This window comes from Mycolicibacterium iranicum (assembly GCF_002101705.1).
Classification (GTDB): domain Bacteria; phylum Actinomycetota; class Actinomycetes; order Mycobacteriales; family Mycobacteriaceae; genus Mycobacterium; species Mycobacterium iranicum.
Window position 1 is genome coordinate 1 of sequence record NZ_LQPC01000030.1, and the last position, 54,628, is coordinate 54,628.

60 protein-coding genes and 4 tRNA genes (1 of these 64 cut by a window edge) are annotated in these 54,628 nt (G+C 65.9%); 29 read left to right on the forward strand and 35 right to left on the reverse strand.

Annotated elements, in window-relative coordinates; genetic code table 11:
* Nucleotides 1–157 precede the first annotated feature (157 nt).
* Entirely contained in the window at nt 158–1,369 is a 1,212-nt protein-coding gene (locus AWC12_RS13565; RefSeq protein WP_085174948.1) for a dihydrolipoamide acetyltransferase family protein, read from the reverse strand.
* A complete protein-coding gene (locus AWC12_RS13570) occupies nt 1,369–3,555 on the reverse strand; it encodes an alpha-ketoacid dehydrogenase subunit alpha/beta (RefSeq protein ID WP_085174950.1) in 2,187 nt (728 codons plus the stop codon). Before AWC12_RS13570 ends, AWC12_RS13565 begins: the two co-directional genes overlap by 1 nt.
* 153 nt (nt 3,556–3,708) lie before the next feature.
* On the opposite strand from AWC12_RS13570, the gene AWC12_RS13575 reads away from it, so the two are divergent.
* From AWC12_RS13575 to AWC12_RS13585, 3 genes are read left to right on the forward strand one after another with little or no spacing between them, the layout of a single operon-like run.
* A complete protein-coding gene (locus AWC12_RS13575) occupies nt 3,709–4,233 on the forward strand; it encodes a VOC family protein (protein ID WP_024448659.1) in 525 nt (174 codons plus the stop codon).
* Between the two features lie 8 nt (nt 4,234–4,241).
* Nucleotides 4,242–4,901, forward strand: coding sequence for a GntR family transcriptional regulator (locus AWC12_RS13580; RefSeq protein ID WP_024448660.1), 660 nt, complete (start codon nt 4,242–4,244; stop codon nt 4,899–4,901).
* 26 nt (nt 4,902–4,927) lie between these two features.
* Nucleotides 4,928–6,304: an NADP-dependent succinic semialdehyde dehydrogenase gene (locus AWC12_RS13585; RefSeq protein ID WP_085174954.1), complete on the forward strand. Its 1,377-nt coding sequence runs from the start codon at nt 4,928–4,930 to the stop codon at nt 6,302–6,304.
* Nucleotides 6,305–6,388: 84 nt separating this feature from the next.
* On the opposite strand, the gene AWC12_RS13590 is transcribed toward AWC12_RS13585, so the two are convergent.
* Genes AWC12_RS13590 through AWC12_RS13615 form a run of 6 tightly spaced genes read right to left on the reverse strand, consistent with a single transcriptional unit; the run spans nt 6,389 to nt 13,386 of the window.
* On the reverse strand, nt 6,389–7,627 hold the full coding sequence (locus AWC12_RS13590) for a M24 family metallopeptidase (RefSeq protein WP_085174956.1): 1,239 nt from the start codon (nt 7,625–7,627) through the stop codon (nt 6,389–6,391).
* The gene (locus tag AWC12_RS13595) at nt 7,624–8,565 is read right to left on the reverse strand and encodes an NAD(P)-dependent oxidoreductase (RefSeq protein ID WP_024448663.1); all 942 of its coding nucleotides are present in this window, start codon (nt 8,563–8,565) and stop codon (nt 7,624–7,626) included. The genes AWC12_RS13590 and AWC12_RS13595 overlap by 4 nt, the downstream gene beginning before the upstream one ends.
* Before the next feature lie 27 nt (nt 8,566–8,592).
* Nucleotides 8,593–9,399 (reverse strand): ABC transporter ATP-binding protein, encoded by an 807-nt coding sequence (locus tag AWC12_RS13600; RefSeq protein ID WP_085174958.1) that lies wholly within the window; start codon nt 9,397–9,399, stop codon nt 8,593–8,595.
* Nucleotides 9,396–11,252: a branched-chain amino acid ABC transporter ATP-binding protein/permease gene (locus AWC12_RS13605; protein ID WP_085174960.1), complete on the reverse strand. Its 1,857-nt coding sequence runs from the start codon at nt 11,250–11,252 to the stop codon at nt 9,396–9,398. The genes AWC12_RS13600 and AWC12_RS13605 overlap by 4 nt, the downstream gene beginning before the upstream one ends.
* Nucleotides 11,249–12,130: a branched-chain amino acid ABC transporter permease gene (locus AWC12_RS13610; RefSeq protein WP_024448666.1), complete on the reverse strand. Its 882-nt coding sequence runs from the start codon at nt 12,128–12,130 to the stop codon at nt 11,249–11,251. The genes AWC12_RS13605 and AWC12_RS13610 overlap by 4 nt, the downstream gene beginning before the upstream one ends.
* A 44-nt stretch (nt 12,131–12,174) precedes the next feature.
* Nucleotides 12,175–13,386, reverse strand: coding sequence for an amino acid ABC transporter substrate-binding protein (locus tag AWC12_RS13615; RefSeq protein WP_085175406.1), 1,212 nt, complete (start codon nt 13,384–13,386; stop codon nt 12,175–12,177).
* Nucleotides 13,387–13,698: 312 nt separating this feature from the next.
* Here AWC12_RS13615 and AWC12_RS13620 point away from each other — a divergent pair, with 312 nt between their 5' ends.
* On the forward strand, nt 13,699–14,826 hold the full coding sequence (locus tag AWC12_RS13620; protein WP_085174962.1) for an MFS transporter: 1,128 nt from the start codon (nt 13,699–13,701) through the stop codon (nt 14,824–14,826).
* A 3-nt stretch (nt 14,827–14,829) separates the two neighbouring features.
* On the opposite strand, the gene AWC12_RS13625 is transcribed toward AWC12_RS13620, so the two are convergent.
* The gene (locus AWC12_RS13625; protein ID WP_133057336.1) at nt 14,830–15,723 is read right to left on the reverse strand and encodes a substrate-binding domain-containing protein; all 894 of its coding nucleotides are present in this window, start codon (nt 15,721–15,723) and stop codon (nt 14,830–14,832) included.
* Nucleotides 15,724–15,810: 87 nt separating this feature from the next.
* On the opposite strand from AWC12_RS13625, the gene AWC12_RS13630 reads away from it, so the two are divergent.
* Entirely contained in the window at nt 15,811–16,986 is a 1,176-nt protein-coding gene (locus tag AWC12_RS13630) for a pyridoxal phosphate-dependent aminotransferase (protein ID WP_085174966.1), read from the forward strand.
* Nucleotides 16,987–17,096: 110 nt separating this feature from the next.
* Here the strand turns inward: AWC12_RS13630 and AWC12_RS13635 are convergent, their stop codons facing one another.
* The 3 genes from AWC12_RS13635 to AWC12_RS13645 are packed head-to-tail and all read right to left on the reverse strand — an operon-like array spanning nt 17,097 to nt 19,110.
* Nucleotides 17,097–17,537, reverse strand: coding sequence for an SRPBCC family protein (locus AWC12_RS13635; RefSeq protein ID WP_024448671.1), 441 nt, complete (start codon nt 17,535–17,537; stop codon nt 17,097–17,099).
* Between the two features lie 59 nt (nt 17,538–17,596).
* Complete coding sequence (locus AWC12_RS13640) at nt 17,597–18,673, reverse strand: CaiB/BaiF CoA transferase family protein (protein WP_085174968.1); 1,077 nt, start codon at nt 18,671–18,673, stop codon at nt 17,597–17,599.
* Nucleotides 18,670–19,110: an SRPBCC family protein gene (locus tag AWC12_RS13645; protein WP_085175408.1), complete on the reverse strand. Its 441-nt coding sequence runs from the start codon at nt 19,108–19,110 to the stop codon at nt 18,670–18,672. Before AWC12_RS13645 ends, AWC12_RS13640 begins: the two co-directional genes overlap by 4 nt.
* Nucleotides 19,111–19,181: 71 nt before the next feature.
* Between AWC12_RS13645 and AWC12_RS13650 the strand changes: the two genes are divergently transcribed.
* Nucleotides 19,182–19,532: a UBP-type zinc finger domain-containing protein gene (locus AWC12_RS13650; protein WP_085174970.1), complete on the forward strand. Its 351-nt coding sequence runs from the start codon at nt 19,182–19,184 to the stop codon at nt 19,530–19,532.
* Nucleotides 19,533–19,565: 33 nt separating this feature from the next.
* Nucleotides 19,566–19,718, forward strand: coding sequence for a hypothetical protein (locus AWC12_RS31095; RefSeq protein ID WP_165762808.1), 153 nt, complete (start codon nt 19,566–19,568; stop codon nt 19,716–19,718).
* Between the two features lie 50 nt (nt 19,719–19,768).
* Here AWC12_RS31095 and AWC12_RS13655 read toward each other — a convergent pair whose 3' ends face one another.
* Together AWC12_RS13655 and AWC12_RS13660 are read right to left on the reverse strand one after the other, a co-directional pair.
* Nucleotides 19,769–21,331, reverse strand: a complete 1,563-nt coding sequence (locus AWC12_RS13655; RefSeq protein WP_085174972.1) for a phytoene desaturase family protein — start codon at nt 21,329–21,331, stop codon at nt 19,769–19,771.
* Between the two features lie 120 nt (nt 21,332–21,451).
* Nucleotides 21,452–22,057, reverse strand: coding sequence for a TetR/AcrR family transcriptional regulator (locus tag AWC12_RS13660; protein WP_024448676.1), 606 nt, complete (start codon nt 22,055–22,057; stop codon nt 21,452–21,454).
* Between the two features lie 116 nt (nt 22,058–22,173).
* Here AWC12_RS13660 and AWC12_RS13665 point away from each other — a divergent pair, with 116 nt between their 5' ends.
* The gene (locus AWC12_RS13665; protein ID WP_024448677.1) at nt 22,174–22,968 is read left to right on the forward strand and encodes an MBL fold metallo-hydrolase; all 795 of its coding nucleotides are present in this window, start codon (nt 22,174–22,176) and stop codon (nt 22,966–22,968) included.
* Here the strand turns inward: AWC12_RS13665 and AWC12_RS13670 are convergent.
* The 5 genes from AWC12_RS13670 to AWC12_RS13690 form a co-directional block, all read right to left on the reverse strand.
* Nucleotides 22,965–23,537, reverse strand: coding sequence for a TetR/AcrR family transcriptional regulator (locus AWC12_RS13670; protein ID WP_412093772.1), 573 nt, complete (start codon nt 23,535–23,537; stop codon nt 22,965–22,967). The two genes, AWC12_RS13665 and AWC12_RS13670, sit on opposite strands and share 4 nt — an antisense overlap.
* Before the next feature lie 23 nt (nt 23,538–23,560).
* On the reverse strand, nt 23,561–24,118 hold the full coding sequence (locus tag AWC12_RS13675) for a chorismate mutase (RefSeq protein WP_085174974.1): 558 nt from the start codon (nt 24,116–24,118) through the stop codon (nt 23,561–23,563).
* 25 nt (nt 24,119–24,143) lie between these two features.
* A tRNA-Phe gene (locus tag AWC12_RS13680) sits at nt 24,144–24,220 on the reverse strand.
* A 40-nt stretch (nt 24,221–24,260) separates the two neighbouring features.
* A tRNA-Asp gene (locus AWC12_RS13685) sits at nt 24,261–24,337 on the reverse strand.
* A 39-nt stretch (nt 24,338–24,376) separates the two neighbouring features.
* A tRNA-Glu gene (locus tag AWC12_RS13690) sits at nt 24,377–24,449 on the reverse strand.
* Between the two features lie 126 nt (nt 24,450–24,575).
* On the opposite strand from AWC12_RS13690, the gene AWC12_RS13695 reads away from it, so the two are divergent.
* Nucleotides 24,576–24,651, forward strand: a tRNA-Lys gene (locus tag AWC12_RS13695).
* An 11-nt stretch (nt 24,652–24,662) separates the two neighbouring features.
* Here the strand turns inward: AWC12_RS13695 and AWC12_RS13700 are convergent.
* The 3 genes from AWC12_RS13700 to AWC12_RS13710 all read right to left on the reverse strand — a co-directional run bounded on the left by AWC12_RS13700 (nt 24,663) and on the right by AWC12_RS13710 (nt 27,210).
* Nucleotides 24,663–25,397 (reverse strand): PhnD/SsuA/transferrin family substrate-binding protein, encoded by a 735-nt coding sequence (locus tag AWC12_RS13700; RefSeq protein ID WP_085174975.1) that lies wholly within the window; start codon nt 25,395–25,397, stop codon nt 24,663–24,665.
* A gap of 102 nt (nt 25,398–25,499) precedes the next feature.
* The gene (locus AWC12_RS13705) at nt 25,500–26,180 is read right to left on the reverse strand and encodes a VldE C-terminal domain-containing protein (RefSeq protein ID WP_024448681.1); all 681 of its coding nucleotides are present in this window, start codon (nt 26,178–26,180) and stop codon (nt 25,500–25,502) included.
* Between the two features lie 133 nt (nt 26,181–26,313).
* Nucleotides 26,314–27,210 carry a serine/threonine-protein kinase gene (locus AWC12_RS13710; RefSeq protein WP_024448682.1) on the reverse strand — a complete coding sequence of 299 codons (897 nt, stop codon included), beginning with the start codon at nt 27,208–27,210 and terminating at the stop codon, nt 26,314–26,316.
* A 146-nt stretch (nt 27,211–27,356) separates the two neighbouring features.
* Here AWC12_RS13710 and AWC12_RS13715 point away from each other — a divergent pair, with 146 nt between their 5' ends.
* Complete coding sequence (locus AWC12_RS13715; RefSeq protein ID WP_024448683.1) at nt 27,357–27,713, forward strand: DUF2510 domain-containing protein; 357 nt, start codon at nt 27,357–27,359, stop codon at nt 27,711–27,713.
* Nucleotides 27,714–27,716: 3 nt separating this feature from the next.
* Here AWC12_RS13715 and AWC12_RS13720 read toward each other — a convergent pair whose 3' ends face one another.
* Together AWC12_RS13720 and AWC12_RS13725 are read right to left on the reverse strand one after the other, a co-directional pair.
* Complete coding sequence (locus AWC12_RS13720) at nt 27,717–28,364, reverse strand: L,D-transpeptidase family protein (protein WP_110808638.1); 648 nt, start codon at nt 28,362–28,364, stop codon at nt 27,717–27,719.
* Between the two features lie 21 nt (nt 28,365–28,385).
* The gene (locus AWC12_RS13725) at nt 28,386–29,405 is read right to left on the reverse strand and encodes an oxygenase MpaB family protein (RefSeq protein ID WP_085174977.1); all 1,020 of its coding nucleotides are present in this window, start codon (nt 29,403–29,405) and stop codon (nt 28,386–28,388) included.
* A gap of 71 nt (nt 29,406–29,476) precedes the next feature.
* On the opposite strand from AWC12_RS13725, the gene AWC12_RS13730 reads away from it, so the two are divergent.
* The 5 genes from AWC12_RS13730 (at nt 29,477) to phoU (ending at nt 35,341) form a co-directional block, all read left to right on the forward strand.
* Complete coding sequence (locus tag AWC12_RS13730) at nt 29,477–30,058, forward strand: TetR/AcrR family transcriptional regulator (protein ID WP_085174979.1); 582 nt, start codon at nt 29,477–29,479, stop codon at nt 30,056–30,058.
* A gap of 106 nt (nt 30,059–30,164) precedes the next feature.
* A complete protein-coding gene (locus AWC12_RS13735) occupies nt 30,165–31,169 on the forward strand; it encodes an acyl-ACP desaturase (protein WP_024448687.1) in 1,005 nt (334 codons plus the stop codon).
* 29 nt (nt 31,170–31,198) lie between these two features.
* Nucleotides 31,199–32,332, forward strand: a complete 1,134-nt coding sequence (dusB, locus tag AWC12_RS13740; RefSeq protein ID WP_085174980.1) for a tRNA dihydrouridine synthase DusB — start codon at nt 31,199–31,201, stop codon at nt 32,330–32,332.
* A gap of 263 nt (nt 32,333–32,595) precedes the next feature.
* Nucleotides 32,596–34,584, forward strand: coding sequence for an LCP family protein (locus tag AWC12_RS13745; RefSeq protein ID WP_085174982.1), 1,989 nt, complete (start codon nt 32,596–32,598; stop codon nt 34,582–34,584).
* Nucleotides 34,585–34,672: 88 nt separating this feature from the next.
* Nucleotides 34,673–35,341 carry a phosphate signaling complex protein PhoU gene (phoU, locus tag AWC12_RS13750; protein ID WP_024448690.1) on the forward strand — a complete coding sequence of 223 codons (669 nt, stop codon included), beginning with the start codon at nt 34,673–34,675 and terminating at the stop codon, nt 35,339–35,341.
* 89 nt (nt 35,342–35,430) lie between these two features.
* On the opposite strand, the gene pstB is transcribed toward phoU, so the two are convergent.
* Genes pstB through pstS form a run of 4 tightly spaced genes read right to left on the reverse strand, consistent with a single transcriptional unit; the run spans nt 35,431 to nt 39,313 of the window.
* On the reverse strand, nt 35,431–36,207 hold the full coding sequence (gene pstB, locus AWC12_RS13755; RefSeq protein WP_085174984.1) for a phosphate ABC transporter ATP-binding protein PstB: 777 nt from the start codon (nt 36,205–36,207) through the stop codon (nt 35,431–35,433).
* 8 nt (nt 36,208–36,215) lie between these two features.
* Entirely contained in the window at nt 36,216–37,118 is a 903-nt protein-coding gene (pstA, locus tag AWC12_RS13760) for a phosphate ABC transporter permease PstA (RefSeq protein WP_085174986.1), read from the reverse strand.
* Nucleotides 37,115–38,164, reverse strand: coding sequence for a phosphate ABC transporter permease subunit PstC (gene pstC, locus AWC12_RS13765; protein ID WP_085174988.1), 1,050 nt, complete (start codon nt 38,162–38,164; stop codon nt 37,115–37,117). Before pstC ends, pstA begins: the two co-directional genes overlap by 4 nt.
* 18 nt (nt 38,165–38,182) lie before the next feature.
* Nucleotides 38,183–39,313, reverse strand: a complete 1,131-nt coding sequence (gene pstS, locus AWC12_RS13770; RefSeq protein ID WP_085174990.1) for a phosphate ABC transporter substrate-binding protein PstS — start codon at nt 39,311–39,313, stop codon at nt 38,183–38,185.
* 199 nt (nt 39,314–39,512) lie between these two features.
* Here pstS and AWC12_RS13775 point away from each other — a divergent pair, with 199 nt between their 5' ends.
* Nucleotides 39,513–40,190, forward strand: coding sequence for an arsenate reductase/protein-tyrosine-phosphatase family protein (locus tag AWC12_RS13775; RefSeq protein ID WP_085174992.1), 678 nt, complete (start codon nt 39,513–39,515; stop codon nt 40,188–40,190).
* A gap of 13 nt (nt 40,191–40,203) precedes the next feature.
* Complete coding sequence (locus AWC12_RS13780; protein ID WP_085174994.1) at nt 40,204–40,881, forward strand: arsenate reductase ArsC; 678 nt, start codon at nt 40,204–40,206, stop codon at nt 40,879–40,881.
* A 291-nt stretch (nt 40,882–41,172) separates the two neighbouring features.
* On the opposite strand, the gene AWC12_RS13790 is transcribed toward AWC12_RS13780, so the two are convergent.
* The gene (locus AWC12_RS13790) at nt 41,173–42,396 is read right to left on the reverse strand and encodes an MFS transporter (protein WP_085174997.1); all 1,224 of its coding nucleotides are present in this window, start codon (nt 42,394–42,396) and stop codon (nt 41,173–41,175) included.
* Nucleotides 42,393–43,730 (reverse strand): NAD(P)-binding domain-containing protein, encoded by a 1,338-nt coding sequence (locus AWC12_RS13795; RefSeq protein WP_085174999.1) that lies wholly within the window; start codon nt 43,728–43,730, stop codon nt 42,393–42,395. Before AWC12_RS13795 ends, AWC12_RS13790 begins: the two co-directional genes overlap by 4 nt.
* An 88-nt stretch (nt 43,731–43,818) precedes the next feature.
* Between AWC12_RS13795 and AWC12_RS13800 the strand changes: the two genes are divergently transcribed.
* The gene (locus AWC12_RS13800) at nt 43,819–44,178 is read left to right on the forward strand and encodes an ArsR/SmtB family transcription factor (protein ID WP_085175001.1); all 360 of its coding nucleotides are present in this window, start codon (nt 43,819–43,821) and stop codon (nt 44,176–44,178) included.
* Nucleotides 44,179–44,207: 29 nt separating this feature from the next.
* On the opposite strand, the gene mshD is transcribed toward AWC12_RS13800, so the two are convergent.
* Entirely contained in the window at nt 44,208–45,116 is a 909-nt protein-coding gene (gene mshD, locus AWC12_RS13805; RefSeq protein ID WP_085175003.1) for a mycothiol synthase, read from the reverse strand.
* Nucleotides 45,113–45,907: a winged helix-turn-helix transcriptional regulator gene (locus tag AWC12_RS13810; RefSeq protein ID WP_024448696.1), complete on the reverse strand. Its 795-nt coding sequence runs from the start codon at nt 45,905–45,907 to the stop codon at nt 45,113–45,115. Before AWC12_RS13810 ends, mshD begins: the two co-directional genes overlap by 4 nt.
* Before the next feature lie 189 nt (nt 45,908–46,096).
* Here AWC12_RS13810 and lmeA point away from each other — a divergent pair, with 189 nt between their 5' ends.
* The 9 genes from lmeA to AWC12_RS13855 all read left to right on the forward strand — a co-directional run bounded on the left by lmeA (nt 46,097) and on the right by AWC12_RS13855 (nt 50,697).
* Nucleotides 46,097–46,891 carry a mannan chain length control protein LmeA gene (gene lmeA, locus AWC12_RS13815; RefSeq protein WP_085175005.1) on the forward strand — a complete coding sequence of 265 codons (795 nt, stop codon included), beginning with the start codon at nt 46,097–46,099 and terminating at the stop codon, nt 46,889–46,891.
* Nucleotides 46,888–47,319, forward strand: a complete 432-nt coding sequence (locus AWC12_RS13820) for a thioredoxin family protein (RefSeq protein WP_085175007.1) — start codon at nt 46,888–46,890, stop codon at nt 47,317–47,319. The genes lmeA and AWC12_RS13820 overlap by 4 nt, the downstream gene beginning before the upstream one ends.
* Nucleotides 47,320–47,348: 29 nt before the next feature.
* Nucleotides 47,349–47,441, forward strand: a complete 93-nt coding sequence (locus AWC12_RS32040) for an Ms5788A family Cys-rich leader peptide (protein WP_370471476.1) — start codon at nt 47,349–47,351, stop codon at nt 47,439–47,441.
* Between the two features lie 87 nt (nt 47,442–47,528).
* Nucleotides 47,529–47,990 (forward strand): DUF4395 domain-containing protein, encoded by a 462-nt coding sequence (locus AWC12_RS13830; protein WP_085175009.1) that lies wholly within the window; start codon nt 47,529–47,531, stop codon nt 47,988–47,990.
* A 20-nt stretch (nt 47,991–48,010) separates the two neighbouring features.
* On the forward strand, nt 48,011–48,844 hold the full coding sequence (locus AWC12_RS13835; protein WP_085175011.1) for a sulfurtransferase: 834 nt from the start codon (nt 48,011–48,013) through the stop codon (nt 48,842–48,844).
* Between the two features lies 1 nt (nt 48,845).
* A complete protein-coding gene (locus AWC12_RS13840; RefSeq protein ID WP_064279567.1) occupies nt 48,846–49,148 on the forward strand; it encodes a DUF1416 domain-containing protein in 303 nt (100 codons plus the stop codon).
* Nucleotides 49,149–49,316: 168 nt separating this feature from the next.
* Entirely contained in the window at nt 49,317–49,640 is a 324-nt protein-coding gene (locus tag AWC12_RS13845) for a DUF732 domain-containing protein (protein ID WP_085175013.1), read from the forward strand.
* Nucleotides 49,641–49,801: 161 nt separating this feature from the next.
* Nucleotides 49,802–50,431 (forward strand): heme-binding beta-barrel domain-containing protein, encoded by a 630-nt coding sequence (locus AWC12_RS13850; protein ID WP_024448703.1) that lies wholly within the window; start codon nt 49,802–49,804, stop codon nt 50,429–50,431.
* On the forward strand, nt 50,431–50,697 hold the full coding sequence (locus tag AWC12_RS13855; RefSeq protein ID WP_081660131.1) for a hypothetical protein: 267 nt from the start codon (nt 50,431–50,433) through the stop codon (nt 50,695–50,697). The genes AWC12_RS13850 and AWC12_RS13855 overlap by 1 nt, the downstream gene beginning before the upstream one ends.
* Here the strand turns inward: AWC12_RS13855 and AWC12_RS13860 are convergent.
* Nucleotides 50,690–51,559 (reverse strand): ABC transporter substrate-binding protein, encoded by an 870-nt coding sequence (locus tag AWC12_RS13860; RefSeq protein WP_085175015.1) that lies wholly within the window; start codon nt 51,557–51,559, stop codon nt 50,690–50,692. The genes AWC12_RS13855 and AWC12_RS13860 overlap by 8 nt on opposite strands.
* 273 nt (nt 51,560–51,832) lie before the next feature.
* Nucleotides 51,833–52,714: an aminodeoxychorismate lyase gene (locus AWC12_RS13865; protein WP_085175017.1), complete on the reverse strand. Its 882-nt coding sequence runs from the start codon at nt 52,712–52,714 to the stop codon at nt 51,833–51,835.
* A 51-nt stretch (nt 52,715–52,765) separates the two neighbouring features.
* Between AWC12_RS13865 and ygfZ the strand changes: the two genes are divergently transcribed.
* Nucleotides 52,766–53,860, forward strand: coding sequence for a CAF17-like 4Fe-4S cluster assembly/insertion protein YgfZ (gene ygfZ / locus AWC12_RS13870; protein ID WP_085175019.1), 1,095 nt, complete (start codon nt 52,766–52,768; stop codon nt 53,858–53,860).
* A gap of 147 nt (nt 53,861–54,007) precedes the next feature.
* A complete protein-coding gene (locus AWC12_RS13875; protein ID WP_024448707.1) occupies nt 54,008–54,190 on the forward strand; it encodes a DUF3073 domain-containing protein in 183 nt (60 codons plus the stop codon).
* A gap of 12 nt (nt 54,191–54,202) precedes the next feature.
* Here AWC12_RS13875 and purM read toward each other — a convergent pair whose 3' ends face one another.
* Nucleotides 54,203–54,628 carry the final stretch of a phosphoribosylformylglycinamidine cyclo-ligase gene (gene purM, locus AWC12_RS13880; protein WP_085175020.1) on the reverse strand. The gene runs 666 nt beyond the window's last position, so only the last 426 of its 1,092 coding nucleotides appear in the window; the start codon falls outside the window, past its right edge; the stop codon is at nt 54,203–54,205.

Here is a 54,628-nt window from a genome sequence, read left to right on the forward strand (position 1 = left end):
GCCGCGATGGCCGCATCGAGCTCAGCATCAGCCATCCCGGCACACGACACCGAATCCGGCAGCCCTTCGAACATACAAGCGACTCTACCGACCCCCACCGACAAAACCGGCACCAAAAAGACGGCGGCTCAGGGGAAATACTTGCCGACCTCTCGCCCTAGATCAGGATGGTGAGCGGGTTCTCGATCCTGCGTACGAACGCCGCCATCCACTGGGCGGCCACCGCGCCGTCGATGACACGGTGATCGGCCGACAACGTCACCGTCATCACCGTGCCGACGGCCAACTCACCGTCCACCACAACAGGTTTCTGCACGGCCGCGCCGACGGCCAGGATGCCCGAATGCGGCGGGTTGAGGATCGCCGAGAACTCGGTGACCCCGTACATGCCCAGATTCGAGACCGAAAAGCTGCCGCCCTCCAGTTCGGGCTGCTTGATCTTGCCTGCGCGGGCCCGCGACGCAAGGTCACCAACCTGGGCCGAGATCGCCGAGATCGGCAATCGGTCCACGCCGCGCAGCACCGGGGTGAGCAGTCCGCCGTCCACCGCGACGGCGACCGCGATGTCGACACCGGTGAACCGCCGAATAGAGTCGCCGTTCCATACAGCATTGGCATCGGGCACCTCCACGAGTGATCCGGCAATGGCTTTTACAACAAAGTCGTTCAACGAAACCTTGGTGGTGTTGGTGTCGTTGACCGCCCGGCGCAAGTCCAGCAGCGCATCCACCCGGCAGTCCGCCGTGACATAGAAGTGCGGCACGGTGGTCTTGCTCTCCGTGAGTCGGCGCGCGATCGCCTTCCGCATCGCCGTCAGCGGAACATCGATGAAATCGCCCTCAATCGAGCCCTTTTCCTCGACGGGCGGGGCAGCAACCGGCACCGTAGCGGACGGGAGCCGGTCCAGGTCGCGGCGTACGATGCGGCCGCCCGGTCCCGTGCCGGTGACGGATGCGAGGTCGATGCCTTTCTCGCGGGCGATCTTTCGTACCAGCGGGGTCGCGAACAGTCGGCGGCCGTTCGAGGAGGGCGGGGCCTGCACCGACACCTCGGCCCTCTCGGCCACCTTCTCAATTACGGGCGCGCCCGACTCAGGATCACGTACGTCCGCGTCGACCTCGTCGGTCTCCCCCGGTGCGGTGACCACCGCGATGGGGTCGCCGACCGTGATCGGCGTACCGGGGTCGGCAAGCAACCGCGTCAGCACGCCCTCGACTTCGGCCGCATACTCGACAACCGCTTTGTCCGTCTCGATTTCGGCAATCGGATCTCCGACGGAGATCTGCTGACCCACCGACACCAACCAGGTCTGGATCGTCGCCTCGGTGGCGTTGGCGAGAACTTCCGGCATCCGCACCACGGTGGCCATCAGAGCTCACCCATCGCGACGCGCATCTTCTCCAGTCTGGCAACGATTTCCTCGGTGCCGGCGATGGCGGCCCGCTCGAGAACCCTTGAGATGCTCGGCGATGCCTCCTCACCGGAGACTCGCTCGACAGGTTGGTCCAGCCAGTCGAAGAGTCGGCGCTGGATCTCGTCGGCGAGCCAACCGCCATAGGAAGTGCCCCGCGCACCCTGCTCGACGATCAGCACCGCGTTCGTCTTGCGCACACTGGCTTCGATGGTGTCCCAGTCGAGCGACGCCCGGTCCAGCCACCGCAAATCGATGAGTTCGGCGTCCATGCCGGTCTGCTCGATCGCCTCCGCACAGCGGGCCACCATCGACAGATAGCTGATGACGGTCACGTCATTGCCGGTGCGGCGGATCGCCGCGCGACCCGGCGGGATGATGTAGTCGAGGTCGCCGTCGGGCACGTGGTCCGCGGTGCCGTAAAGATCGACATGCTCGATGACCAGCACCGGATCCTGCAGTGCCAGAGCGGCGTTCATCAGGCCGACGTAGTCTGCGGCAGTCGACGGGGCGGCGATGCGCCAGCCCGGGCTGGTCGCAAAGATTCCCGCGGGATCCATCAGGTGCTGCGAACCGTAGCCCGATCCCATCGCGACTTTGGTACGTAGGACCAGCGGCACGGGATTGTCGCCGCCAAACATGTGCCGTGCCTTGCCGATCTGGTTGAACACCTGATCGGCGGCCACCCACATGAAATCGGGATACATGAACTCGATCACCGGCCGGAACCGTCCGTCGAGGGCAAGCCCGCCCCCGATTCCCGTGAATGCGTTCTCACTGATCGGGGTGCCGACGAGACGGTTCTCGCCATACTTGGCCAAACCCTTGGTGGCACCGTTGGTTCCGCCGTTGAGGCGATGCACGTCTTCACCGAAGATCACGATGCGTTCGTCGGTTCCCATCCTGCGGTCCATCACCCCGGACACCGCATCGACGAACTTCGTTGCCCGCCAGGGACCCTCGTAGGTGGTCGGCTCAAGGACGTCGAGGGATCGCAGCTCACTTGCATCGCCCCGGACACCGACGTTGACGAATCCGGGGTCGGGCCACAGTTCGGGCCGAATGCGGCGCTTGCCCGGCGAGTCCGGATCGGGCTCGAGGAGCTCGGCCACCGCGGTGGTCATCGAGTCCTGCGCCTGCCTGCGCAACTCGGCCACACCTGCGTCGTCGATCAGGCCCAACTTGATCATCTCGTTGGCTGTCCTGTCCAGCGGATCTCGGCTGCGCCACTGGGCTTCCTCGTCCTTGTGCCGGTACCCGAATGCGCTGCCGGGGTAGGGACCGTTCTGGTGAAAGAACCGGTACACCTCGGCTTCGACTACGGCGGGACCGTCTCCGCGGCGCATCCGCGCGGCCGCCTGGTCAACGGCAAGATGTACGGCCAGTGGATCCATTCCGTCGACGCGCCACCCGGGGATACCGAATCCCTGGCCGCGCACCGAGAGCCTCGGATCGGCACTGATCTCATCGACGCGCGTCGACACCGCGTACAGGTTGTTCTCGATGAAGAAGCAAAACGGCAGCTTCCAGGCTGCCGCCAAGTTCATCGATTCCAGGACCGAACCGATCTGGCTGGACCCGTCGCCGAAGTAGCTGATAGTCAGATCGTCGGTGCCGCTGTGCTTCTGGGCCCACGCGTTGCCGGCCCCCATGGGGACGCCGCCGCCGACGATCGCATTGGTGCCCAGCGCCCCGGCCTCGAACCACTGCAGATGCATGGAGCCGCCGCGGCCGCGGCAGAAGCCCTGCGCCAGGCCGAGAATCTCGGCAAGCGTGCGTTGCAGCACCCGCTGAATCTTCGGGGTCACGGCGGCGGCCGGATCAATGGTGCCACCGCTGACGTGGGTCAGCGCTTTGGCGAGGAACTGATGGTGGCCTCGATGCGAGCCGTTGACCGCATCGGTAGTACGCAGGCCGACGATCGAGCCCACCGCGCCACCCTCTTGGCCGATGCTGGAGTGCGCCGGGCCGTGAACGAGGCCCTCCCCCGCAAGGTCGAGGACGGTTTCCTCGAATGCCCGGATGAGGTGCAACTCGGCAAGCATCGTGCCCAGCAGCGTCGGATCAGCCGCCCTCCAGTCCTCGTCGGTGGTCGACAACTGGATCCATGGCACGCCGGTTTCCAGGCGGGTTTCGGTAGGCATAGCCCTCATCTCCGTCGAACGGACACTCCGGTGGGACCGGTGTGACGCACACCCCACCCTAGCTCGATTGGATCCACTTTGGCCAGATCCTGTTTCGAGTTGTGGATTTTCGGCGTAAGGTGGACCGCAATTGGATCCAGTAAGGATGGTGGAATGCCTCTGCCCGGATTGGTCGGCACCGATCACATCGGCTTCACGGTGCCCGATTTGGAGCAAGCCCATGACTTCTTCGTCAGGGTGCTCGGCTGCACCCACGTCTACACCTTGGGCCCGTACGCCCACGACGACGATTGGATGCAGGAGCATCTCAACGTCCACCCCCGAACGGTCATGCAGGAACTGCGGTTCTATCGGTGCGGCACCGGCGCCAACTTCGAGGTGTTTCAGTACGCCCCGGCTGACGGGCAGGCCCCCCAGCCGCGCAACAGCGATATCGGCGGGCACCATCTGGCGTTCTACGTCCACGACATGGATGCGGCCGTCGAGTACCTGCGCGCCGAGGGGCTGCGCGTGCTCGGCGAACCGACCGCGAGCCGAAACGCCAGCGAGGGCCAACGCTGGGTGTACTTTCTGAGCCCGTGGGGCATGCAGTTCGAGCTGGTCAGCTTTCCCGATGGCAAGGCCTACGAGGCCGACGCCGATGTCCTGCTGTGGAATCCGAACCATCCGGCCGACTGATGCGCCCCATGAACCAACCCCAAATCCGTGACGGAGTCACCGGCGCCCGCGTCGCCGATGAACTGCGCGCTGCGATCCTGCACGGTGTGTATCCGCCGGGAACCCGGCTGCGGCAGGAGGAGTTGGCCAGTCAGTACGGCGCCAGCCGCGTCCCGGTACGAGAAGCGTTGCGAATACTCGAATCCGACGGGTTGGTCACCACGGTGGCCAACGCGGGAGCATGGATCGCGCGGCTGAGTCTCGACGAATGCGTCGAGCTGTACCAAGTGCGCGAGCGGATCGAACCGCTGCTGCTGCGCTACAGCATGCCGCAGCTGGCCGAGCACCAGATCGACCGCATGGCCGAACTGGCCGAGAAGATGCGGCGATCCCACAACGTCGAACAGTTTCTGGAGGACGACCGCGAATTCCACCTGCTGAGCTATGCCGGCGCGGACACCACCTTCCTCGGCCCGACGGTGGAGCGGCTGTGGAACACCACCCAGCACTACCGTCGCGCCTTCACGAGACTGCTCGACGGCGACAGCCACCGCATCCTGCACGATGAGCACCACATGCTGGTGGCCGCGATCCGCGAACGGGATTCCGACGAGGCCGAGCGCGTGCTGCTCGGCCACATCCGGCGAACCCGGCGCCAGCTCGCCCGTCACCCAGAAGTTTTCGAGTAACCACCCCACAACGAACAGGACTTCCCATGGCGATCGCAACCATCAACCCCGCGACCGGCGAGACTGTCGACACCTTCGAGGCGCACGACAGCGCCGAAGTCGAGCGACGGGTGGCGCAGGCCTTCGAGGCCGCGCAAACCCTTCACGGCACCACCTACGCTCAGCGCGCCGAGTGGATGCACGCGACGGCCGACATCCTGGAAGCCGACGTCGACCGGGCTGCCGAGATGATCACCCTCGAGATGGGCAAGCCGATCGCCCAGTCGCGCGCCGAGGTGCTGAAGTGCGCCAAGAACATGCGCTTCTACGCCGACAACGCCGAATCCTTCCTTGCTGCCGAAGAACTCGCGGATCCGTCCGCGGTGTCCGCCTCCGCCGCAGGCACGGTGTGGCAGCCACTCGGCGTGGTGCTCGCGGTGATGCCGTGGAACTATCCCCTCTGGCAGGTAATCCGCTTCGCCGCCCCCGCCCTGATGGCCGGCAACACGGGGCTGCTCAAGCACGCCTCGAACGTGCCGCAATCCGCCCTCTACCTCGACGAGCTCTTCGAGAAGGGCGGCTTTCCCGCCGGCTCGTTCCGCACGCTGCTCATCGGTTCCCGCGAGGTCGCCGCCGTGATCGAGGACCGCCGCGTCAAGGCCGTCACGCTCACCGGCTCGGAGCCCGCGGGCCGCTCGGTGGCATCGACAGCAGGCCAGTCGATCAAGAAGGCCGTGCTCGAACTCGGCGGTTCAGATCCGTTCATCGTGATGCCCAGCGCCGACCTGGAACAGGCCGCCACCGTCGCGGTGAAGGCCCGCATCTCGAACAACGGTCAATCATGCATTGCCGGAAAGCGTTTCATCGTCCACACCGACATCTACGATGAGTTCACGCGCGTGTTCGTGGCGAAGATGAACGCGCTGAAGGTCGGCGACCCGATGGATGAGGCCACCGACGTCGGCCCACTGGCGACCGAGTCCGGGCGCGAAGAGCTCGCCGAACTGGTGGACGACGCCGTCGTCAAGGGCGCCGAGGTGCTCGCCGGTGGTAGCGCACCCGATCGACCGGGCTTCTACTACACCCCGACCGTGCTGGCCGGGCTCACCGACGACATGCGCATCGTGCTCGAAGAGGCGTTCGGTCCCGTCGCGTCGCTGTACCGGGTGTCCGACCGCGAGGAAGCTGCCCGGGTGGCCAACCAGACGACGTTCGGGCTGAGCTCTGCGGTGTGGAGTAATGATGCCACCGAACAGGATTGGTTCGTCGCTAACCTCGATGCAGGTGCGGTGTTCCTCAACGGGATGACGGTCTCTTACCCCGAGCTGCCATTCGGCGGCATCAAGGATTCCGGCTACGGGCGGGAGCTCGCCGCCGCGGGCATCCGCGAGTTCTGCAACCTCAAGACGGTCTGGAAGGCCTGACCCGAACGCGAAAGTGCGGTTTGATACGCGCCTTCGGGGCGTGCTGCGTATCAAACCGCACTCGCGGCGGGAAAGGGGTCCCGCCTAGTACTCATTGGCGACGAAGAGTTCCTGGGCCGGGAACTTCGTCAGGATCACCGGACCGTTGTCGGTGACCACCACCTCTTCCTCGATACGAGCCGCGGAGAAGCCGTCGGAGGCAGGCGCGTAGGTTTCCATCGCGAACACCATGCCCGCCTTGATCTCCAACGGGTTCTCCAGCGAGTTCAGCCGCGAGATGATCGGACGCTCGTGCAGCCCGAGCCCGAGCCCGTGGGCGAACTGCAGTCCGAACGCCGCCATCTCGTTCTCGAAACCGAAATCCTCTGCTTTGGGCAGTAATCGGGCGATCTGATCGGAGCCGACACCGGGGCGGATGGCGTTGATCGCGCGGTCCATCCACTCCCTGGCCGTCTTGTAGGCATCCCGCTGGCTCTGCGTCGCGCTGCCCACCCCGAACGTGCGGTAGTAGCAGGTGCGATAGCCGTTGAACGAGTGGATGATGTCGAAGAACGCTTGATCGCCGGGACGGATGATCCGATCGGTGAAGTTGTGCGGGTGCGGATTGCACCGCTCCCCCGAGATCGCATTGACAGCCTCCACCTGATCGGAGCCGAGCTCGTAGAGCCGCTTGTTGGCCAGCGCGACGATCTCGTTCTCGCGCACACCGGGTTTGAGCGCGTCGACGATGTCCTGATAGACACCGTCGACCATCGCGGCCGCCTGGTTGAGGAGCATGATCTCGTCGTTCGACTTGATGACGCGCGCATCGAGCATGCTCTGCTGGGCGTCGACCACCGTGAGGCCCTGTCTCTGCATCTCGAACAGGAACGGCGGCTCCACGATGTCCATGCCCACCGGGGCGTCCGCCAACCCCGCGTCGGTGAGAATGCCCTTGATCTCGGTGACGGCGTCGCGCATCAGGCCGGCATCGGGTGCTACGGCCCCACGGAAGCCGAGGAAGCCCGGCCGCCAGTTCTCCTCTGGCAGCCACGGGGAGTACAGCTTGTGGTGACGCACCGCGGACCCGAAATCCCACAGGATGGGGTCGCCATCGCGAGTGAGCAGACAATAGCGGATCATCTTGTCGCCCAACGCACCACCGATCCAGGTCTGGGTGGTGTAGCGGATGTTGTAGAAGTCGAACAGCAGAAACGCCCCGCATCCGCTGGCTTCCAGGGCCGCCTTGGCCCGGCCGATGCGGTAGTCCCGCAACCTGGCGAAGTCCACCCGCTCCTCGTAGTCGACACCCATGTGGCCGGGTGCACCGAGGGGACGGGTCATGAATGCACCGGGGTCAGGCCGTCGTCGACGGGGACGTTCTCCGGCGTCAACTCGATGCCGGCGCCCTTGGCGACTTGCAGCAGCAGCGTGGCAAAGTCCTCGTCGATACCCAGGCCGGCACCGGCCGCCTGCGCGACGATCTGACGCGTCGCCGAGGCGATCGGCATTGGCGACTTCAGGGCATTGGCGGCTTCCAGACCGAGGTCGAAATCCTTCTGCAGCAACTCCATCGTGAAGGTCGGCGTGAAATCCAGGTTCACGAACGCCGGCGACTTGTACTGGGTGAACGTCGATCCCATCACCGAATCGTTGAGGAAGGCCAGGAAGTCGGCGCGGCTGACCCCGCCCTTCTCCACCAGTACGGTGATCTCTGCCATGCACTGCGTGACCACGCCCAGCATCAGATTGTGCGCGATCTTCACTAGCCGCGCCACCTCTCCCTCGCCGACGTAGGTGACACTACGGCCGAATACTTCGAGAACCGGTTCGATCGACTCGAAGACCTCACGCGGGCCCGACACCGCGACGGTGAGTTTGCCTGCTGCAATCACTTTCGGGTTACCGCTCACCGGCGTTGCCAGGAAATCGCAGCCCCGGGCGTTCGCCGCCTCACGGATGCGAGCGCTGGACTCGGCCGACACCGTCGACGAGTCGGCAATGATCCGCGGAGACTTCTCGCCGGTCAACAGACCGCCGTCACCGAGCATCACCTGCTCGAGGTCCTTTGACGACGACACCATTGCGAAAACCAGGTCACGGTCGGCGAGGTCGACGGGTCGGCCCACGACTTTGGCGCCCTTCTCGGCCAGGTGCGCAGCCTTGGCCGCGGTCCGGTTGTAGACCGTGACGTCGTAACCGGCGTCCAACAGCCGGGTGACGAGCTGGGCACCCATTCGGCCTGCGCCGATCCAGCCAATCTTCAAAGTTGAGGCAGACATTCCCTTGATTTCCTATTCTTTTTGGTTCTAGCGGGCTTGGGGTTGCGCGGCCGGGTCGTCGGACGCCGGATTGTCGGACACGGGGTTGTCGGACACCGTGTCGTCGGATGCTGTCGGCGCATGCACCGCGCCACCGAAGTACAGGTCGGCGATCTCAGGGTTCGCCAGGACGGACTGGGCCGGGCCGGTGAGCAGCACTCGACCGCTTTCCATGACGATGCCCGACGACGCCATCCGCAGACCGAAGCGGACGTTCTGTTCGACCATAAGCACCGCCTTACCGCGGGCCCGCATGATGGAGACTGCCTCGTCTATCACGGTGAGCGACTTGGGATCCAGGCCCAGCGACGGCTCGTCAAGCAGCACCAGCTTGGGGTCGAGCATCAGCGATCGGGCGAACTCCACCATCCGCCGCTGACCGCCGGACAGGTTGCCGCACCGGATGCCGGTCTTGTCCCGCACCAACGGGAACATGCCGAGCACTTCGTCGTAGCGCTGCCGCACCAGGGACCGCTGTTTACGAATGACGTAAGCACCCATCAGGATGTTCTCCTTGACGGTGAGCGTCGGGAACAACCCGTTGCTCTGCGGCACCTGCGTCACCCCGTGGCCGAGCACCTGGTGCGGAGCCATGCCGGTGATGTCGTTGCCGTCCAGAAGGATTCGGCCCGCGCTGGGTTTGAGGATGCCGCTGACGGCCCGCAGCACGGTGGACTTTCCCGCGCCGTTGGGACCGACAATGCAGCCCAGCTCTCCTGCGCCGACCTCCAGGTCGACACCCTGTAAGACGTTGCCGCCACCGTAACCGGCGACCACCCCTTCGAGTTTGATCATGCCGGGTTCCTCTCCGCGGTCACCTTCGACGGCGCCTCGAGCAGGTAGTCGTCACCAAGGTAGGCGTCGAGCACCAGCGGATTCTTCTGGATCTGCTCGGGGCTGCCTTCCGCGATCACCGCGCCGCGCGCGAGAACTCTGATCGGGTCGCACAATCCGACCACGAATGGCATGTTGTGCTCGACCAGTAGGAACGTCTTGCCACCGGCGTTGAGCTCCCTGATGAGGTCGCCCATCCGCTCGATCAGCGTCGGGTTGATACCCCCCGCGGGCTCGTCGAGCAGGATCAGCTTCGGGTCGAGCATCAACACTTGCGCGAGTTCGACGAGCTTCTGCTGACCGTAGGACAGTGCACCGGCGCGGGCGTCGCGGTAGGCGGCCATGCCGACGAAATCGAGGAGTTCCTCGGCGCGCGCAGCCTCCGAACCGCTGACCGCGCCGAGCCCGAGTTGACTGACCGAGAAGCTCCGCAACGGCGCGACGACGTTCTCCAGCACCGTCATCTCGCGGAACAGCCGGGTGATCTGGAATGTTCGGCCCAAACCGTGGTGCGCCCTCGACCACGGCGATATACGCTCCAGATGCTCGCCGCCCAGCAGGATCTCACCCTTGTCCGGTGTCATCGTGCCCGAGATCAGGTTGAACACCGTCGTCTTGCCGGAGCCGTTGGGCCCGATCAGCGCGGTGATGGATCCCTCCGGCACCGTGAAGCTGCAGTCGTTGACCGCGTGGTTTCCGCCGAAACTCTTGTGCAGGCCGCGGACCTCCAGCAGGGCCTTGCCGGTCTGCTGCGGTTTGCGGATCTCGGCCCGCACCATTGGCCGGTCCAGAGGGTTGAGGCGTGCGCCTGAAAGTCCGACCGTGCCTTTCGTTCTGGCCTTCTCGATCAGTGCTGCCGCCGTCGGCAGGATGCCCTTGGGCAGCAGGATCACCAGCAGTACCAGCAAGCCACCGAACAGGACCAGCCGGGCGTTGCCGCCACCGAAGGCCTGGTTGGCGTAGATGTTGACCGGCTGAATGATGAACGCGCCCAGCACCGGTCCGAACAGCGTGCCGCGGCCGCCCAGGATCACCGCGAGCACGATCAACGCGCTGGTGATGATGGAGAACATGCCGATCGGGTCGACGAAGGACAGGTAGTAGCCGTACACCGAACCGGCCATCCCGACGAACAGCGCGCTGGCGCCGAAGGCGAGCAGCTTGTAGACCGGCGCGTTGACGCCGATCGTTCCGGCCTTGCCCTCGTCCTCCCGGATCGCGATCAGACCCATGCCGAACTTCGTGCGCCGGATCCACCACGTCATCAGAAGGGACAGTCCCAGGAGCGCCACGAGCGCCAGATGGAACGGCCAATTGCCCCATGACTCCGGCCAATCCGGCAGCGGCAGCGTCAACCCGGAGGTGCCGTTGGTCACCGACACCCACTCGATCGCGACGAACTGGATCAGGAACAGGAACGCCACGGTGATGATGACGAACGCCGGCCCCCTGGACCGATAGGTCACCAGGCCGAGGAGCATTGCGATCACGGCCGCGACCACGCCGGCCACCGGCACCCACAGCAGCGGCTGGGTATCGGGGAATCTGGTCGCCAGGATCGCGCCGACGTAGGCGCCGATGCCGATGAACGCGCCCTGGCTCAGCGACAGGTAACCGGTGAAGCCGGTGATGATGTTCAGGCCGCTGGCACCGATCGCCAGCACCAGCGACAGGATCACGACGTTCTGCGCCGACATGCTCGGAGACAGCGGGAACAGCAGGATCACCGCCGCGGCAACTACGAGCACGCCGCGGGTCGCCCACGTGTGCAGGCTCGGGTCGAGCAGGCGGGTTCTCAATGAAGTGTCGCTCATGCGACGGCGTCCTCTCGCAGACGTGTGCCGAGAATGCCCTGCGGGCGCGTGATCAGCACGATGATGATGACCAGGAACGGCACCGCCACGGGCCATTCCGCGCCCAGGTAGGCGGTGGCTGCCATCTCACCCACGCCGATCACCAGCGCGCCGAGTACCGCACCGGGCAAGCTGCCCAGCCCGCCCAGCACGACGATCGCCAGAAGCCTTGCGATCCACTGGTAATGGGTACCGGGCAGGAACGGATAGATGGTGGACAGCATCGCGCCACCCGCGCCGAGCGTGGCGACGCCGATCGCGAAGGTGAGCGCGGCGATGGTCGTCACGCTCACCCCCACGAGCAGCGCGCCACTCTCGTTCGAGGACGCAGCCCGAATGGCCCGACCCGCCCAGGTGCGATTCAGCAGCAGATACAGCCCGCCCATCACCAGGATGGCGATCACCGCCGAGATCGCCATCGCCTGCGGGACATACAGCGGCCCGAGGGAAATGGAAGCGTCGGTGTAGGAGGTGACCACGGTGGTCGACGTATTGCCCCAGATGAAGCCCATGACCCCTTCGAGCATCAGCGCGATACCGAACGTCGCGAGCACTGTCATCGTGACGTGCGCTCCCCGGACGTGACGGATCACCAGAAGGTAAACCAGCCAACCGAATCCGAACATCACCGCCATGACGATCGGAATGGACAACAGCGGGTCGAGCCCGAGGCTGCGCCACAGCGTGAAGGTGAGGAACGCCGCGAGCACGGCGAACGCACCGTGGGCGAGGTTGATCACCCGCATGACCCCGAAGATCAGGGTCAGGCCGGACGCCATCAGTGCGTAGAGCGCGCCGACCAGCAATCCGAGGATGAGAGTTTGGACAACGGAGGTCATGGGAGGCAACTCCTAGTGATGTCGGCCGTCAGCAATCCGAACGACTAGAGTGCGCCGCCGCGCCAGCGCACGATGACGTCGGAGGTGGCGACGTCTTTGGGGAGCACGACCTGGGACACGCCGTCCTGCCACTGGCCGACGAGGAAGTCACCCTTGGGGCTGCCGTCGGAGTTCCAGCTCAGCGTGCCGAGCAGAGTCTCAACGCTGTTGCTGCGCAACCAGTCTGCAAGTGCGGCCTGGTCGTCGATGGAGCCGACCGCGTTGACGGCGGCGGACAGCACCTGACCCGCGGCGAATCCGTCGGCGGCGTCCTCCGGCGGGCTCTGGCCGAATTTTTCGGTGAAGCGCCTCACGAACTCGGCGTTGTCGGGGGTGTCAGACAGCGGGCTGTAGCTCGACGAGAACAGCACGCCCTCGGCGTTGTCGGGACCCACAGCATCGAGGTACTGCTGACCGTAGGTTGGGGAGCTGCTCTGGTAGAGGAAGGCCGGCTGGTAATTCGCGCGGTTCATCGACCTGATCATGTTGACGCCGTCCTCGAACTGTGCGCCCTGGACCACCAATTCGGCTCCGGCGTCACGCATGGCGTTGACCACGGAGTCGAAATTCTTTGTCGTGGCCGGGTACTGGTCTTTGTAGACGGTCCGGACGCCCGCAGCCGAGAGGATCTTTTCGGCACCTTCGACCACGGGGCCGGCGAACGGATCGTCGAGCGTCGGGTAGGCGGCGGTCTTCGGCCGCTGCTCCGGCGGCAAGTTCGCGATCCATTCCGCGAACACCTTCGCCTGGTTGGTCGCGATCGCCTGCTGCGAGAAGAAGATGTAGGAGAAGCCGCGGTTGAACATGTCCGGCGAGCCACACGACGGGCACACGAACAGCATGCGGTTCTTTTCGGCGATCGCCGAGGCCGGGATGTTCAGCAGCGACGATTGGCTGCCCAGCAGCAGGTTGACTCTGTCCTGGGAGATCAGATTGTTGTAGTTGCTGACCGCAGTCTCCTGCTGGGTCGCATCGTCTTTGACGATGATCTCGACGTTCTTGCCGAGCAGGCCGCCCTTTTCGTTGGTCATCTCGACCCAAACTTCGTAGCCACGTTGGGTGTCGAGCCCGCCCTGACTGAACTCTCCGGTCAGTGGCAGTGACGCACCGATCGTGATGGTGTCGCTCTCACCGCCACCATCGGCGGTGCAGCCCGTCGCGGCGAGCGCTACCGCGGCGGTCGCCGCGATCGCGCGGAACATAGTGGTAAAGCGCATGTCCAACCTCTCTGTCAGACCGATTGCACCCTTCTCGACCTTCCCAGATGTTACCCAGGTCATATGCAATCGATTGCAGTGAACTATTTCACAGCCCCCAAGGGGTGTCAACACCCTTCGGCTTGCCGGTCGCACTGCGAGAGGTGGGCCGATCCCTCGCATCGCACCGCGGCCGCAGGCCGGCCATTCCCCTCCACCTCGGAACCTGCCTATAGTGAGCCGCAATCGATTGCACCCCCTCTTGTCGTATGGAGCCCGCATGCCACCGGCTGACATCGAAGCCATCAGGCGTTCCGTGCGTGGGTCAGCCGGATGATCCTGATCCTGGCTGCGTTCGTGTCGATGGTCGACCGATCGGTGATGCCGCCCTTGGTCCCGGTCATCGCCGATGACATGGGAGTTCCGGTCGACGCGGTCGGTCAGTCGCTGACCGTGTACGCCGTGTCCTACGCAGCCTTCCAACTCTTCTGGAGTGCATTGGCGGCGCGCTATGGCCGGGTCCGCGTTCTCGTCGTCTCTACCGGCCTCGGCGGGCTGGCCAATTTGGCCACCGCCTTCGTGCAGGATCCGGCGAGCTACAGCGTTGTACGGGCGCTCGCTGCCGGTGCATTCGCAGCGACCATCACGACGGTGCTGATCTACTACGGCGACACCCTGACCCTCAAACAACGCGCCGTGGCGACGGCGAACTTGGCGGCTGCGATCTCGCTCGGCCTGGCGGCGGGCACGATCGGCGCCGGCGCGATCGCGCAGTGGTTTGGCTGGCGATGGACCTTCGTCGCCGTCGCCATGCTCGCGTTCACGCTCATGCTGGGACTGCCGCGGCTGAGAGAAGCGACGGGCAACACCGCGGAACGGCTGGGGTCCGCGGTGCGACGGCTCGCGGTAAACCGTTGGGCAGTAGCCATATTGATCTTCACCGTCGTCGAGGGAGCATTGCTGATCGGTGTATTCAACTATCTCGCGGTGGCCTTGCAGGAGACGGGCGCGACGGTCCTGGTCGCGGGTGCCGCGACCGCCGCGTTCGGCGCCGCGGTCGTCATCGCCAGCCAATTGATGAAGTTGATCCTCGGACGCTGGCCTGCGTGGGTCCTCATGGTGCTGGCCGGCGTCTCGATCATCGGCGCCTATGTAGCGGTGGCACTGGATATCTCGCTGATCACCGTTCTCACTGCGGCCATCCTGCTGGGGGTGGCATGGGCTCTCGGGCACACCACAATGCAGACTTGGATGACCGACGCGGCGGCTGACACTCGCGCTATCGGCATGTCGTTCTTCTCGATCTCGTTGTTCGTCGGCGCCTCTATCGGGGCAGCAGCGGGAAACGTCGCGGCTGGCGCGCACCGCTTCGATGTGTTGTTCGCACTCACGCTCGCCGTCTCGGTGGCCTATGCGCTGGCGACGAGCGCCGCTCGGGCCAGGTACGCCGTCCGGGAATAAACCTCAGCCGGTCAGGACCTCTTCGCGCACGAGTTCGTCGAACCGAGCATTCAGGTCATCGAGTTGCGGTGCGGGCAGGAAGCGGCGCCGCAATGCGACCAGAGTTTCCAGCGACGCCACATCGACGGCTACGCCGATCAGTCCACGGAACGGGTCACGCAGAACTGCCACGTGCTCGGCGGCACTGTCCGGGCTCAGGCGCAGCAGCCGGCTTGCGGAATCCGCTGCGACATCGTCGAGTTCGCCGACGCTGATCCGTCCGGCCACCTCGGCCAGCACGCGCTGGAGCCGCTCGATCTCGCCGGCGCCAGGCGCGTCCCGAACCCGCGCCAGCACGGTGCCGAGGTACGGACCGAGCAGGGTGACATCGGCGAGCAGAGCGCACCCCCCGGCGCGGGCCGTCAGCTCGTTGCCCGCGTTGAGCACCGTGACGTCGCATTCGCCCGCTCGGAGCGAGGCAGCGCGCTTCGGCGTCGATCCGAGGGCGACGATCTCGAAGTCATCGCGCGACGATCCGATCTCCTCCAGCAGGGCATAACAGACGAACGCGAAACCCGAGTTTGGAACATCGACGGCCAGCCGCCCACCCGACGGCGTCCCGTCGAGTCCCGGGCGCGCCGCCAGGCTCAGCCCGAGCCCTCGATCCAGGCCCGCGACGATCTCGACATCGAGCAGCTCGCCGAGGGGATTCGCGGGTAGGAAGCGATACGCCAGCACGTTGTCCGGGCTGGTGAAAACCGCGTCGAATTCACCGGCCCGCAGCGAGGTGAACTGGGCGGGTGAGGACGGCACCGGCACGTCACGGACGTCCAGGCCTGCCGCTGCCAGCGCCCCGGTCCTGCGGGCCACGTCGAGCAGGACAGAGGGACTGAACACTCCGAGCGTTATCTGACCCATGTTCTGCAATCGATTGTAGGGAACCTGAACAGCAGCATACCCACCACGAATACCTGATTGCGAGCACGACCAATAGGCTCGACTGCCATGACGGTTCGCGGGCTGCAGCCCTACGCAGTGACGATCTTCGCCGAGATGTCAGCGCTGGCCGCGCGTATCGGTGCGGTCAATCTCGGACAGGGATTCCCCGACGAGGACGGCCCGCCTGCGATGCTCAAGGCCGCCGAAAATGCGATCGCCGAAGGCATCAACCAGTACCCGCCCGGTCTGGGCGTCGCGGCACTTCGACAGGCGATCGCCGATCAGCGCAAGCGGCGGTACGGCACCGAGTACGACCCCGACACCGAGGTGCTCGTCACCGTGGGCGCCACCGAGGCCATCGCCTCCTCGGTGCTCGGCCTCGTCGAACCCGGCTCCGAAATACTGCTCATTGAACCGTTCTACGACTCCTACTCCCCCGTCATCGCAATGGCCGGATGTCATCGGCGCGCTATTCCCCTGCGGCAGGACGGTCGAGGATTCGCCATCGACATCGCGGCCCTGCGCGCCGCCGTCACTCCCAAAACCAAAGCGCTGATAGTGAATTCGCCGCACAACCCGACCGGGATGGTCGCCTCCGATGACGAGCTTCGCGGCCTTGCCGAACTCGCCGTGTCGGCCGACCTCCTGGTGATCACCGACGAGGTCTACGAACACCTGGTATTCGACGGCAGGCAACACCGGCCGCTGGCCAACTATCCCGGGATGGCTGAGCGCACCATCACGATCTCCAGCGCGGGAAAGATGTTCAACGCGACAGGCTGGAAGATCGGCTGGGCCTGCGGGTCAAGCGATCTCATCGCCGGCGTGCGTGCCGCCAAGCAGTATCTGACCTACGTCGCCGGCGGCCCGTTCCAGCCCGCGGTGGCACATGCGCTGGCCACCGAGGACGCCTGGGTCGACGCACTGTGCGCCTCGTTCCAGGCCCGTCGCGACAGGCTCGGTTCGGCGCTGTCCGACATCGGCTTCGATGTGTTCGACAGCTTCGGCACGTACTTCCTGTGCGTGGACCCCCGCCCGCTGGGCTATGACGACAGCACATCGTTCTGCGCGCAGTTACCCGAAAAGGTCGGTGTCGCAGCAATTCCGATGTCCGCATTCTGCGACCCGACCGCCCCGCACGCTGACGAGTGGAAACACCTGGTGCGCTTCGCATTCTGCAAGCGCGACGAAACCTTGGACGAGGCGATCCGCAGGTTGCAGGCTCTAAAGCGCCCCGGCTAATTCCCACAGCGCTTCATCGGGCTTGCTGCGGTCCAGCGGACTCAGCACCACGTCGGTGACACCCGCATCGCGATACCGCGCGAGAGTACGGGAGCACCGGATCTGCCGACCTAGCGCGCGGCTGCCAGGACTCGTCGGCGCAGATCTTCCAATGCCACGTCGAGCACCATCTTCTTGGCCCGCCGCACCAGAAAGCTCGGATACGGCGCGGCGAGATCGAGGATCAGATCGAAGCGCACCCGTGTTCGCTGCTCGCCGACGGGGGTCAGGTTGTACTCGCCGTGCTGACAGCGCTGCCGAGACGTCTGCTCGGCGTCCCACACCACCCAGTCGTCACCCCAGTGATACTCCAGCATCTCCTTGTCGGACAGACCCATGATCTTGACGACCGTCCTGACGTGGTGCGGCCTGCCGTCGGGGTGACGATCCACCACCTGGGCCTGTTTGTGCAGGGATGACCACGAGGCCACCGCCTCGATGTCCGCCAGGGCGTCCATGATCGCCTCCGGCGGGGCTTCGATCTCCACTTCGCTGGAAGCTCGCACCGCCATGAGAGCAAATCGTAGTCACGCAATAGGCCGTGCGCAGAGGATTCTGCAGCTAACCTCGACTACCAACCGATCTGCTCGATCGGCGATGTCTGCTGCGGTGGCCGACCCACCGGACCCGGTGAGGTCCGCGAGAACCGCGGTGCGGGAGCGGCCTGATCGACGCCGTGCGCAGTCACCATCGTCCCGCGCGCACGGAGATGCTCGCTGGCCGCCGCCTCGCTCCACGTCAGGACGGGTGTGACGCAGGCATCGGTGCCTGCAAAGACCTCCGCCCATTCGTCGCGCGTCCTGGTTGCGAATCGTTCGGCGAACAGCTGATGCATCGCGGGATATGACGACCGATCGAGTTGCTGAGGCAGCTCGTCGCCGTCGAGTTCGAGCCCTCTGAGCAGTTGCGCATAGAACTGATGCTCGATCGCACCGACGGCCACGTACCTGCCGTCGGCCGTCTCGTAGGTGCGGTAGAACGGGGCACCGCCGTCGAGCAGGAACGACTCGCGCTCGTCACGCAACGCACCGGTCGCCTTCATCGTCCATGCCATCTGCGACAGCATGCTGACCCCGTCGACCATCGCGGCATCGATCACCTGCCCCTTGCCGGAGCGCTCGCGCTCGTAGAGCGCGGCAACGATGCCGACCAGCGCGAGCATCGAGCCGCCGCCGAAATCAGCGACCAGGTTCAGCGGCGCGACAGGCGGCCGGTCCCGGTACCCGATGGCCGACAGCACGCCCGTCTGCGACAGGTAGTTGATGTCGTGACCTGCCGACATCGCCAGCGGACCGTGCTGGCCCCATCCGGTGATGCGCGCGAAAACCAGCCGAGAGTTCACGGTTTCGCAGTCCTGCGGACCGATGCCGAGCCGCTCGCAAGCGCCGGGCCGGAAGCCGTCGATCAGCACGTCGGCCTTCGCGATCAGGTCGAGCAGCTTCCCACGTTCGGACTTGAGATCGAGATCGACGACACGCTTGCCGCGGTGCAGCAGATCGACGTTCTCGGCAGGCATCTGGAGCCCGCCGGGGCGCCGCACTCGCACCACATCGGCGCCGAGGTCGGCAAGCATCATCGCCGCATGCGGTCCGGGCCCGATGCCACCGAGCTCGACGACCCGGATCCCCGCGAGCGGGCCTGCGCTCATTCCTTCAGTACCTTGTGCACCTGCTTTTTCAGGCCCTCGGTCGCCGTCTCGACGCCGCCCTTCATCGTGCGCTTGAGGATGAAGCCGGGAAGCGGCACTGACAGGTCGATCGAAATGTCGAACCGCACGCGCGTCTTGGTGCCCTCCGGCGTCAGCGTGTACCCGGCGTCCTGCGCCTTCAACTGGCTGGCCGAGACCAGCGTCCACGTGACTTCGTTGTCGCCCCAGGTGTATTCGATCACCTGCTCGTCGGTCAGACCCGCAGCCTTGACCGTCATCTTCACCTGCTTGGGCCTGCCGTTGTCGAAACGCTCGAGCACCTCGGCCTTCTGGTACTGCGGCGACCAGTCCGGCGTCGATTCGACGTCGGCGATGACGTCGAGGATCTGCTCGGGGGTGGCGTCGATTACGACCTCACGGGAATCCTTGGTTGCCATGGCGAGACCATAGACCACCGCGGTCGGCGTTCGGATCGAGATCACGGGACTTCACCCGTAGGCTCGCATGCGTGAGCACTGTTGATCCGACGGTTCCTCCCAGCGGTACGGGCTGCGTCGAGTGCGACGCCGACGGGGGCTGGTGGGTGCACCTGCGACGGTGCGCGGCGTGCGGGCACATCGGCTGCTGCGACGACTCCCCCGCCAAGCACGCGTCAGCGCACTGGCGTTCCAGCGGGCATCCGATCATCCGGTCGTTCGAGCCCGGCGAGGATTGGTTCTGGAATTACGACACCAACTCCTATTACGACGGCCCCGAGCTGGCCCCGCCCGAGAGCAGGCCCGCCGGCGAAACCGTGCCGGGGCCCCGCGGCCGGGTGCCCGCCGACTGGATGGCTCAACTGCAGGCCGGCCGCGGCTGAATGAACCCGCCGGTGGCGGGGTAGTACAGCGCGGTGACGAAAGACAAGCCAGAAACCACAGAGACCGACACCGCACCCGCGAACACCGACGATGACGTGGTCACCGATCCGTCCAAGGGCGACGACGACGGCAACGACTGGTCCGACGAGGGCGGCGCCACTCCGAGCGGCCCCGCCACCGAGTGAATCCGGCGCGCGAAACGACGCTCGGCGTCGTCGAGCGCGCCCGATTCGCGTCAGCCCCGGTCGGCCAGCGCCTGCTGGGCCGCGTTGTAGCCCGGGATGAACGTGATGCCGGGGCCGCCGTGACAGCCGGCACTCGCCAGGTAGAGGCCGTCGATCGGAAGCGGTTGGTCCACATAGCCTTTCGGCCCGGGACGGTTGCGGCCCATCTGCTCGGGATGGATGAGACCGTGGCAGTAGTCGCCCCCCGGCGCCCCGAACATGGTGCCCATGTGCTTGGGCGTGAACGTGGTGTGGCGCAGGATCAAGCTCTCGAAGTCTGGTGCGAGCCTGGTGATCTTGTCGATGACCCGCTGCCCCATCTCGGCCTTCAGTTCGCCGTAGCCGGCGCGCTGCTCGGAGAGCGGGAACCACAGGGAGAACGCCGACACGGCATGCTTGCCGGGCGGCGCCAGGTTCGGATCGTTGGCCGACGGGATCTGCAGCGCGATGGCCGGGTCAGCGGGCACCACGCCGCGGTGCGAATCCTCCCACTGCTGCTGAAGTTCTTCCGGCGTAGTGAAAATGCCTATGGCCGACTGGTATTCGGGATCGTTGAGCACCTCGTAGGGTGCCGCGAAGGTGGGCGGACCGTCCAGCGCGAAGTGCATCTGTAGATAACTGCCCCGATGGTCGATGTGGGCGAACCGCTCCCGCAGTTCGGCAGGCACGGCGCCACCGTCGATCAGTTTGTTGACCGTGAGGTCGGGCGCGAGATTGGACACCACTATCGGCGCGGTCAGGGTCGACCCGTCCTCCAGTCGCACCCCGGTCACGTGTCCGTCGTCGACGAGGATCTCGTCGACCTTGTTGCGCAGGCGCAACTCTCCGCCCGCCGCGGTGAACATCTGCAACAGGTGTTCGGTGACCGCACCCATGCCGCCGACGAACTTCTTGATCAGCGTCGCGTTCTCATCCGGTACGGCGAGCCCGAACGCCAGTGCCGCAGCACTGCCGGGCGTGCACGGCCCGCGGTACGTGGTGTTCACGGCGAGGAAGGCGAGCATGCCGCGCAGCGCACCATGTTTCTCGCGGTCGGGAAGGTAGCGGTCGAGCACGTCGGTGACGGATCCGAACAGCATGTCGCTGATCGCCTGGCGCTCGAATTCGTTGGTGGCACAGGCAAACATCTCGTCCAACGTCTTCGGGGCCTGCGCCGCATCGAAGCGTCCCAGCGCCCTCGTCGGCGCCTGACGCCACGCCATCAACCCCGCCATGCCGTTGACCGCCTCGGCGCCGTGCACCTCGTTGAGGTGGTTCAGCAGCTTCATCGGGTCGGTGTAGTAGATCACCGGATCGTCCCCGATGCCGCGTAACTGCACCGACATCACGTCGAGGTCGACGGTCGGCAGGTCTCCCAGCCCGAGCGCATCGCTGACGATCGCCGAGGTGGGCACCTGCACCGAGCCGGCGATCTCGAACCGGAAGCCGTCGAAGAGTTCGACGGTCGAGGCCATCCCGCCGGGGTAGAGCTTGAAATCAAGGCACAGGGTGCGTAACCCCGCCTGCTGCATGAGTGCCGCTGCGGTGAGCCCGTTGTGGCCCGCACCGACGACGATCGCGTCGAAGTCCGTCATGGGCTGAGGCTGGCACGCAGGTGATGTTTTGTCAATAATGACAAAACATCACACCGCCGAAACTGCATTCCACGCGGCCCGAACGCCGGTTTCGCCGCATGGAATGCAGTTTCGGCGCGGTCAGTCAGGCCCTTCGATGCCGGTGCGCAGCAGTTCCAGCGCGTGCCTGCAGAGCCGGTCCAGTTCGGGGAGCGACCTGTCGTCACCGAGCATCCAGACCTCCATCGCACCGAACACCGCCGCAGCAATGCAGCGTGCGGTGACGGTGATGCGCATCCGTTCGTCTGTGCCCGGCGGTGCGCCGTTGGTTTTGGTCATGTGCTCTTCGACCGCCTCAGCGAAGTCCGCTTCGACCTGCCGGATATGGCGGACGATGCGGCTTGCGTCGAGTTCCTGGGACCGCATCGTGGCGATCTTGGTGACCGCCCAGCCGTCGTACGGCGAATCCATGATCGCGGCCTGCACGGACTCGATGATCGGATCGTTGGGCGAACGCGCCGCCAATGCGGATCGGAACCAATGCAAGCCCGCGTCGTAGTCGGCGAACAGCAGGTCGTGCTTGGACGCGAAGTGCCGGTAGAACGTGCGCAGCGACACCCCGGCATCGGCGGCGATCTGCTCGGCCGTCGTTTCCTCGACACCCTGAGCGAGGAAGCGCACCACGGCGGCCTGCCGCAGCGCTTCCCGCGTACGCTCGGAGCGCACCGTCTGAGCAGGCCGGACCATGTGCGTAAATTACCCCACCCGGCAGCCCGGGTTTGCGAACACCATTGTCTGATTTGACTTACGAACCGGTGAGTCCGTTGACTGACCTGAAGTAACCAACGGCCGGGGGGACGTTTGTGAAAGTTCATCATCTGAACTGCGGAACGCTACGACCCGTGGCCACGCCAGACGTGGTCTGCCACGTGCTGGTGGTCGAGTCCGATGCCGGATTGGTCCTGGTCGATTCGGGCTTCGGCACCCGTGATTGCGCCAATCCCGGTGAGTTCGGACGTCTGAGGCGCAGAGTCCTCGGACCGGTGCTCGACCGCACAGAGACCGCCGCATACCAACTCCCTCGGCTGGGATTCGCCCTGTCCGACGTCCGCCACATCATCGTCACCCACTTCGACTTCGACCACATCGGTGGGCTCGCGGACTTCCCTGACGCCCAGGTGCACGTCACCGCGATAGAAGCGTTCAGCGCCATGCGATCTCGCGCGATCGCCAACCGGGTGCGCTACCAGTCTTCGCAGTGGGCACACGGGCCGCGGATCGTCGAGCACGACATCGACGGTGAGCCGTGGCGCGGATTCGCCGCCGCACGAGAGCTGACCGAGATCGGGCCCGGTTTCGCGATGGTGTCACTTCCCGGACACACCGACGGGCACGCGTGCGTGGCCGTCGACGCGGGCGACCGCTGGCTGCTGCACGCCGGTGACGCGTTCTTCCACATCAGCCAGATCGAAGCAGGGACGCCGCCGATGCCGAAAGCGTTGGCAGGCTTCGAGCTGGTCGTCGCCAACGACCGAAAAAAGGTCAGGGACAACCACTCTCGACTCGCCGAGCTCTACCGGCGCCAGGAGCCCGACCTCAGGATCCTGTGCAGCCACGACCCCACGCTCTTCGAACGCGCGAAAGCCGAAAGCTCTTAGCTCCCGGGCGGGCTGAGTAAAGCGATGGACGCGTCGACGGCCTCATCGGTCACGTCGCTCATCCTGCCGCCCTCCTCCACCGTGATCGCCGTGAGCTCCCGAAGGCCGCCGAGCAGCATGATGATGCGCCCCCGCGACACGGGACCGATGCCGGCCGCGCGGAATTCGTCAGTGGCGCCCAGTGTTCCGACCATGTCGATGAAGTTGTCCATGGCGTCGCGCTGAAGTTCGCGGGCGACGGCTCCGAGGGAGGGCACGTCGCGAATCCAGCTGAGCATCAACGCCGAACGGGCCTCGCCGGAGGAGATCCACGCCTCGATCGCCTGCCGCACCTGCTTCTGCCACGGGGCGCTGGGGTCGACCGCTTCCGAGATCTGCCGGATCTGATCGGCGTTGGCGTCCGACAGCAGAGCAACGAAACATGCTTCCCTGCTGTCGAAATGCTCGTAGAACGTGCGACGCGACGTCCTGGCGCGCCGCACGATATCGGCGACGGTGGTCTTCGGGTAACCGTCCTCGGCGATCGACTCCTCAAGCGCGTCGAGCAGCCGCTGGCGAAAATCCTTCATGTCACCCGACATGTTCCCATGCTCTAGCGGCAGTAGTTGCGCGTCGCGAAGTCGATGGCCTGCCGGTAGAGGGGATCGAGGCCGCGCTGTTGCACCACCGTCGCCTTGGCCTGGTCGAGCTCGGGGCGGCAGGCCGGCGAATGCAGCTTGCCCCACTCGTCGGCCATCAGCGTCACCATCTCGCGGTTGAGCGCGTCGATGACGCCGCGCGACGAAGCCAGATCGGGCGAGTCGACGGGTGCGACGGCCGGATCGAATTTCCATTGGGCCAGCCGGGTGTACTCGATCGCGACCGTAGCGTCGATCTGGTCGCGGAACGCCGTCGTCACGTACGCCGGGTTGATGTCGAGGGTGGTCGCCTCCGCGGACACCGCGTCGAGGACCTGCTGCTCGCGAGCCGGGTCCTCGATCAGTCCGCCGGTGTGGAACTTGTTGGCGGCGATCGGTTCGGCGACCTGCAGGCGGCGGGTGGCGGCGTCGACGAGGTCGACGAGCGTGCTGTTGGGCTGCGCGGACGCGACAGGCGCAACCAGCGTCGCACACGCGGCAAAAAGGAGGGCGGAGGCGAGGAGACGAATCATCGCAGACCATCATGCACTGAAGTCGTGGTGGCCAGGGCCGGGATCGAACCGGCGACCTTCCGCTTTTCAGGCGGACGCTCGTACCAACTGAGCTACCTGGCCGGACGGCACCGATCACTTGCCTGCAAGTGCCTCGCCGTGATGGCGACCCTGACGGGACTCGAACCCGCGACCTCCGCCGTGACAGGGCGGCGCGCTAACCAACTGCGCCACAGGGCCTTACTGTGTTGCTCCTCCCACCGTAGTGGTCGTCGCGTGTACCCCCAACGGGATTCGAACCCGTGCTACCGCCGTGAAAGGGCGGCGTCCTAGGCCACTAGACGATGGGGGCCTATTCCGAATTCCTCCGGGGCACTCGCAACTCTCATGCCGTTGGGAGCTTCGATAGCTTAGGGTACGGACACCCAAATCCTCAAACGGGCTGCGTGCCGTATCCTTTTGCAGTCCACACGACATTGCCCCTATAGCTCAGTTGGTAGAGCTACGGACTTTTAATCCGCAGGTCGCAGGTTCGAGCCCTGCTGGGGGCACCACAGAACCGCCGTCAGAAGCCGGCGGGCAGCCGCTCCATATCAGCGAAGAACGCGGCGACATCCTCGTCGCGGTACCGCGTGAACGGCCCGAAAAGGGCGTCCGGTCCGGGGTGCCAGGTCACGAGTGCGTCGAGAAGCCTCTTGCGCAGGCCCTCCGGGACGCCGTCCCCTACGACGACCACCGCGCCGGTCGCATCGTCGTACCGTCCGATGACCTTCGTCGTGTCGGCGTTGGACGGCGTCGCCCGCCAGATGTCCTCGACGACCATCGTGGCGCGCACCGTCCCGTCGATCACGGCGTCGATCTGTCCCTGCCACGGCGCCGTCGCGCGCAGGTCGAAGAAGCCGTGGAGATCGTCTCCCCGGCGGTTCAGCAATATTGCCGGGCAGAAGTAACTCGACGAACACGACGTGTTGATGTAGCCGAACGTCGCGCCGGGCAAGTCGCTGATGCTCTCGGCTGGATCGTCTTTGCGCACCACGAGCACGCTTGGGAGTTTCGAGCTGCCGGTGAGCTTGGACGTCACGGCCGCAAGACCGCGGTAGTAGGTGTCACTTGCGGCGAGGAGACGGTGAAAATCCGAGATCGGCATGAACACGATGTCGGGCTCGTGCCGTGCGACGCTGCGGTCCAGCTCCGGCAGGTCGTTCGTGAGGCTTGTCGTGACGCCGAGCCCGGCGAGGATGTCGCTCCAGGGCTTCTCGTTCACCGGAAGTCCGAGATTGCTGTCCACCAGAAATTCCATGGCGCTCCGCCTTTTCGTCGCGCTCGTCGCCACCGAGCGCGCGCTCAATGCCCGCTTGGGGCGGCGTGTCGCCGGGCAGACACGCGCGCTCGCGGTGCAAAGTCAGCGGTAGTAGACCTCGTCGCCGTCGGGATAGCCGCCGCCCGTCGTCGTGATGTGCACGTGGTCGTAGTGGCCGTAGCCGCCGGACCGGGCACCGCCCGGCGTGTAGTACACCCCGCGCCAGATCGCGTCCTGAATGCCGAAGCGCTTCGCGTTGTCCAGCACGTAGGCCACGATCTGGTTGCCCAGTGCGATGCCGGCCTCCGAGCTCGGGTTCGGAATCATCACGTCGAGTGCGAGGCCTTCGGGATGCCACCTCAGCGCGTCTTGACGCACGCCGCCGATGTTGTTGATCTCCGGGAAGACCTCGCTGACGCTGCGCGCGGTCAGGATCGTCCTGACTTGCAGTCCGCGTTCGGGCGCGACTCCCGCAGGCAACGCGCGGCTCACCACACGCCAGCGCGACGCGGAAGCCAGCGAGGCCGGCTCCGCCGTCGGGCCACCATCGACGATGAGGGGCGGTCCAGATGTAGGTGCGCCTGCCGCCACGATCTCGACGTTCCAGGGCGCGGCGGGGTCGGGAAGGGCGGGCGACGGGGCGGAGACGGGCGCAGCCTCGGCGACCTCTGCGGCCGGCGTCGTATCGCTCTGAGACATCAGCAGCACGGCTGCGGGCGCCAGCGCGGTCAACGCGTACACCGACGAATGACGCCGCTTCTTCGGTAGGGAGTGCCGACCCACGCCCAGCAACATAACGAAAAATCGCGCAAAATACACCATCAAACTGCGGAACTGAACCCGACACGCAGATCGTTACCCGACCGCTACCAATCGGTGAGCGAAGCTATATCCGCAGGTCAGACCGCTGATTTCGCTACACGGCGACCAGTAATCCGGCCAGCACCAGGACGAGCAGAATTGCCCCGGCCGCAAGCACCGCGCCGGTGCGGCGCGGCGGTTGCGCGGGAGCGTCGAGACTCGCCCGCATCTGCTCCGCCGTGGCGAACCGCCACCGCGGATCGCGGGCCATCGCGCGTTCGATCGTCGCCACCAGCGCCGGGTCGACGTCGGGCCGCAGGGTCGACAACGGCGGAAGCGCTCCGGCGGCGATCGCGTCGGCCAGAGCGCTCAGATTCTCCTGCGGGTACGCACGCCGCGCGGTCAACGCCTCGTAGGCCACGACGCCAAGCGCATAGAGGTCGTCACTCGGTGTCGCCGGCCTGCCCGCGATCCGGTCGGCGGGCAGATAGGCCATCGTCCCGAAAACGCGGTTCGTCAGCGTCTGCGGCGTGTCCGGGCTCTTCGCCACGCCGAAGTCCGCGATCTTCACTCCGCCGAACTCGGTGAACAGGATGTTGGCCGGCTTGATGTCGCGATGCAGCACCCCGCACGAGTGCGCGGCGCTCAGCGCCGACAACACATCCCTCATGATGGCCCGCACGTGGTCGGCCGACAGCGGGCCGTTGCGCGCCAGCACGTCGGCTAGGTTCTGCCCCGGCAGCCGCTCCAACACGATGTAGTGCCTGCCCTCGTGCACTCCGGTGTCGTGGACGGCGACGACATGCGGGTGGTTGAGTGCGGCGGCGGCACGCGCCTCGGTGGCGAAGCGCCTGCGGGTGTCGGGCTGGACGGAGACTGCGGGATAGAGGAGTTTGACGGCCACGGGTCGGCCCAGCCGCTTGTCCCAGGCGTCACGGACCTCGGCCATACCACCGCGGCCGAGAACGCGCCCCAACTCGTAGCGGCCGCCAAGGATCTCCGGCGCCTGCATACTCCCAACCTAACCGGTCCGCGGCGAACGCAAACCTCACACGCGGGCTCCGTGGGAACTGCAGACGTGTTCGGCCAGGACCCGGCCATGCAGACCCTCCTTTCAGCCGGCGCCACGATGTCAGGCGGCTCGTATGATCAAGTTCAATGCGCGACAGCGGAGTTGATCGACCATTTGCGCGCCGTCACCCCGTGGTGACGGTGCTGGCCGTGGTGACGGCCGCGTGGTGGCTGTGGCAGGGCTGGTATGAGGCGCTCGCATTGGTCGTCGTGGCCGGCCTGATCGTCGTCGCGCGCAAACGCCGCCGCACCGCCCTCCTTCGCGATGCCGGCCTGCGCGCCCGCGCCGACTACGAGCACCGGCTGAACCTGGTCGGAGATCCGCGGGGTCTGTACGGCCGCTATGCACCCGTCGGACCCAATTGGTATCCCGATCCGCAGAACCCTCGCTGGCTGCGCTACTTCGACGGCCTCGCGTGGACGCCGCACGTGGTGCGCCGCTGAGCGTCAGACCGTGGGCGGACCGGTGATCCCCACGCCGATGACGATCTCCGGCCGGGCGGCTGGATCGAGCCACTGCAGTACGGAGCGCATCTGGTCGCGACCGATCGCCACACATCCCCAGGTGGGATCCCCGTCGGACACGTGCAGGAAGATCCCCGCCGACCGTCCGGGAATCCTCCCGGGGTTGTGGTCGATGACGACCGCATAGTCGTATATCGGACCCGAGTCGTACAGGTTCTCGGCGTCCTCGGACGCGATCTCGTCGGCGTGGACGTGGGTGTTGTAGGTCGGTGAGTCGACGTCCTCGTCCCACCAGTCCGCTTCCGTCGCTTGAAAATACGGCATCCTGGTGCCCGGATTGGGTTGCCGTCCGAAGGCCTGCCCCAACGGGAACCTCCCTTCAGGCGTTCGGAACACGTCGTCTTCGGGAGCGCCGACACCGAGGGATCCCAGATCGGCCGGCGTGGGGCCCAGCACCATCAGCCACTCGGCGCCGACGCGCTCGTAGGCCGACAACGTCGCCGTGGGCGACTGCGGTGCGGGCGCACTCACGACGATCAACTGAGCGGGAGACGACGCGTGGGCGGTCGAGGCGGTGCCGGACAGCGCCGCCGCGACCGCACCGACCACGGCTGTCAGCTTGTGTCGCACCTTACGAACGTAGCGCGGCGGTCAGACCTTCGGGCAGTAGAAGTGCGGGTCGCCGCGGTACTCGACGGGCGGCAGGTTGCGCGCCGGGGTCTCCACCAGCGGTGCGTCGACCGGCAGTCTTCCGGTGGCGCGGTCCCACGCCGAACGCTTACGTGGATGCATCATCATGCGTTTCGGCAGCAGCTTGACGACGTGGTAGACGACCTTCCCGAACAGCCGATGTGCGCGTTCCTGCCGGGGCGACCAGCTATATCCCATCAACTCGCGCACCGCAGGGTCGAACAAGCCCACGGTGGTGAAGTTGAAAAACCGTTGCATGGCACTGAGATTGAGCCGCCACAGCCAGTCCGGCAGCCACTCCAGCGACGGATGCTTCGGCATCGTCGACAGGTCGAGCACCGTCCTGGCGGCCCAGTTGTTCTCAAGCACGTTGTGGCACATGTGATCCCAGTAGTCGCAGAACTCCTCCCAGGACTTCGGGACCGGACGCATGCTCATGCCGTACATGCGGTACCAGGTGATGTGCTCGTCGAAGAGCTGCCGCTTCTGCTCCTCGGTGAGACCGCCGCCCAGCCACTCGGCGGCCAACAGGGTCGACTTGAAGAACGTGGCGTGCGCCCAGTAGAAGACGTCGGGATTCAGCGCGCTGTAGCGGCGGCCCTGCTCGTCGACTCCTTTGATCCCGATGTGATAGTCGCGGACCTCCGACCCGGTCCGCGGGGCGCGGTAGCCGTCGAACACCACTCCCCCGATCGGATACACCGACCGGAACAGCCGCGGCATCCGTTCCATGAAGAAGATGGAGTGCTGCTCGACGGCGGCGCCCAGTTGGGGGTGCATGTTCTGCATCGACCCGGCCCACGGCCCCTGCAGCATTCCGGTCCATTGCCCGAAGTACCGCCAGGTGAGCGAATCGGGCCCGAGCGGTACCGGCGGGGCGTCATAGCCGCCGCCGGTCACCGGGCAGCCCACCGCCGAGACATCCGGCTCGGCGCCGGATGTGCTGGTCACAGGGCATGCCGCAGACGTATCTTGGGTCACTACCGCTCTTCTCGCCGACGCATCACGAAACTTTGACTACAGACGTTGTCACTATGGAGCTTAGGAGGACCGTGCCGTCCGGTCAACGACGCGGGAGATGGTCGGGCGTTCCGCTGGAAGATCGCCAAGCGCTCCGGCGGGATGAACTCATCGCCGCGGGCATCGGTCTGCTGGGCAGCCCCGGCGGACCCAACCTGACCGTGCGCGCCGTCTGCAAGGCCGCCGGCCTCACCGAGCGGTACTTCTACGAGAGCTTCGCCGACCGCGACGAGTACGTGGCAGCGGTCTACGACGACGTCTGCGCCGCCGCGATGTCGACGCTCATGGAATCCGAGAGCATGCGCGACGCCGTCGAGAGGTTCGTCGCGCTGATGATCGACGACCCCGCCCGCGGCAGGGTGCTCCTACTCGCGCCGGAGGCCGAACCGGTTCTGGCCCGCTCGGGCGCCCGGTGGATGCCGAACTTCATCGAGTTGCTGCAGCGCAGCCTCACCCAGATCACCGACCCCACCACGCAGGCGATGGTTGCCACCGGCCTGATCGGGGCACTCACTGCGTTGTTCACGGCATACCTCGACGGCAGGCTCGACGCCACTCGCGTGCAGTTCATCGACCATTGCGCTGAGCTACTGCTCAGCAGGGCGGTGACCTGAATCGGCCCGCTACCTGCAGATGCGGCGCGGCGCGGCGGCTTGAATGTCACCGGGATACACAGATATATTGAGTGCAACCATCAGGTACAGATAACTGGGAGGTGTCGTGTCGAAAGACCTGACCGACCTGCAACTGCTGAGGGAACTCGAGCCCGTCGTCGAGCCCCTCGTCAACCGTCACATGCGGATGAAGAAGGACTGGAACCCGCACGACTACATCCCCTGGTCCGATGGCAAGAACTACTACGCGCTCGGCGGCCAGGACTGGGATCCCGAGCAGTCGCAGCTCTCCGACGTCGCCCGCGTTGCGATGCTGGTGAACCTGCTTACCGAGGACAACCTGCCGTCCTACCACCGCGAGATCGCGATGAACTTCACCATGGACGGCCCGTGGGGCTTCTGGGTGAACCGGTGGACGGCCGAGGAGAACCGCCACGGCATCGCGCTGCGCGACTACCTCGTCGTCACCCGCAACGTCGACCCCGTCGAGCTGGAGATGCTGCGCATCGAGCAGATGACCCGCGGCTTCTCCCCCGGCCAGAACCAGCAGGTCGAGGCAGACCTGTTCGCCGAGAGCCTGTTCGATTCGGTCATCTACGTGACGTTCCAGGAACTGGCGACCCGCGTCTCGCACCGCAACACCGGCAAGGCGTGTGAGGAACCGATCGCCGATCAGCTCCTGCAACGCGTCTCGGCCGACGAGAACCTGCACATGATCTTCTACCGCGACGTCTCCGAGGCCGGTTTCGAGATCGCACCCGACCAGGCGATGAGGTCGCTGCACAAGGTGCTGCGCAACTTCAAGATGCCCGGGTACACGATCCCGGACTTCCGCAGGCGCGCCGTCACGATCGCCTCCGGCGGCGTGTACGACCCGCGTATCCACCTCGACGACATCGTGATGCCGGTGTTGAAGAAGTGGCGCATTTTCGAACGCGAAGATTTCAATGGAGACAGCGCCCGCCTGCGCGACGATCTCGGCCTGCTGGTCGAAGAACTGCAGGAAGCCGTCGACAAGTTCGAGATCGCCAAGCACCGTCGCGAGGAGCGCCTGCGCCAGATGGCCGAGAAGAAGGCGGCGAAGAACCTCTTGGTGTCGTCATCAGCGTAGAGAGCCCCCCTGTCGATGCGGCCCGATCCTTGCGGATCGGGCCGATCGCGTTGCGCAGCCCCGTCGTCCTCGCTCCGATGGCCGGGGTCACCAACGTCGCGTTCCGCACCTTGTGCCGCGAACTCGAACTGGCGCGCGCCGGCACCGTCAGCGGCCTGTACGTCTGCGAAATGGTGACTGCCCGCGCGCTCGTCGAGCGCCACCCCGTCACCATGCATATGACGACGTTCGCGCCCGAGGAGTCGCCGCGGTCGCTGCAGCTCTACACCGTCGACCCGGTCAACACGTACAAAGCCGCCAAGATGATCGTCGACGAGGACCTTGCCGACCACATCGACATGAATTTCGGCTGCCCGGTGCCCAAGGTGACCCGGCGCGGCGGCGGCGCGGCGCTGCCGTACAAGCGTCGCCTGTTCGGCCAGATCGTGGCTGCCGCCGTCAAGGCCACCGAAGGCACCGACATTCCGGTCACCGTGAAATTCCGGATCGGCATCGACGACGAACACCACACACACCTCGATGCCGGCCATATCGCCGCAGAGGAGGGAGCGGCCGCCGTCGCGCTGCACGCGCGCACCGCCTCGCAGCGATACTCGGGCAGCGCCGATTGGGATCAGATCGCCGCGCTGAAAGCCCACGTCACGAATGTTCCCGTCCTGGGTAACGGTGATATCTTCGACGCTCGTGACGCGCTGGCCATGATGGCCGCGACGGGTTGCGACGGCGTGGTGATCGGCCGGGGCTGCTTGGGGCGGCCGTGGCTGTTCGCCGAACTGTCGGCCGCGTTCACCGGGACTGCGCCCGCGACCCCGCCGACGCTCGGCGAGGTTGCGCAGATCATTCGTAGACATGGCGAGCTGCTCGCTGCGCATTTCGGAGAGGACAAAGGCATGCGGGACATCCGCAAGCACGTTGCGTGGTACATGCACGGGTTCCCCGCGGGGGCAGACCTGCGCAGATCGTTGGCACTGGTCAAGACAATTTCCGAACTCGACGACCTGCTCGGCGAGCTCGACCCGGACGTCCCGTTCCCTGCCGCGGCCAATGGCCCGCGGGGGCGCCAGGGGTCTCCGGCCTCTGTGACGTTGCCCGAGGGGTGGCTCGACGACCCCGACGATTGCACGGTGCCCGCGGGTGCCGACGTGATGCACTCGGGCGGCTGACAAGGGACGAAGCGATTCGGTCACCGGCCCGAAGCGGTTTCGAGACACGTTCGAGAGGGACTCGAAAGGGAAACGACACCAGGCTTCGACTGGAGGTCTCTCAGGATGTCTCAGTACGATGAGGGATCAATTGCCTGGCTCCGGTGGCGGAGTCGGCATCAGTGCTTTATGACAGTTATCAGGGCACACGGCTATCTGCGTGCCAGTGCGCAACGGCGCGCACACACCGCAACAAGCCGTGGAAGCTGGAAGGCCGGTAAGACATGAGTGACGGCGACACGGAGGACGCCGCTGCCACTCCTGGCCGCTCCGACAGCTCTGACGGGGCCACAGACAGGCCCGTCTCCGACTGGAATACCCGATCCCCCCGGCCGAAGCCAGGCGCCGCGCCGTGGGAACGGGAGATTTCCGGAGCTCAGGAGAAATCTCCTTCCACACCTCCGCGCGAGTCGACCGGTCCGGTCACCGTCGCCGACCTCATCGCCAAAATCAACGGCGGCGCTCCGTCTGCCGAGCCGAAGCGTCACCGCGCCGAACCGGAACACGAGTTCGACGTCCACCCCGAGCCTGAGCCCTACCCCGACGGTGACGACCTCGACACCACGATCCTGCCCGCCCTCGACGGGCGCGCCTCCGAATTGCCGGATCTGACCGCGCTGCGACCGAAGCACGTTACGGCGCCCCCGCCGCGCCGCGACCACAGGCGCGTCGCGATGGCCGGCCGGGTCGCCGCCGCACTGGTCGCGGTCTTTGCGCTGGTACTCACCGGCGGCGCCTGGCAATGGCAGTCGGCCAAGAACAACCTGCTCAACCGGGTGTCGGCCCTGGACCCCGACTCCCGCGACATCGTGGATCCCAACGCACAGTTCGGCGACGAGAACTTCCTCATCGTCGGCACCGACAGCCGCATCGGCCAGAACAGCGACATCGGCGCAGGCACCACCGAGGACGCCGCGGGAGCCCGCTCGGACACCGTGATGCTGGTGAACATCCCGGCCAACCGCAAACGTGTTGTCGCCGTGTCGTTCCCGCGCGACCTCGAGATCGAACCCATGAAGTGCGAGCCGTGGGATCCCGAGACCCGGCAGTACGGGCCCATCATGGACGAAGAGTCCCCGATGTATGGCAAAGAAGAGGTCTACACCGAGTACAAGCTCAACTCGGCGTTCGCGGTCGGCGGACCCAAATGCCTGGTCAAGGTCATCCAGAAGCTGTCCGGTCTGCACGTCAACCGGTTCATGGCCGTCGACTTCGTCGGTTTCTCGAAGATGGTCGACGCGCTCGGCGGTGTGGAGGTGTGCAGCACCACCCCGATCGAGGACTACGAGCTCGGCACCGTGCTGCCCACCGCCGGCCGGCAGATCGTCAACGGCCACACCGCACTGAACTACGTGCGCGCGCGTCAGGTCACCACCGAAACCAACGGCGACTACGGCCGCATCAAACGCCAGCAGCTGTTCCTGTCGTCACTGCTGCGCTCACTGATTTCCAAAGAGACATTCTTCTCGCTGTCGAAGCTCAACAACGTGGTCAACATGTTCATCGGCGACAGCTACGTCGACAACGTCGACACCAAGGATCTCGTGGACCTCGGCCAGTCCGTACAGGGTGTCACCGCCGGCCGCATCACGTTCGTCACCGTGCCAACCGTCGGGTATGCCGATGAGTATGGCAACGAGATCCCGCGCACCGATGACATGCGGGCGCTGTTCCGGGCGATCATCAACGATGAGCCGCTGCCCGAGGAGCGCAACGCCGACAACTCGCCGGTACCCGGTACACCCGAATCGCTGACCAGCCCGTCACCTGCCGAGAACGGACAGGACGGCAAGGAGGTCGTCGACGCCATCGTGACCGACCCGGAGACGGTCACCGTGCAGGTGTCGAACTCGACCGCGCAGACGGGCCTCGGGGCGACGGCGGCCAGTGCCCTACAGGCCTACGGGTTCAACGTGACGACCCCCGACGACTATCCGGGTCCGCTTCCGCAGACGACGGTCTTCTTCTCGGCCGGCAACGAGGAAGCCGCGGCGACTGTGGCATCTTCCTTTGCCAACGCAACCACTGAACGTGTCAACGGGATGGGCGACGTGGTCCAGGTGGTGCTGGGCAGCGACTTCGATTCGGTGGGCGCCCCCTCCCCCAGCGGATCCCCGTACCAGCTGACCGTCATTCGCGGCACCAAGGCTCCCACAACTGAGCTGCCCGAGGACCTGACTGTCACCAACGCCGCCGACACCAGCTGCGAATAGTGTCGCGGAGTATTTCGGCAGGTGGCATTCACCTTTCGTTCACCCTCCAAGTCGTGACCCTGGCGACAGCAGCCCGTAGGGTTGGTGCATGCGTACCGCTTATCACGAGCAGTTGGATGCCCTGACCAGCAGACTCGGCGAGATGTGCGGGCTTGCGGGCGCGGCCATGGAGAAAGCGACGCAGGCCCTGTTGCAAGCCGATCTGGCACTCGCCGAACAGGTGATCACCGACCACGATCAGATCTCCGCCCTGAGCGCCCGCGCCGAAGAAGACGCCTTCGTTCTCCTCGCGCTGCAGGCACCCGTCGCCGGAGATCTGCGTGCCATCGTGAGCTCGATCCAGATCGTCGCCGACGTCGACCGAATGGGCGCACTCGCGCTGCATGTCGCGAAGATCGCCCGCCGCCGTCACCCCCAGCACACGCTGCCGGAGGAGGTCAACGGCTACTTTGCGGAAATGGGCCGCGTGGCGGTGGAACTGGGCAACAGCGCCCAGGAGGTGCTGATCACCAGAGACCCGGAGAAGGCCGCGCGAATCCGCGAAGAGGACGACGCGATGGACGACCTACATCGTCACCTGTTCACAGTCCTGATGGACCGTGAATGGAAGCACGGGGTTGCCGCCGCCGTCGACGTGACGCTGCTCGGACGCTTCTACGAGCGCTTCGCCGACCATGCCGTCGAGGTGGCGCGGCGGGTCATCTTCCAGGTCACCGGCCGTTCGTCCGAAGAAGAAGAGATCGCCTCCCCCCGCTGACGCGGGCCTTGCATCGCCGAACAGACAGAAAATCGCCCCATTTCCCAGGAAATGGGGCGATTCTGTGCCTGCTCGCGCAGAGGGGGTGACTAACCGAAACGGCCCGAGATGTAGTCCTCGGTCGCCTTCTGCGTCGGGTTGGAGAAGATCTTTTCGGTTTCGTCGATCTCGACCAGCTTGCCCGGCTTGCCGGTCGCCTCCAAGTTGAAGAATGCCGTCTGATCGCTGACGCGCGCCGCCTGCTGCATGTTGTGCGTGACGATCACGATCGTGTAATCCTGCTTGAGCTCCGAGATCAGATCCGCGATCGCCAGCGTCGAGATCGGGTCAAGCGCCGAACAGGGCTCGTCCATCAGCAGCACGTCGGGCTGCACCGCGATGGCTCGGGCGATGCACAGACGCTGCTGCTGACCACCGGAGAGCCCGCCGCCCGGTTTGTCGAGGCGGTCTTTGACCTCATTCCAGAGGTTGGCACCCTTGAGCGAACGCTCCGCGACCTCGTCGAGCGTCTTCTTGTTGCGGACACCCTGCAGCTTGAGACCGGCCACCACATTGTCACGAATTGACATGGTGGGGAACGGGTTCGGCCGCTGAAACACCATGCCGATCGTCTTGCGTACGCTCACCGGATCGATGCCCGCGGCATAGATGTCCTCGCCGTCGAGGAGCACCGAGCCTTCGACACGGGCTCCTGGGAGCACCTCGTGCATGCGGTTGAGGGTGCGCAGCACGGTCGACTTGCCGCAGCCCGACGGACCGATGAATGCCGTGACACTGCGGGGCATCACCGACAAGCTCACGTCGGCTACCGCGTGGAACGAACCGTAGTAGATGTTGAGGTCTTTGAGATCAAGTCGCTTAGCCATTGGGGCCCCTAAACTCTGTTCCGCGTCAAGTATCGGTTGATGAATGCAGCGCCGAGGTACAGCGCCGCGATGATCAGGATCAGCGTCAGCGCGGCGCCCCAGACCCGCAATGCGCCAGCCGCTTCCGGGTTGATCAGTTCGGTGAAGATGAGCAGCGGTAGCGACGCCATGTTGCCCTCGAACGCATCCATGTTGATGGACCGGCTGTAACCGACCAGCACGAGAACCGGAGCCGTCTCACCCATGACCCGCGCCAGTGCGAGCAATATGCCGCTGATCATTCCCGGCAGTGCCGTCGGGACGACCACGCGGACGATGGTCTTCCATTTCGGAATTCCCAACGCGTAGGACGCTTCCCGCAATTCGTCGGGGACGAGCTTCAACATCTCCTCGGTGTTGCGGACGACGACGGGCAGCATCAACAACACCAACGCCAGCGACACGGCGAAGGCGCTCTGCTCGAAGCCCAGCGTCGCAATCCACAAGGCAAAGATGAAGAGCGCGGCCACGATCGACGGCACGCCGGCGAGAATGTCCACCATGAACGTGGTGATCTTGGCGAATCTGCCTCGGCCGTACTCGACCAGGTAGACCGCCGCCATGACGCCCAACGGCACCGACAGCACCGCGGCGATGGCTGCCTGGACGAGGGTGCCGTAGATCGCGTGGTAGACACCGCCTGCCATCTCCTCTGGCAGCACTCCGGCCAGTGAGTTTGTCCACCATGTCGACCCGACGATCGCGGTGAAGCCCTTGGCGATCACGGTGTAGAGCAGCCACGCCAGCGGGATCATAGCGATCACGAACGACGCGGCGAAAAGTGTTGTCGCAAGTCGATTCTTGAGTTTGCGACTCGCACTCACCGGATGAAAGGTCGGAACCTTCACCGGCCCGTCGAGTGTTGCCGTCATCCTCCACTGACCCTTCCGCCGGCCGCGGCACGGGCCAACGCGTTGACCACGAAGGTCAGCGCGAATAGTACGAAGCCTGCGGCGATGTAAGCACCTGTCGGCAGTGGAGCACTGAACTCCGCTGCAGCAGAAGCGATTTTGGATGCAAACGTGTAGCCGCCGTCAAACAGCGACCAGCTGCCCGCCTGGGCCGCGGTGCGCAGGATGATCAGGATGGCGATCGTCTCGCCGAGAGCGCGGCCAAGCCCCAGCATCGATGCGGCAATCATGCCGCTTCGGCCGTACGGGAAGACAGTCATCCTGATGACTTCCCATTTCGTCGCGCCGAGCGCCTGCGCGGCCTCGACGTGGCCTCTTGGCGTGAGTGCGAAGACCTCGCGCGTGACCGAGGTGATGATGGGCAGGATCATCACCGCCAGCACGATTCCAGCGGTGAAGATCGTTCCGCCGCCGGCCAACGAGACATTGCCGTCAGCGAAAAGGAAAAACCAGCCGAGGTTGTCATTGAGGAAGGTCGCCGCCGGCGTCAGCCACGGCGCCAGCACGAAAATGCCCCACAAGCCGAAGACGATCGACGGCACTGCGGCCAGCAGGTCCACCAACATTCCGAACGGCCGCGCCATCCGGCTTGGCGCGTAGTTCGTCAGGAACGCTGCGATGCCGATCGCAATAGGTACGGCGAGAAGAAGCGCGAACACCGAACTGAGGACCGTGACCATGAACAGGTCGCGGATTCCGAAGCGCAGGTTGTCCGAGTCGCTGGTCAGGAATTCGGTGCTGAACAGGAAGTTGGCCTGATTGGCCTGTAGTGAGGGAACCGCCTTGATGATCAGGAACAGCGCCATCAATGCGATCGCGCCGATGATGGTTGCGCCGGCAGCGACAGCGATGGACTTGAAGACGGTGTCGCCCCAACGCCCGTCGCCCCGCCTCAATGCCGATCCCTTCCCAGATGCTGATGGTTTATCGGAAGTATCCCCGCCCCGCTGTGGGTCCGTCGACTTGGTCGACGGACCCACAGCGGTCGAGTCAGGTGTCACAGCCATGGGTGTGGTTGTCTCTGCCTAGCTGGTCGAGTTGATGGCGTCGACAGCCTCGGTCAACCGCGCCTTGAATGCCTCGGGCACCGGGATGTAGCCGTTCTCCTCGAGGCCGGTCTGTCCGTTGCCCAGCGCCGAGTGCATGAACGCCTTGACCGCAGTCGCGACCTCCGGGTCCGGGTACTGCGAGCACACGATCTCGTAGGCGGCGAGCATGATCGGGTACGAACCGGGCTCGGTCGGCATGTAGAACGACGCGGTGTCGAGCACCAGGTCATTTCCCTCGCCCTTGAACTTGACGGCATCGATGGCCTTACCGGCCGACTCCGTATTCAGTTCGACCGGCTCGGGGCCCGCCGAGGTGATGATCTTGGCGATGGACAGGCCCTGCGCCTTGGCGAAAGACCACTCGTTGTACGTGATGGAGCCCGGCGTGCTCGCGATGGCCGCCGAGGTGCCCTCATTGCCCTTGGCGCCCTCGCCGACGCCGCCCGCGAACGACTTACCAGCACCCTTGCCCCAGGCCCCGTCCGATGCCGCATCCAGGTACTTCTGGAAGTTGTCCGTGGTACCCGATTCGTCGCTGCGGAAGATCACGTTGATCGGCGCGGCGGGCAGGGTGACACCTTCGTTCAGAGCAGCGATCTCGGGTGCATCCCACGTCTTGACAGTGCCGTTGAAGATCTTTGCCGCGGTCGGACCGTCAAGCACCAATCCGTCGACGCCCTCGACGTTGTAGGTGATGGCAATGGGCCCGAACACCGCGGGCAGATTCCACGCCTCACTGCCACCGCAGCGTTCCTTGGCCTTGTCGTATTCACCCTTCTCTGCACTCAGCGGCGAGTCGGAGCCGCCGAAGTCGGTCTGCCCGCCGAGGAACTCCGAGACGCCGGCGCCAGAACCACTGGACGTGTAGTTCAGGGTGTAGCCGGGGCAGTCTTTCTCGTAGGCGTTGATGAACCGCGTCATCGCATTGGCCTGCGCGGACGAACCACTGGCTTTCAGCGCTTCCTTGCCGCCGCAATCTCCGGCGGCGGCCGATCCGCCGTCACCCGATTCCGAGGACGCGGTGTTGTTGTCACTGCCACAAGCGGACAGCAGCAGCGCGCCGGCGGCCAGCATGCTCAGCGCGGCACCAGATCGTTTGGCCTTCACGAAGCTCCTTCAATGCAGATACGGGTAGGACGCATATCGCGTCGAGCAGAACTCTCGTCGCTCGGCTGTGAACCTAGGGGCTGCTGGTAAATCGGCGCCCTATGGATGGTGAACGGGAGATGAACCGGCAAGGGGGGCGAGGCGACGATTCTGCAGGAGGGCTTGAAATCGGTTTGATGACTCAATACTAATTGAGTCAATGACCACTGATATAAGTCAGGACACTGTCGGCCGTGCAGCGCGCTTCGCCGCCCTCGCCGACCCGGTTCGGCTGACGATCATCGATCACCTACTGCTGGGCGACGCCTCGTCGTCGGAACTGCGCAGCGTCCTCGGTATCCAGTCGAACCTGCTGGCCCATCACCTGGGGCAGCTCAGGAAGACCGGTCTGATTCGAAAGACGCGCTCGGAAGCCGATGGCCGGCGAAGCTATTTCAGCCTCAATCGGCAGGCGCTCGATTCTCTGGCGCCCGTGGCACATCGCCACGCGCAGCGCGTCGTCTTCGTCTGCACCCAGAACTCTGCACGCAGCCAGCTCGCCGCAGCCATCTGGAACCGCCGTAGCGAACTACCCGCCACCTCCGCCGGCACCCACCCCGCAGCCCGTGTCCACCCCGGAACGTTGGCCGCAGCGCGCAGGCACAAGCTTCACCTTCGCCCACATGTCCCCCGGTATCTGGGAGACGTATTGGCCGCCGGCGATCTGGTCATCGCGGTCTGCGACAACGCTCATGAGGAGTTGGCCAGCGAGCTGGCGCGCCTGCACTGGTCGGTCGCCGACCCCGCCCGTACCGCGCGAGCTGATGCGTTCGACGCCGCGGTCGACGAACTTACCGAGCGCATCCAGAATCTCGTGCCCACCCTGAAGTCCGTCTGACAAGGAGAACACCGTGACCGACAGCATCGCTCCCGACGCCCATCCGCACCTGCGCCACGATCTGTCCATCGATCAGCGTCTGGCACTGAAATCCGCCGCGACCCATCTGGAGACCGAGTTCGACGGCGTCTACGGCATCGAGACGATCGAGCGTTTCTTGCACTCGTCCTACGACCAGTTCGCCGGGCGGGCCAGTATCCCCAATTTCCTTCCCTTACTCGCTGAACGCTTTGCCCGACAACGCCTTCGAGCCTTGGCCAAGGTGGAGGGCAAACACCACGACGGAAAGCCGACCGTCCTGTTCCTGTGCACACACAACGCAGGGCGGTCACAGATGGCGATGGGATTCTTCACCCACTTGGCCGGCGACGCCGCCGTGGCCTGGTCGGGTGGATCGGAACCCGGAAACGAGGTGAATCGTGCGGCTGTCGCCGCCATGGCCGAACGCGGTATCGACATCTCCCGCGAGTACCCGAAACCCTGGACAGACGAAATCGTTCGTGCCGCTGACGTCATCATCACGATGGGCTGCGGCGATGCCTGCCCGGTATTCCCCGGCCTCCGGTATGAGGAATGGAAGCTCGATGACCCGCACGGGCAGGATGTCGAGGCAGTACGGCCGATCCGCGACGAGATCGAGCGCCGGGTCCGCGCCCTGCTCGCTGAACTGGACGTAGCCGTCCCCTCCTAGCGTCTATTCGCTGTGCTGAAAACGATCTGGCGGACGCTGGGCTCTGGCGTCGCGTGGCTGCGGGCCGGCTATCCCGAGCGATCCCCGACGGGCCATTTGGCACTAATGGCCCTCAATGGACCGAGTGCGCTGACTCTGCGGCAAAGGAATTGCGTCGCAGCACAGTTGGAAGCGTCGACGCCGGACGTCGTGGCCGTCGAAGTGGCGATCACCAAAGTTACCCACCGTCTGCCCACACCGGCACAGACGAGGGAGATGGTCCATATCCTGCAGCGGCGGCGGGTCCTCGAACTAACCGACGATCGGCGCGGGTGCCGCCACTCGCGGCCTGGTGGCCAGGGCGAGTAGTGCCCCCGCCGCGGCGATCGCGCCGAGGGCGACGAACATCGCGGCGTATCCGCCGAGCAGGCCGGCCAACGCCGCGCCGACGAAGGGGCCGACCGCGGTGGCGACCATGATCGGGGCGTTCAGGTAAGCGCTGAGGTAACCGTAGTGGGTCGCACCCCAGCGTTCGGTGACCGCGGTCGCCTGCAGCAGCGTCATGATGCCGCGCGTGACCCCGGCACCGATCGCGACCGCCACCAGCGCGGCGTACGCGCTGAACACTCCGAGCAGCGCCGTGGTGACCGCGATACCGGCCATGATGATCACCGTGCGGGGCACGACGCCGACGCGACGCACCAACGTCTGATAGCCCAGACGGCCCAGGACCTGGCCGGCGCCGCCCAGGCCGAGCGCGACCGCGGCAGCACCGGTGCTGATGTCGCGCTGGCTCATCAGCGGCACCAGGTTGGCGATCACCGCATACGACGCGAGCCCAGCGAGTGCGAATGCCGCCATCAGGGCCAGGAACGGCCAACTACGGATGGTGCGAGTGGGCGCCTCAGTCGGGCGGTGCCGGGCGGCCACCGGCGGCCAAGGGCGCCGCAATCCGAAGAAGTGTGCCGGAACAGTAATCACCGCCATCACCACGGCTAATACGAGATAGGTTTGGCGCCAACTCATCTGGGCCGACAGCGCAGCAGTCAACGGTGCGAACACGGTGCTGGCGAAACCCGCAACCAAGGTCAGCGCCGTCAGTGCGCGCACGGCGTCAGTGCCGAAAAAACGAGTGAGCGCTGCAAAGGCCGGCGCGTAGAACACTGCGCTCATCGCCACCCCAGCCAGCACCCACGCCGCGAGGAACAACGCGTAGTTCGGCACCGCGACGACCGCGACCACTGACAGCACACCGAGGATCGAGCCTGCCGTCATGATCCAGCGTGGACCCACTCGGTCCAGCCACCGTCCGAGCGGGATGCCCGCCACCGCCGAGGTCAGCAGCCCGGCGGAGAACGCGGCGGTCACCGCAGGCGCCGACCAGCCGGTGTCGGTGCTGATCTGCTCGGAGAGCACGGTGAAGGCGTAGTAGAGCACGCCCCAGCTGGTGATCTCGCTGATGCACAACGTCAACAGCACCCAGCGCAGCCCGTGCCGGGCTGCGCTGGGTGCTGCAGTTGGATCTGTACGTGTCATCCGCCAACGGGGTTCAGCGACAACGACAACGGTTGCGGCGCGGACGGTGCGGGTCCGCAGCAACCGCCGCCGGCGTTCTCGCTGTCGGGGCTGTCGAACAACCCGGCCCCGTTGCACACCCCGGTGTCGGGCAAGGTCAGCTCGACCCGACGGGCGCCCTCGTGATCGCCGGCCAGTTCGGCGGCGATGCTGCGGACCTGCTCGTAGCCGGTCATCGCCAGAAACGTCGGTGCCCGCCCGTAGGACTTCATGCCCACGATGTACAAATTCGGTTCGGGGTGGGCCAATTCGGCGGCACCGTGCGGTAACACGCTGCCGCAGGAATGCATGTTCGGGTCGATCGACGGGGCCACGTTGACGGGGGCCTGCAGGATGGGGTCCAGCTCGATACGCATCTCCGACAGGAAAGACAGGTCCGGCCGGAACCCGGTCAGCACCACGACGTGATCGGCCGGTGGCAAGGACCGCCCGTCCTCGGCGGTCACTACTGCGCGGCCGTCGACCATATCGATGCGCTCGATGCGGAACCCGGTCGACAGCGACACCCGGCCATCCTCGACCGCTTCCTTGGAGCGCACACCCAGGGCGCCACGCTCGGGCAGCTCATCGGCGGCGCCGCCGCCGAAGGTGTCCTCGGAAACCCCGCGGCGCAGCACCCACGTCACCGTCGTTGAGCGATCCTTGCGCACCACCTCGCCGAGCTGGATCACCGCGGTCATTGCCGAATGGCCGCTGCCGACCACCACCACGTGCTTACCCGCCAGCCCCGAGGCCTGTGCCAGCGTCGGCGGGACGTAGGTCAACACACCGGAAGCTGCGGCCGCACGCTCCCCGATCGCCGGAACACCGTCAGCGCCAGCAGGATTGGGCTGACCCCAGGTACCCGAGGCGTCGATGATCGCCCGGGCCTGCACCCGGCATTCCGTGCCGTCACTGTTGGCCACGTGCACGACGAACGGTGCCTCCGCCCGGCCGGGGCTGACCAACCGGTCACGGCCCAGCCGCGACACCGCCTCCACCCGTGCGCCGTAGCGCACGCGCCGGCCCAACGCGGTGGCCAATGGCGCCAGATAGCCGTCGATCCACTCCCGTCCGGTCGGGAACCCTGATTCAGCTGAAGTCCAGCCTGTCGACTCGAGCAGCCGGGCGGCAGCGGGGTCCACCAGTTCGGGCCACGGCGAGAACGTGCGTACGTGTGCCCACTGCTCGACCGCCGACGCCGGGCCGTCGCCCGCCTCCAGTACAAGCGGGGTGAGTCCACGCTCCAGCAGGTGCGCGGCCGCCGCTAAACCCAACGGTCCGGCCCCGATCACTACGACGGGCAGCTCCGACATGCTCGATTCCTCCTATCGACATTCTTCGATGCGACCGATCGTGCTTGACGCATCGATATTTGTCAATGCGTGTGCCATCATGGTGCCTATGGCCGTTGCCACCGCGCCGCTGACCATCAACGATGCGTCCGCCTGCTGCTCACCGCTCACGGGCGGAGTGTTGGACACCGCTGCCGCCGAACAACTCGCCTCGGTGTTCAAGGCGCTCGGCGACCCCGCACGGGTCAAGCTGGTGTCTCTCATCGCCGCAGCCGAGGACGGCGAAGCCTGCATCTGCGACCTGACTGAACCACTCGGGTTGAGCCAGCCCACGGTGTCGCATCACATGAAGCTTCTCGTCGACAGCGGCCTTGTCGGCCGTGATCAACGCGGCAAGTGGGCCTACTACCGCGTCAATACCGAAGCACTCGACCGTATAGCAGCGGCAGTATCGACACGTCCGGCCTGACGACCCCGCACGACGCTTGGTTCAGCAATTCACAGGCGAGCCGCTGCGGGGGCGGCGTAGGCAACATCTGAATTGATCACGTCGAAACCCAGCCGTCGATACGTCTTCACCGCCGCGGTGTTGTCCGCTTCGACGTAGAGCATCACGTCGGCTCCCGGGCCGAGTCTCTCGGCGAGGTGGTGCAGGCCCGTCAGCGTCAGCGCGGCACCCAGTCCGCGCCCTTGCGCCGAGGGGTCCACCCCCACCACGTACACCTCGCCAAGCGAACCGGAATGCACCTTGGTCCAATGGAATCCGAGTAGCTCACCGCTGTTCTCGTCGAACGCGAGGAAGAAGCCGTTCGGGTCGAACCACGGCTCGTCGCGCCGCTCGGCGATATCGGCGTCGCTCCAGCCGCCCTGCTCGGGATGCCAGGAGAACGCGGCGTTGTTCACCCGCAGTACCTCCGCGTCGTCCTGCGGGCCGGCGTATGTGGTCACGCGCACACCGTCGGCTGTCGTCATCGACGGCAAATCCGCCAGCGGTCGCTGCATCTGGAGCAATTCGCGGACGGCGACGAGATCGAGTGCCGCGGCCGTGGCCCTGGCCGCCTCGAGGTTGCCATGCGCCCAGATTCGGGCGTCGGGTCCGCCCTCGGGAAGTGCGGCGCGGATGAGGGCCGAGCCGATGCCGCGGCGGCGCGCCGCGGGGTCAACGACGAGTTCGGCCATCGGCGGCGCATCGTCGCCGGCGGGAGTCAGGTTGAGGTAGCCGCGGATGTCACCGTCGGTGGCGGCGAGAAGGTGCCGGGTACGGTCCTGGCCGAGTTCGCGAAGCACCTGATCCCCGACCGGGGCGACACCGTCGAGCATCTTTGCCTCGACGATGAGGTCGCGAATGCGCTGTTGGTCGGCGTCCGAGAGCTTCTCGTGCCAGTCGACCGAAACCGGCGAGCTCACTGACCGCGCAGCGCGTCGTCGAAGGAATCGGACACGCTGTCGGGATTCAGCGAGTCGGCGTCGTCCTCGTAGTGGTCGTCGTCGAGGTCTTCGGTCTCGCTGTCCGGCGCGGGTGGCCGGCCGCGTGCGGGTCTGACCGCCTTGTAACCGACGTTGCGCACGGTGCCGATGAGGGACTCGTATTCGGGGCCGAGCTTGGCGCGCAGACGTCGCACGTGGACGTCGACGGTGCGGGTGCCGCCGAAGAAGTCATAGCCCCACACCTCTTGTAGAAGCTGCGCCCGGGTGAAGACCCGTCCGGCGTGCTGCGCCAGGTACTTCAGAAGCTCGAACTCCTTGTAGGTGAGGTCGAGAGGCCGCCCGCGCAGCCGTGCGGTGTAGGTGCCCTCGTCGATGACGAGTTCACCGAGGCTGATCTTGCCGAGGTTCTCCTGATTGGCCATCCCGCCGCGGCGTCCGACGAGCAGCCGAAGCCGCGCGTCGATCTCCGCGGGGCCGGTGCTGGGCAGAAGGATCTCGTCCAGACCCCATTCCACGTTGACGGCGACGAGGCCGCCCTCATTGACCACCGCGACGACGGGTACAGATGTGCCGGTGGTGCCGAGCAGTCGACAGAGGCCACGCGCAGCGGCAAGGTCGGTGCGCGCGTCCACGATCGCGACGTCGGCAGTACCCGCCTCGAGGAGGGAGGAGACCTCGGTGGGCGCGGTGCGAACATTGTGCGCCAGCAGGGACAGTGACGGCAGGACGGATTCCGGCTGCGGGTCAACCGTCAGTAGCAGCAGATCCAACTGACCCTCCAGCATCCGTGGAGCTCATCCCCCGGGACACCGCCGAACATCTTTGTCGCGTGGTGACTTCCCAGATTCATGTCCGACACACGGCCGTTACCGCGCCGATAGTTACCTCACCTTAGCGTGCTACCTGCTCGTAAGCCGTGCTGAACGCTGCAGCTGACCCGCGTCGGCAACAATGTCGGGGTGCGCAAGCTCGTCATCGGTGCCCTGGCGACCCTCACCGCGTTGCTTGTCGGCGCGGTGAGCACCGACTTCGGCGCCGCGATCTACGCCGAATATCGCCTGGCCAGGAGCGTAAGAAGCGCTGCCAACCTCAGCTGGGACCCGTCTGTGGCGATACTAGGATTTCCCTTCATCCCGCAGGCGGAACGCAGGCACTACGACGAAGTGGAGATCAAGGCCAGTGGCGTTGATCACCCCGTGGTGGGCAAGGCCTCGCTGGAGGCGACGATGCATTCGGTCGGGGTGGGCGAATCGTGGCTGATCCCGCCCGACGCGACTCTGACGATCGGCAAGCTGGAGAGCCGAATCATCATCGACTCGACCCACATCGGCCGCTTCATGGGCATCCCCGACCTCCTCATCGAGGCGCCGACGGCCGAAACGGAGGATTCCACCGGGGGCACCACCGAGTCGGGCATTTCGAGCAACCGCGGGCTGGTCTTCACCGGCACCCCGGACAAGGCCGGCTTCGGTGAGCGGGTCAGCATCGCCGTCGACCTGTCGATCGCCGGACCGGACGCCACCACATTGGTCATGACCGCGACCGGGGTGCTGACCGAGCCGGGGACCGCCGATCGGGCCGTGCCGGAGCAGCAGATCCCCGCGGTGCTCGACGCGTTCTCCGCGGAGCTGCCCGGTCAGAAGCTGCCGTTCGGCATCGCTCCCACGACGGCGGGCGCCCGAGGATCCGACATCATCATCGAGGGCATCACCGAGGGAGTAACCGTCGATCTTCGAGAGTTCCGAATGTCATGAGCTCTTCCTGGATTGCTGTCGCCGCGGCGCTCATCGCCGCGTTCGGGCTCGCTCTCGTCGTCGGGCGGCTGATGACCTTGCGGTCGGGTCTGATCCGGGGCGCCAAAGAGTGGCCCGCCCTCGACGAGGACGACGTCGCCGAGCTGGGATTGTCCAGGACCGGGCCGACGGTTCTGCATTTCACGGCTCCGTGGTGCGGACCGTGCGCGGCTGTGCGCCGAGTCGTGGACCAGGTGTGCGCAGACCTTCCCGGGGTCGCCCACGTCGAGATCGATATGGACGCCAATCCCGGAGCGGCGCGCAAGCTTTCGGTGCTCTCGTTGCCCACCACGTTCATCTTCGACGCCGACGGTAAGCAGCGCTACCGCACCTCAGGGGTGCCGACCGCTGCTGACCTGCGGTCGGCGCTCGCGGCACTGTTGGCCTGATCACCTCCTCTTTGGGTAAGCTGTCCCCCGTGCCAGCCCGCATCGAGCTTGTGCTCACCAAGCGCCGCGCAGTCGATCTGTGCCGCGTTGCGGGTTGTTGCTGTTGTTGTTGCAGCTGCTGAGTAGCCGCGCCGTTCTTCGCGCCGCACTCTGCGACAGGCCGTTTCGGTCCGCCGCACCCAGCCATACCGGACAACAGGAGCACAACTATGTCGAGCATCACAGAGCAGCGCACACCCGCACAGGTGGACGTCCGTGGACCGCGTTTCGGCGCCTGGATATCGACTGCCGTCCTCGTCGCGGCGCTGCTGGTGTCTGCGGAAAGCCTCGTTGCGGCCGCGGCGATCCTCGCCGCGCAGGCCGTCGTCTTCGCGGTCGGGGCCACGCTGGGCCCGCGCCGGCATCCGTACGGCCTTGTCTTCGCGACACTCGTGGCGCCGCGACTCGGCCCGGTCACCGAACGTGAGCCGGTCCCGCCGCTGAAGTTCGCACAGCTCGTCGGCTTCGTCTTCGCCGCTGTCGGCGTCGTCGGTTTCGCCAGCGGCCTCGCGCCGCTGGGCATGGTCGCCACAGCACTTGCGCTCGTGGCGGCTTTTCTCAACGCAGCCTTCGGGATCTGCCTCGGCTGCCAGCTCTATCCGCTCTTCACACGCTTGACCCCCACCCAGTAGCAATCGAAAGGAATTTCCACATGGCACGCTCCGACGTCCTGGTCACAGCCGACTGGGCCGAGAGCAATCTCGACGCGCCGAACACCGTCTTCGTCGAGGTCGACGAGGACACCAGCGCCTACGAAACCGGTCACATCCCCGGCGCGATCCGGCTGGACTGGAAGACCGAGCTGCAGGACCAGGTCAAGCGCGACTTCGTCGATCAGCAGCAGTTCTCGAAGCTGTTGTCGGACAAGGGAATCGGCAACGACGACACCGTCATCCTCTACGGCGGCAACAACAACTGGTTCGCCGCGTACGCGTACTGGTACTTCAAGCTCTACGGCCACGAGAACGTCAAGCTGCTCGACGGCGGCCGCAAGAAGTGGGAGCTCGACGCGCGCCCGCTCTCCAAGGACGTGGTGAAGCGCGAGAGCACCAGCTACACCGCCAAGGAGCCCGACAACAGCATTCGCGCGTTCCGCGACGAGGTCATCGCCGCGATCGGCACCAAGAACCTGGTCGACGTGCGCTCTCCTGACGAGTTCTCCGGCAAGATCCTGGCGCCGGCGCACCTGCCGCAGGAGCAGAGCCAGCGTCCCGGGCATATCCCGAGCGCGATCAATGTTCCGTGGAGCAAGGCGGCCAACGACGACGGCACCTTCAAGTCCGACGAGGACCTGGCCAAGCTCTACGCCGACGCCGGCCTGGACGGCGAGAAGGAGACCATCGCCTACTGCCGCATCGGTGAGCGCTCGTCGCACACCTGGTTCGTGCTGCAGGAGCTGCTGGGACACAAGAACGTCAAGAACTACGACGGTAGTTGGACAGAATACGGTTCCCTCGTGGGAGCCCCGATCGAGTTGGGAAGTTGATATGTGCTCTGCACCCAAGCAAGGACTGACGTTGCCCGCAAGCGTCGACCTGGAGAAGGAAACGGTCATCACCGGCCGCGTTGTGGACGGGTCCGGCCAGGCTGTGGGGGGCGCGTTCGTGCGCTTGCTGGACAGCTCGGACGAGTTCACCGCCGAGGTCGTCGCATCGGCCACTGGTGACTTCCGATTCTTCGCCGCGCCGGGTACCTGGACGCTGCGCGCCCTGTCACCGGTGGGTAACGGTGACGCCAGCGTTGCGCCTTCGGGAGCCGGGATTCACGAGGTCGACGTCAAGGTCGCGTAAATCTCGAAAATTTACGCTCCGGTCACGGGGCGTTGCGCTGATCATGCTGTGAAAACGCTGCACGATTAGCTGTTGTCGGCGACTATATGGGTGAACCCGCACTTTAGGGCGCGGGCCACCCCGACACCTTCGCGGCCTGCCGCGATACCGAACACCTAGGACCCGACAATGAAGACCACGATTGCCTGCGCCGCATCTGCGGCCTTTGCCGCAGTTGCTCTGTTCAGTGCTCCCGCGGCCTTCGCGCAGCCGGAGGAAGACTTCCTCACCGTGATCACCAACGGTGGAATCACCTGGCCGGCCGACAAGACCCCACAGGTCATCGAGACCGGGCGCGCCGTCTGCACCGACTGGTCCAACGGGGCCTCCTTCGAGCAGGAAGTGGCCGACCTGACCAGTGTCACCGACTGGTCGGATTACCAGGCCGGGTACTTCATCGGTGCTGCGACCGGGGCTTTCTGCCCCGAGTTCGAGTGGAAAGTCAGCCAGTAACCACAGTTTCATCACGCGTCGACAGCCGCCGGGAGAGTATTTCTCCCGGCGGTTAGACTTTCTGCCGTGGTGCTGTTTTTCGAAATCCTGCTCGTCGCGGCCGTCGTGGTGATCACATGGTTCGCTCTGTATGCGCTGTACCGCCTCGTCACTGACGAGTCGTGAGTTCAGGCGACGAAGCGGTCGCCGCAGCCGCCGAGCGAGCCAGGCAGACCGCCGCGCGCAACATCCCGGTTTTCGGCGACCTGCCATTACCTTCGGACACCGCGAATTTGCGCGAGGGCGCCGACCTCGACGATGCCCTGCTGGCACTGTTACCGCTCGTCGGTGTGTGGCGCGGCGAGGGCGAGGGCCGGGATACCAACGGCGACTACAGGTTCGGGCAGCAGATCGTGGTGTCGCACGATGGGCGTGACTACCTCAACTGGGAGGCGCGGTCGTGGCGCCTGGACGCCGACGGCGCCTACGACAGCCACGGCCTGCGGGAGACGGGCTTCTGGCGGTTCGTCAACGATCCAGGTGATCCGGCCGAATCGCAGGCCATCGAATTGCTGCTGGCGCACTCGGCCGGCTATGTCGAGTTGTTCTACGGGCGGCCGCTGAACCAGTCATCGTGGGAGCTGGTCACCGACGCGCTCGCACGAAGCAAATCCGGCGTGCTCGTCGGGGGTGCCAAGCGGCTGTACGGGATCATCGACGGAGGTGACCTGGCCTACGTCGAGGAGCGAGTGGACGCCGACGGCGGTCTGGTCCCGCACCTGTCCGCCAGGCTGTCGAGGTTCGTCGGCTAGTGCGTCGAATGAGTGTGTGCGCGGCGATCGCCGCGACAGCAGCGGTCACAGCGTGCTCTGCGCCGTCCGAGCCCGCCGAGAAATCGACCCCCAGCTCGGTGACGCCGAGCGTGGGGCACGGCGCCTTCGCCTACTGCCTCAGCCAGCACGGTGTCCCCGCACCTCCTGGACCGGCCGCCGAACCGCCTGCCGGTGTCGACCGCAAGACGTGGGAGACGGCGATGTCGGAGTGCGCGTCGCTGGCGCCAGGACCCGGTCCTAGCTGAGCACGGGCGCGCGGCCCGCGTCGGCGAGCCAGCGCTGCTGAAGCCGCGCCAGCGTCCCGTTGTCCCGCAATGAATCGACCGCCCAGGACATGCAGCGGGTGAGCGAGCTGCCGTGGTCGAGCACGATGCCGAACTGCTCGGCATGTGACTGATCGGCGCCACCGTCGTCGGGAAGCTGCCCGATCATGACGCCACCGTTGAGTTCGTTGGCCACCGCGAACGCCGTCGGCAGGTCCGCGACCATCGCATCGATCCGGCCGTCGACCAGTGCCATTTTGGCGTCGACGTTGGTGTTGTAGACCTCCACCGCGGTTCGACCCTCCAGCGCCGTGGCCGCGCTGTGGCTTGTCGATCCGACTTGCGCGCCAAGGTGGAGCCGGCGCAGATCGTCGAGTGTGCGCGCCGTCGCGGCGGGCGAGGTGCGCACGGTGACCACCGCCTGGGTGACGTCGAAGTAGGGGGCCGAGAAGTCGACCGCGGCGCGGCGCTGCTCGGTGATGGAGAACTGGGAGAGATTGGCGTCGAAGGTCTTGGGGCCCGGGGCAAGGGCGGCGTTGAAGGCAACCCGCACCCAGCGAACGTCGTCGGCGGCGTACCGCAGTTCGGCAGCGACGGCGTAGGCGAGCGCAGCTTCGAAGCCTTCCCCGTTTGTCGGGTCGTCGCCGAGGTACCACGGCGGGTAGACGGGCTGGTCGGCACCGAAGGTGAGGATTCCGGGATAGAGCGTGTCGAGCGCATCCTTGCGGCACTTCGTTCCGTCCAGTGCGGGGGCGGTGACGGTGGCCGCGGGCGTGCAGGCGCAGACGACCAGCGCCGTCAGTGCGGCAAGTGTCCTCCACCTTGTGATGGACGACGCAGGCATGGCCGCATCATTGCAGATTCTGAATTTTGTGCAGGTTCAGAAATGGAGCGGCCCCCGAGCCGTCGTTCCTGGTCGGACAAGACCAGAAGGCTCGGGGGCCGGGTGACTGCGGGGAATTCGCCAGCGCGCACAGGTGCGACGAGCGCTCTCCCGGCGCTGCTAGCTCGCAGCCACCTCACATGTCCATAAGTCACTCAATTTGTCGGACCACCTCCTTCCCTGTGTACACGCGACCGTACTCCCGCTTTGTTAGGGCGACAACCGATTTAGCGCTCAGCGATCGCAGACGATGGCGGCGTCGACCAGTGCCGCCATCTCGTCTGCCAACGGTGTGTCCGGCAGGCGCACCCCGTCGAGGGTGTGTACGCGCGCCGCCAGGGTGATGCTGGATACCAGCCAAACCCCTTGTGCAGCAAGGAGATCAGCGGGCGTGAGGGCTTGGTAGTCACAGTCATAGCCCTTGTTGCGAGCCACTTCGAACAGCGCCTGCTGCGTGGTGCCGCGCAAGATCGGGTACCAAGGCGGCGGCGTCAGCAGGCAGGTGCGGCCCTCCTCGGAGGGGGTGGCGATGACGACCGTGGAGCGCGGCCCTTCCAGGATGTGTCCGTCGGTGCTGACAAAGATCACGTCTCCCGCGCCGTGCCGTTCGGCGTGCCGCAGCGCGGCCATGTTGATCGCGTAGGAAAGCGTTTTGGCTCCTGCCAGCAGCCACGGCATCGAGTCGTTGCCGTCGGAGGCCAGCCCACGATCCAGCGTCAGCGCGGCGAGGCCGCGGCGACGCACGTCGGCGACACGGCCCGGCACAGCGCCGATCGTCGCGTATGCCGTCGGCGCCGAACCGTGCTCACGGCCTCGCGAGTACACCAGCCGAAGGACGCCTTCCTGTTCTCCGCCTGCAAGCCAGGCATCGACCGCAACGTCGACGGCGGTACGCCACTGCGACGCCTCGGGTTCGGGCAGGTCGACCAGCTGCGCCGAGTGCGCCAGCCGGGACAGGTGCGCTTCGAGCAGACATGGACGCCCGTCACGGACGAGCAGCGTCTCGAAGATGCCGTCGCCGCGCACGGCGGCGAGGTCGTCGGCGTGCAGGAAGGGCACTTGCGGGTCGTGCAGCTGCCCGTCGACGGTGACGAGGACGCCCGGATGGTCGGCCATGGGAAATCAGCGTAGCCGCGGCGCCTCGACCGCGAATCGTAGAGTTGAGCTATGGCTTGGACGTCCGAAGTACCCGCACCCGACGACGGGCCCGACGCCGGTGCCGTGTGGCACTACGGCGACCCGCTCGGCGAGCAACGAGCCGCGGCCGACGGCGCCGTCATCGTCGACCGTTCACACCGCGCGGTGCTGGTGTTGACCGGGACCGAGCGCAACTCGTGGCTGCACACCATCTCCAGCCAGCACGTCAGCGCGCTGCCCGACGGTGCCGTCGTCGAGAATCTGAGCCTCGACGGCCAAGGTCGCGTGGAAGACCACTGGCTGCAGACGCAACTCGACGGCCGCACAGTCCTCGACACGGAGCCGTGGCGGGGTGAGCCGCTGCTGGCTTTCCTCCGCAAGATGGTGTTCTGGGCCGACGTCGTGGTGGAACCCGCCGACCTCGCCGTGCTGTCCCTGCTTGGCCCTGCGGTCGCCGACCAGCCGGTCCTCGACGCGCTCGGTCTGGCCGCACTGCCCGACGAAGGCACCGCGGTCGAGCTGGACGATGGTGGTTTCGTGCGACGGATGCCCGGCTCCGGCCTTGAGGTCGACGTCGTCGTCCCGCGATCCGACGTCACCGCGTGGCGCGACAAGCTGGTCGCAGCCGGCGTCCGCCAGGCGGGCGTGTGGACCTATGAGGCTCATCGCGTCGCCGCGCAGCGGCCGCGACTCGGGGTCGACACCGACGAGCGCACTATCCCGCACGAGGTCGGTTGGATCGGCGGCCCCGGGGTCGGCGCGGTCCATCTCGACAAGGGTTGCTACCGCGGGCAGGAGACCGTCGCCCGCGTCCACAACCTCGGCAAGCCGCCGCGCATGCTGGTGCTGCTCCACCTCGACGGCGCGACCGATCGGCCGTCTCCGGGTGATCCGCTGCTCACAGGCGGCCGCACCGTCGGTCGGCTGGGCACCGTCGTCGATCATGTCGACGAGGGTGCGATCGCGTTGGCCTTGATCAAGCGCGGCCTGCCTGCGGATACGGCGTTGACAACCGGGGGCGATGTGCAGGTGAACGCCGCGATCGACCCAGATTCGGTGCCGCCCGCCGATGCCGTGGGCGCGGGCCGTCTTGCGATCGAGCGGCTGCGCGGCGGCGCCGGATGAGGCTGTGACGTGAAAAACGGCGCTTCATCAGGGCCTGCCAGCGCTACCGCCCAAGGCACGGTAAAGTGACCGCAGGACAATAAACACACTCAGATCGGAGCCGCCTAATGATTGGGCCGCTCCGTTATTGCGCGAGGGGGTTCCCCCATGGGCCGCGGCCGGGCAAAGGCAAAGCAGACCAAGGTTGCACGCGAGTTGAAATACAACACGCCGCAGACCGATTTCGAGCGGCTACAGCGCGAGCTGTCCAACGCTCCCGACGACCACCGCAATGGCAGTGATGCGCCTGCGGACGACGGCTGGGCCGACGAGGACGACTGGCGGCGCTGACCCCGCCAGTCCTTAGAACCTGGGGTGCTGCCCCACGAGCACTGCTCGTGAACTGTCCTTGCTGCCTTTTTGAATGGTGCCGAGGGTCCAGCAGTTCAGGTGACGGGCGGTCAGGACGGCCAGCGCGCGATCGGTCTCCTCCGGCGCGACGACGGCAACCATCCCGACCCCCATGTTGAACGTCTTCTCCATCTCGGCGCGATCAATGCGGCCGCGCTGGGCGATCATGCCGAACACGGGTGCGGGTGTCCACGTACCCCGGTCGAGTTCGGCGACGAGGCCGTGGGGGATGACGCGTTCCAGGTTGCCGGCGAGTCCACCACCGGTGACGTGGCAGAACGTCCGGACCTGGGTTTCGGCGGCCAGCGCCAGGCAGTCCTTGGCGTAGATCCGCGTCGGCTCCAGGAGCTCCTCCCCGAGCGTGCGCCCGAACTCCTC

Coding starts and splice junctions, on each gene's coding strand:
- AWC12_RS13645 (WP_085175408.1), bottom strand. CDS start 19,110: ATGGCAACCAAGGATTCCCGTGAGGTCGTAATCGACGCCACCCCCGAG.
- AWC12_RS13615 (WP_085175406.1), bottom strand. CDS start 13,386: ATGCGCTTTACCACTATGTTCCGCGCGATCGCGGCGACCGCCGCGGTA.
- AWC12_RS13840 (WP_064279567.1), top strand. CDS start 48,846: ATGTGCTCTGCACCCAAGCAAGGACTGACGTTGCCCGCAAGCGTCGAC.
- AWC12_RS13620 (WP_085174962.1), top strand. CDS start 13,699: ATGATCCTGATCCTGGCTGCGTTCGTGTCGATGGTCGACCGATCGGTG.
- AWC12_RS13635 (WP_024448671.1), bottom strand. CDS start 17,537: ATGGCGGTGCGAGCTTCCAGCGAAGTGGAGATCGAAGCCCCGCCGGAG.
- AWC12_RS13570 (WP_085174950.1), bottom strand. CDS start 3,555: ATGCCTACCGAAACCCGCCTGGAAACCGGCGTGCCATGGATCCAGTTG.
- AWC12_RS13625 (WP_133057336.1), bottom strand. CDS start 15,723: ATGGGTCAGATAACGCTCGGAGTGTTCAGTCCCTCTGTCCTGCTCGAC.
- AWC12_RS13585 (WP_085174954.1), top strand. CDS start 4,928: ATGGCGATCGCAACCATCAACCCCGCGACCGGCGAGACTGTCGACACC.
- AWC12_RS13800 (WP_085175001.1), top strand. CDS start 43,819: ATGGCCGTTGCCACCGCGCCGCTGACCATCAACGATGCGTCCGCCTGC.
- AWC12_RS13655 (WP_085174972.1), bottom strand. CDS start 21,331: ATGACGGACTTCGACGCGATCGTCGTCGGTGCGGGCCACAACGGGCTC.
- AWC12_RS13715 (WP_024448683.1), top strand. CDS start 27,357: ATGCGCGACAGCGGAGTTGATCGACCATTTGCGCGCCGTCACCCCGTG.
- AWC12_RS13610 (WP_024448666.1), bottom strand. CDS start 12,130: ATGACCTCCGTTGTCCAAACTCTCATCCTCGGATTGCTGGTCGGCGCG.
- AWC12_RS13835 (WP_085175011.1), top strand. CDS start 48,011: ATGGCACGCTCCGACGTCCTGGTCACAGCCGACTGGGCCGAGAGCAAT.
- pstA (WP_085174986.1), bottom strand. CDS start 37,118: ATGACGGCAACACTCGACGGGCCGGTGAAGGTTCCGACCTTTCATCCG.
- AWC12_RS13795 (WP_085174999.1), bottom strand. CDS start 43,730: ATGTCGGAGCTGCCCGTCGTAGTGATCGGGGCCGGACCGTTGGGTTTA.
- AWC12_RS13745 (WP_085174982.1), top strand. CDS start 32,596: ATGAGTGACGGCGACACGGAGGACGCCGCTGCCACTCCTGGCCGCTCC.
- AWC12_RS13865 (WP_085175017.1), bottom strand. CDS start 52,714: ATGGCCGACCATCCGGGCGTCCTCGTCACCGTCGACGGGCAGCTGCAC.
- ygfZ (WP_085175019.1), top strand. CDS start 52,766: ATGGCTTGGACGTCCGAAGTACCCGCACCCGACGACGGGCCCGACGCC.
- AWC12_RS13875 (WP_024448707.1), top strand. CDS start 54,008: ATGGGCCGCGGCCGGGCAAAGGCAAAGCAGACCAAGGTTGCACGCGAG.
- AWC12_RS13820 (WP_085175007.1), top strand. CDS start 46,888: ATGAGCTCTTCCTGGATTGCTGTCGCCGCGGCGCTCATCGCCGCGTTC.
- pstB (WP_085174984.1), bottom strand. CDS start 36,207: ATGGCTAAGCGACTTGATCTCAAAGACCTCAACATCTACTACGGTTCG.
- AWC12_RS13590 (WP_085174956.1), bottom strand. CDS start 7,627: ATGACCCGTCCCCTCGGTGCACCCGGCCACATGGGTGTCGACTACGAG.
- AWC12_RS13595 (WP_024448663.1), bottom strand. CDS start 8,565: ATGTCTGCCTCAACTTTGAAGATTGGCTGGATCGGCGCAGGCCGAATG.
- AWC12_RS13575 (WP_024448659.1), top strand. CDS start 3,709: ATGCCTCTGCCCGGATTGGTCGGCACCGATCACATCGGCTTCACGGTG.
- AWC12_RS13630 (WP_085174966.1), top strand. CDS start 15,811: ATGACGGTTCGCGGGCTGCAGCCCTACGCAGTGACGATCTTCGCCGAG.
- AWC12_RS13675 (WP_085174974.1), bottom strand. CDS start 24,118: ATGATTCGTCTCCTCGCCTCCGCCCTCCTTTTTGCCGCGTGTGCGACG.
- AWC12_RS13640 (WP_085174968.1), bottom strand. CDS start 18,673: ATGAGCGCAGGCCCGCTCGCGGGGATCCGGGTCGTCGAGCTCGGTGGC.
- AWC12_RS13605 (WP_085174960.1), bottom strand. CDS start 11,252: ATGAGCGACACTTCATTGAGAACCCGCCTGCTCGACCCGAGCCTGCAC.
- pstC (WP_085174988.1), bottom strand. CDS start 38,164: ATGGCTGTGACACCTGACTCGACCGCTGTGGGTCCGTCGACCAAGTCG.
- AWC12_RS13845 (WP_085175013.1), top strand. CDS start 49,317: ATGAAGACCACGATTGCCTGCGCCGCATCTGCGGCCTTTGCCGCAGTT.
- AWC12_RS13860 (WP_085175015.1), bottom strand. CDS start 51,559: ATGCCTGCGTCGTCCATCACAAGGTGGAGGACACTTGCCGCACTGACG.
- AWC12_RS13790 (WP_085174997.1), bottom strand. CDS start 42,396: ATGACACGTACAGATCCAACTGCAGCACCCAGCGCAGCCCGGCACGGG.
- AWC12_RS13660 (WP_024448676.1), bottom strand. CDS start 22,057: ATGGTCCGGCCTGCTCAGACGGTGCGCTCCGAGCGTACGCGGGAAGCG.
- AWC12_RS13775 (WP_085174992.1), top strand. CDS start 39,513: ATGACCACTGATATAAGTCAGGACACTGTCGGCCGTGCAGCGCGCTTC.
- AWC12_RS13710 (WP_024448682.1), bottom strand. CDS start 27,210: ATGCAGGCGCCGGAGATCCTTGGCGGCCGCTACGAGTTGGGGCGCGTT.
- AWC12_RS13565 (WP_085174948.1), bottom strand. CDS start 1,369: ATGGCCACCGTGGTGCGGATGCCGGAAGTTCTCGCCAACGCCACCGAG.
- phoU (WP_024448690.1), top strand. CDS start 34,673: ATGCGTACCGCTTATCACGAGCAGTTGGATGCCCTGACCAGCAGACTC.
- AWC12_RS13700 (WP_085174975.1), bottom strand. CDS start 25,397: ATGGAATTTCTGGTGGACAGCAATCTCGGACTTCCGGTGAACGAGAAG.
- AWC12_RS13600 (WP_085174958.1), bottom strand. CDS start 9,399: ATGATCAAACTCGAAGGGGTGGTCGCCGGTTACGGTGGCGGCAACGTC.
- AWC12_RS13580 (WP_024448660.1), top strand. CDS start 4,242: ATGAACCAACCCCAAATCCGTGACGGAGTCACCGGCGCCCGCGTCGCC.
- AWC12_RS13830 (WP_085175009.1), top strand. CDS start 47,529: ATGTCGAGCATCACAGAGCAGCGCACACCCGCACAGGTGGACGTCCGT.
- AWC12_RS13670 (WP_412093772.1), bottom strand. CDS start 23,537: ATGAAGGATTTTCGCCAGCGGCTGCTCGACGCGCTTGAGGAGTCGATC.